Source organism: Pseudomonas sp. PA-5-4B (genome assembly GCF_021606215.1).
GTDB classification, from domain to species: domain Bacteria; phylum Pseudomonadota; class Gammaproteobacteria; order Pseudomonadales; family Pseudomonadaceae; genus Aquipseudomonas; species Aquipseudomonas edaphica.
In genome coordinates, this window is the sequence record NZ_WKDB01000054.1 from 1 (window position 1) to 43,878 (window position 43,878).

General features: G+C 60.2%; 37 protein-coding genes, 1 rRNA gene and 2 pseudogenes. 16 read left to right on the forward strand and 24 right to left on the reverse strand.

Annotated features, from left to right (window positions below):
* Positions 1 to 2: 2 nt before the first annotated feature.
* A 5S ribosomal RNA gene (gene rrf / locus GIW28_RS22645) occupies positions 3 to 118 on the forward strand.
* Between the two features lie 349 nt (positions 119 to 467).
* A complete protein-coding gene (gene mrdA, locus GIW28_RS22650) occupies positions 468 to 2,360 on the forward strand; it encodes a penicillin-binding protein 2 (RefSeq protein WP_017135351.1) in 1,893 nt (630 codons plus the stop codon).
* Here the strand turns inward: mrdA and GIW28_RS22655 are convergent, their stop codons facing one another.
* Positions 2,361 to 2,762 (reverse strand): GFA family protein, encoded by a 402-nt coding sequence (locus GIW28_RS22655; RefSeq protein ID WP_017135350.1) that lies wholly within the window; start codon positions 2,760 to 2,762, stop codon positions 2,361 to 2,363.
* A 100-nt stretch (positions 2,763 to 2,862) separates the two neighbouring features.
* Between GIW28_RS22655 and GIW28_RS22660 the strand changes: the two genes are divergently transcribed.
* Positions 2,863 to 3,330, forward strand: coding sequence for an SRPBCC family protein (locus GIW28_RS22660; protein ID WP_236447189.1), 468 nt, complete (start codon positions 2,863 to 2,865; stop codon positions 3,328 to 3,330).
* Positions 3,331 to 3,374: 44 nt separating this feature from the next.
* Here the strand turns inward: GIW28_RS22660 and GIW28_RS22665 are convergent, their stop codons facing one another.
* Entirely contained in the window at positions 3,375 to 5,597 is a 2,223-nt protein-coding gene (locus GIW28_RS22665) for a TonB-dependent receptor (RefSeq protein ID WP_236447188.1), read from the reverse strand.
* A 324-nt stretch (positions 5,598 to 5,921) separates the two neighbouring features.
* Between GIW28_RS22665 and GIW28_RS22670 the strand changes: the two genes are divergently transcribed.
* The 4 genes from GIW28_RS22670 to GIW28_RS22685 all read left to right on the forward strand — a co-directional run bounded on the left by GIW28_RS22670 (position 5,922) and on the right by GIW28_RS22685 (position 10,316).
* Positions 5,922 to 8,279 carry a DNA polymerase II gene (locus GIW28_RS22670; protein ID WP_177034954.1) on the forward strand — a complete coding sequence of 786 codons (2,358 nt, stop codon included), beginning with the start codon at positions 5,922 to 5,924 and terminating at the stop codon, positions 8,277 to 8,279.
* Between the two features lie 72 nt (positions 8,280 to 8,351).
* Positions 8,352 to 8,930, forward strand: a complete 579-nt coding sequence (locus GIW28_RS22675) for a GNAT family N-acetyltransferase (RefSeq protein WP_099550095.1) — start codon at positions 8,352 to 8,354, stop codon at positions 8,928 to 8,930.
* A gap of 13 nt (positions 8,931 to 8,943) precedes the next feature.
* Complete coding sequence (locus GIW28_RS22680; RefSeq protein WP_017135344.1) at positions 8,944 to 9,564, forward strand: glutathione S-transferase family protein; 621 nt, start codon at positions 8,944 to 8,946, stop codon at positions 9,562 to 9,564.
* Between the two features lie 176 nt (positions 9,565 to 9,740).
* Positions 9,741 to 10,316 carry a DUF4174 domain-containing protein gene (locus GIW28_RS22685; protein WP_017135343.1) on the forward strand — a complete coding sequence of 192 codons (576 nt, stop codon included), beginning with the start codon at positions 9,741 to 9,743 and terminating at the stop codon, positions 10,314 to 10,316.
* Between the two features lie 59 nt (positions 10,317 to 10,375).
* Here the strand turns inward: GIW28_RS22685 and GIW28_RS22690 are convergent, their stop codons facing one another.
* The 15 genes from GIW28_RS22690 to GIW28_RS22760 all read right to left on the reverse strand — a co-directional run bounded on the left by GIW28_RS22690 (position 10,376) and on the right by GIW28_RS22760 (position 30,029).
* Positions 10,376 to 11,782 carry a lipid II flippase MurJ gene (locus tag GIW28_RS22690; RefSeq protein ID WP_017135342.1) on the reverse strand — a complete coding sequence of 469 codons (1,407 nt, stop codon included), beginning with the start codon at positions 11,780 to 11,782 and terminating at the stop codon, positions 10,376 to 10,378.
* Entirely contained in the window at positions 11,782 to 12,603 is an 822-nt protein-coding gene (locus GIW28_RS22695) for an acyltransferase (RefSeq protein WP_017135341.1), read from the reverse strand. Before GIW28_RS22695 ends, GIW28_RS22690 begins: the two co-directional genes overlap by 1 nt.
* Entirely contained in the window at positions 12,600 to 14,003 is a 1,404-nt protein-coding gene (locus GIW28_RS22700; RefSeq protein ID WP_017135340.1) for an O-antigen ligase family protein, read from the reverse strand. Before GIW28_RS22700 ends, GIW28_RS22695 begins: the two co-directional genes overlap by 4 nt.
* The gene (locus GIW28_RS22705; protein WP_138449856.1) at positions 14,003 to 15,106 is read right to left on the reverse strand and encodes a glycosyltransferase family 4 protein; all 1,104 of its coding nucleotides are present in this window, start codon (positions 15,104 to 15,106) and stop codon (positions 14,003 to 14,005) included. Before GIW28_RS22705 ends, GIW28_RS22700 begins: the two co-directional genes overlap by 1 nt.
* A complete protein-coding gene (locus tag GIW28_RS22710) occupies positions 15,097 to 16,311 on the reverse strand; it encodes a glycosyltransferase family 4 protein (protein ID WP_236447187.1) in 1,215 nt (404 codons plus the stop codon). Before GIW28_RS22710 ends, GIW28_RS22705 begins: the two co-directional genes overlap by 10 nt.
* Before the next feature lie 22 nt (positions 16,312 to 16,333).
* Positions 16,334 to 17,674 carry a beta-xylosidase gene (locus GIW28_RS22715; protein WP_032865434.1) on the reverse strand — a complete coding sequence of 447 codons (1,341 nt, stop codon included), beginning with the start codon at positions 17,672 to 17,674 and terminating at the stop codon, positions 16,334 to 16,336.
* Positions 17,671 to 18,852: a glycosyltransferase gene (locus tag GIW28_RS22720; RefSeq protein ID WP_017135336.1), complete on the reverse strand. Its 1,182-nt coding sequence runs from the start codon at positions 18,850 to 18,852 to the stop codon at positions 17,671 to 17,673. Before GIW28_RS22720 ends, GIW28_RS22715 begins: the two co-directional genes overlap by 4 nt.
* Positions 18,852 to 20,831, reverse strand: a complete 1,980-nt coding sequence (locus tag GIW28_RS22725; protein ID WP_169987008.1) for a GumC family protein — start codon at positions 20,829 to 20,831, stop codon at positions 18,852 to 18,854. Before GIW28_RS22725 ends, GIW28_RS22720 begins: the two co-directional genes overlap by 1 nt.
* A 70-nt stretch (positions 20,832 to 20,901) precedes the next feature.
* Positions 20,902 to 21,729, reverse strand: a complete 828-nt coding sequence (locus GIW28_RS22730; protein ID WP_017135334.1) for a polysaccharide biosynthesis/export family protein — start codon at positions 21,727 to 21,729, stop codon at positions 20,902 to 20,904.
* A 6-nt stretch (positions 21,730 to 21,735) separates the two neighbouring features.
* Positions 21,736 to 22,647: a glycosyltransferase family 2 protein gene (locus GIW28_RS22735; RefSeq protein WP_236447186.1), complete on the reverse strand. Its 912-nt coding sequence runs from the start codon at positions 22,645 to 22,647 to the stop codon at positions 21,736 to 21,738.
* On the reverse strand, positions 22,647 to 24,107 hold the full coding sequence (locus GIW28_RS22740; protein ID WP_099550090.1) for a mannose-1-phosphate guanylyltransferase/mannose-6-phosphate isomerase: 1,461 nt from the start codon (positions 24,105 to 24,107) through the stop codon (positions 22,647 to 22,649). Before GIW28_RS22740 ends, GIW28_RS22735 begins: the two co-directional genes overlap by 1 nt.
* On the reverse strand, positions 24,107 to 25,546 hold the full coding sequence (locus GIW28_RS22745; protein ID WP_017135331.1) for an undecaprenyl-phosphate glucose phosphotransferase: 1,440 nt from the start codon (positions 25,544 to 25,546) through the stop codon (positions 24,107 to 24,109). Before GIW28_RS22745 ends, GIW28_RS22740 begins: the two co-directional genes overlap by 1 nt.
* Positions 25,547 to 25,977: 431 nt before the next feature.
* A complete protein-coding gene (locus GIW28_RS22750) occupies positions 25,978 to 28,464 on the reverse strand; it encodes a TonB-dependent siderophore receptor (RefSeq protein ID WP_236447408.1) in 2,487 nt (828 codons plus the stop codon).
* A 106-nt stretch (positions 28,465 to 28,570) separates the two neighbouring features.
* A complete protein-coding gene (locus GIW28_RS22755) occupies positions 28,571 to 29,521 on the reverse strand; it encodes a FecR domain-containing protein (protein ID WP_177034957.1) in 951 nt (316 codons plus the stop codon).
* Positions 29,508 to 30,029 (reverse strand): sigma-70 family RNA polymerase sigma factor, encoded by a 522-nt coding sequence (locus GIW28_RS22760; protein WP_407073965.1) that lies wholly within the window; start codon positions 30,027 to 30,029, stop codon positions 29,508 to 29,510. The genes GIW28_RS22755 and GIW28_RS22760 overlap by 14 nt, the downstream gene beginning before the upstream one ends.
* 165 nt (positions 30,030 to 30,194) lie before the next feature.
* Here GIW28_RS22760 and GIW28_RS22765 point away from each other — a divergent pair, with 165 nt between their 5' ends.
* Entirely contained in the window at positions 30,195 to 30,824 is a 630-nt protein-coding gene (locus tag GIW28_RS22765; RefSeq protein ID WP_236447409.1) for a LysE family translocator, read from the forward strand.
* Between the two features lie 50 nt (positions 30,825 to 30,874).
* Here the strand turns inward: GIW28_RS22765 and inhA are convergent, their stop codons facing one another.
* The gene (inhA, locus tag GIW28_RS22770) at positions 30,875 to 31,555 is read right to left on the reverse strand and encodes an isonitrile hydratase (RefSeq protein WP_170040665.1); all 681 of its coding nucleotides are present in this window, start codon (positions 31,553 to 31,555) and stop codon (positions 30,875 to 30,877) included.
* A 90-nt stretch (positions 31,556 to 31,645) separates the two neighbouring features.
* On the opposite strand from inhA, the gene GIW28_RS22775 reads away from it, so the two are divergent.
* Positions 31,646 to 32,614: a GlxA family transcriptional regulator gene (locus GIW28_RS22775; RefSeq protein ID WP_017135325.1), complete on the forward strand. Its 969-nt coding sequence runs from the start codon at positions 31,646 to 31,648 to the stop codon at positions 32,612 to 32,614.
* Here the strand turns inward: GIW28_RS22775 and GIW28_RS22780 are convergent.
* From GIW28_RS22780 to GIW28_RS22805, 6 genes and pseudogenes are all read right to left on the reverse strand, one after another.
* Positions 32,584 to 33,510, reverse strand: coding sequence for an alpha/beta fold hydrolase (locus tag GIW28_RS22780; RefSeq protein ID WP_099550087.1), 927 nt, complete (start codon positions 33,508 to 33,510; stop codon positions 32,584 to 32,586). The genes GIW28_RS22775 and GIW28_RS22780 overlap by 31 nt on opposite strands.
* Positions 33,511 to 33,719: 209 nt before the next feature.
* Entirely contained in the window at positions 33,720 to 34,349 is a 630-nt protein-coding gene (locus tag GIW28_RS22785; protein WP_236447410.1) for a BRCT domain-containing protein, read from the reverse strand.
* Positions 34,350 to 34,361: 12 nt separating this feature from the next.
* Positions 34,362 to 34,602 (reverse strand): annotated as a pseudogene (locus GIW28_RS22790) (hypothetical protein).
* 56 nt (positions 34,603 to 34,658) lie between these two features.
* Positions 34,659 to 35,207 (reverse strand): GNAT family N-acetyltransferase, encoded by a 549-nt coding sequence (locus tag GIW28_RS22795; RefSeq protein ID WP_176992336.1) that lies wholly within the window; start codon positions 35,205 to 35,207, stop codon positions 34,659 to 34,661.
* A gap of 123 nt (positions 35,208 to 35,330) precedes the next feature.
* The gene (locus GIW28_RS22800; RefSeq protein ID WP_017135321.1) at positions 35,331 to 37,157 is read right to left on the reverse strand and encodes a glycoside hydrolase family 15 protein; all 1,827 of its coding nucleotides are present in this window, start codon (positions 37,155 to 37,157) and stop codon (positions 35,331 to 35,333) included.
* Positions 37,150 to 37,950: a glucose 1-dehydrogenase gene (locus tag GIW28_RS22805; RefSeq protein ID WP_017135320.1), complete on the reverse strand. Its 801-nt coding sequence runs from the start codon at positions 37,948 to 37,950 to the stop codon at positions 37,150 to 37,152. Before GIW28_RS22805 ends, GIW28_RS22800 begins: the two co-directional genes overlap by 8 nt.
* 256 nt (positions 37,951 to 38,206) lie before the next feature.
* Between GIW28_RS22805 and GIW28_RS22810 the strand changes: the two genes are divergently transcribed.
* The 7 genes and pseudogenes from GIW28_RS22810 to GIW28_RS22840 all read left to right on the forward strand — a co-directional run.
* Positions 38,207 to 38,923 carry an HAD family hydrolase gene (locus GIW28_RS22810; protein WP_017135319.1) on the forward strand — a complete coding sequence of 239 codons (717 nt, stop codon included), beginning with the start codon at positions 38,207 to 38,209 and terminating at the stop codon, positions 38,921 to 38,923.
* A gap of 25 nt (positions 38,924 to 38,948) precedes the next feature.
* Positions 38,949 to 40,172: a transaldolase family protein gene (locus GIW28_RS22815; RefSeq protein WP_236447411.1), complete on the forward strand. Its 1,224-nt coding sequence runs from the start codon at positions 38,949 to 38,951 to the stop codon at positions 40,170 to 40,172.
* A complete protein-coding gene (locus tag GIW28_RS22820) occupies positions 40,169 to 40,897 on the forward strand; it encodes a sulfotransferase family protein (RefSeq protein WP_099550082.1) in 729 nt (242 codons plus the stop codon). The genes GIW28_RS22815 and GIW28_RS22820 overlap by 4 nt, the downstream gene beginning before the upstream one ends.
* A 10-nt stretch (positions 40,898 to 40,907) precedes the next feature.
* Positions 40,908 to 41,633 (forward strand): SDR family oxidoreductase, encoded by a 726-nt coding sequence (locus tag GIW28_RS22825; protein WP_236447412.1) that lies wholly within the window; start codon positions 40,908 to 40,910, stop codon positions 41,631 to 41,633.
* Positions 41,630 to 42,766, forward strand: a complete 1,137-nt coding sequence (locus tag GIW28_RS22830; RefSeq protein ID WP_017135315.1) for a hypothetical protein — start codon at positions 41,630 to 41,632, stop codon at positions 42,764 to 42,766. The genes GIW28_RS22825 and GIW28_RS22830 overlap by 4 nt, the downstream gene beginning before the upstream one ends.
* A gap of 12 nt (positions 42,767 to 42,778) precedes the next feature.
* The gene (locus tag GIW28_RS22835) at positions 42,779 to 43,549 is read left to right on the forward strand and encodes a class I SAM-dependent methyltransferase (RefSeq protein WP_170040672.1); all 771 of its coding nucleotides are present in this window, start codon (positions 42,779 to 42,781) and stop codon (positions 43,547 to 43,549) included.
* A 10-nt stretch (positions 43,550 to 43,559) separates the two neighbouring features.
* Positions 43,560 to 43,878 (forward strand): annotated as a pseudogene (locus GIW28_RS22840) (MFS transporter); the annotation flags it as partial.

Sequence of the window (43,878 nt, forward strand, 5' to 3'; positions counted from 1 at the left end):
TTCTTGACGACCATAGAGCATTGGAACCACCTGATCCCATCCCGAACTCAGTAGTGAAACGATGCATCGCCGATGGTAGTGTGGGGTTTCCCCATGTGAGAGTAGGTCATCGTCAAGATTAAATTCCGAAACCCCTGATTGCTAACGCAATCAGGGGTTTTGTTTTGGGCGCTCGAAAAGCGCCAACTTCAAAACCTCTACGCCTTGATCAGCTCAATCGGCATCATCCCGATCGCCATTCTCACACGCGCCCTGCACAAAGCTGGAAGGTCATGTGATTGATCGCACTTGCGTGATTAAGGCCTTTTGCAGCCCAAATCGGTCCGTGTCTGACAAAACAGCATGCCGTTGGGGAAATCGATGCAAAGTGTTTCTGCATTTTTGGTATGGTGCAGCACATTTTCACAAGGATTGATCTTTCAACCGCAGGACGCGGCGTCGAACTTCTTCAACGAGATGCTGTAGAAATGCCTGAACCGATACCGATCAAGGATCACGAAAAAGAAAACCGCCTGGTCAACAAGCGCTTGCTCGCCTGCGCACTCTTGGTGATTGGTATTACCTGCGCCCTGGTCGGGCGCATGTATTTCCTGCAGGTGGTGCAGTACGACTATCACTCGACGATTTCCGAGAACAACCGGGTCCACGTACTGCCGATCACGCCGACGCGCGGGCTGATTTATGACCGCAACGGCGTGGTGCTGGCCGACAACCGTCCCAGCTACAACCTGACCATCACTCGCGAGCGCACCACCGACCTCAAGGGCGAGCTGGACGCTATCGTCAGCCTGTTGCACTTACCCGCGGAAGACCGAGCAGTATTCGACAAGGCATTGAAACAAGCCCGCCATCCTTTTGTGCCGGTAACGCTGTTCTACGAATTGACCGAAGAGCAGATTGCCTTGCTGGCCGTTAACGAGTTCCGCTTGCCGGGCGTCGATGTTGAACCTCAGTTCGTGCGGCATTACCCGTTGGGCGCGCATTTTGCCCACTCGATTGGCTACGTTGGCCGAATCAACGAGAAAGAATCCAAGGCCCTCGACTCGGTGGAATACCGCGGTACCCAGTCCATCGGCAAGACCGGTATCGAGCGTTTCTACGAGTCCGAGCTGCACGGCCATGTCGGCTATGAAGAGGTCGAGACCAATGCCCAGGGCCGCGTGTTGCGCGTGCTCAAGCATACCGACCCGATCCCCGGCAAAAACATCGTGCTGAGCCTCGACGTCAAGCTCCAGGAAGCCGCGGAAGAGGCCTTGGGCGATCGCCGTGGTTCGGTGGTGGCCCTCGACCCGCAGACCGGCGAAGTGCTGGCCATGGTGAGTAAGCCGAGCTTTGACCCGAATCTGTTCGTCACCGGCATCAGTTTCAAGGAATATGCCGCGCTGCACGACTCCATCGACCGACCGCTGTTTAACCGCGTGCTACGCGGGCTTTACGCGCCTGGTTCGACCATCAAGCCGGAAGTGGCCATCGCCGGCCTCGACAGTGGCGTGGTGACCGCGCAAACCCGAGTGTTCGACCCCGGTTATTACCAACTGCCCGATTTTGACCACAAATACCGCAACTGGAACCACAGCGGTGACGGCTGGGTGGACATGGATGCGGCGATCATGCGCTCCAACGACACCTACTTTTACGACTTGGCCCACAAGCTGGGTATTGATCGCCTGCACGACTACCTGGCCGAGTTCGGCCTCGGTCAGAAAGTCTCTCTCGACATGTTCGAAGAATCAGCTGGCCTGATGCCTTCCCAGGCCTGGAAGCGTGCAACCCGTCGCCAACCCTGGTTCCCGGGCGAAACCGTGATCCTCGGCATTGGCCAGGGCTATATGCAGGTCACGCCATTGCAGTTGGCCCAGGCCACCGCGTTGATCGCCAACAAAGGTGTGTGGAACCGTCCGCACTTGGCCAAGACTATCAATGGCGTGCCGCCGGTGGACGAGAACCCAATGCCTAACGTAGTGCTCAAGGATCCGCATGATTGGGAGCAGGTCAACCACGGCATGCAGCTGGTGATGCATGACCCTCGCGGTATCGCCCGTGCAGCAGCGGCCGGTGCTCAGTACCGGATCGCCGGCAAGAGTGGTACTGCGCAGGTGGTGGCGATCAAGCAGGGTGAGCGCTATGACCGCAACAAGACGCTGGAACGGCATCGCGACAACGCCTTGTTCGTCGGTTTTGCTCCGGCCGAACATCCGAAAATCGTGATCTCGGTGATGATCGAAAACGGCGAGGCCGGTGGCCGCGTGGCGGGCCCGGTGGTGCGGCAGATCATGGACGCTTGGCTGCTTGACCAGGAAGGCCATCTCAAGCCGCAATATGCGACGCCGGCCAAGGCGCCCGGTGACCCGCACGTCTAGTCAAACCTTCCACTCATCCCAGTGCTCTACGCCTGCGTAAGCAAGCCAGGGCACATCATGGGCCGTCCAGATGTGCGAGGTGGGCCGCACGCCAGGGTCATCATCCAGTGTCGCCACCCGCACAATCACATGGGGCTGATGGCCACGCTCAGCCATCAGGTGTGACCCGCAGCGCGAACAGAAATGCCTGAGCTTGCCCGGTGAAGATTCAAACGACGACAGCAGCGCCTCACCCTGCATCCAGCGAAAGTGCTCGCGCATCACTCCGGCGGTGGCCACGAATGCGGCTGCGTGCACCTTGCGGCAACTGTCGCAATGGCAGTGGCTGATGGGCATGTCCAAGCTGTCGATTTGATAGCGCACGGCTTTGCAGAAGCAACTTCCATTCAGCGGGTCAGTCATACACGTATTGCCTGATTAAGGACGGGGACAATCATCATTGCTTACAACCTGAGGTTGCGCATTGTTTGTTGTCGCCTACTTTCAATGGAGGAGGTGACTTATGCACGTGTTAGATCGCATCGAACGAAAAGTCCTGCTCAACGTACCGCGCAAGCAGATCTGGGAAGCGCTCACCAATGCCGAGCAATTTGGCGAGTGGTTTGGCATCGCCCTCAAGGGTAAAACCTTTACCGCTGGAACAACCATCGAGGCGCCGATCACCTACCCAGGCTACGAACATGTGGTGTGGAAGGCGGAAATCGTGCGCATCCTGCCCCAAACCCTGTTCTCATTCAGATGGCACCCTTACGCTGTCGAGAAGGGCGTCGACTACGACCACGAAACACCGACCCTGGTAGAGTTCACCCTCGAAGACCGCGCGCCGGGCATCCTGCTGCGGGTGGTCGAATCCGGTTTTGACGCAGTGCCCGAACCCCGTCGCCAAAAAGCCTTCAGGATGAATTCCCGAGGCTGGGACGAGCAAATGGGTAACATCGAAAATTATCTGAACCAGGCCCACCGCGCCTGAGCCAGCGATGCGCAAATCCGCTGACTCATGTGGTTACAACGCGTTTAGAAATCCACCGTCGCCGAGAACTTGGCGACGCGCGGATCACCTTGGGTCAGATAACCGCCCAGCGCCGATTCCCAGTATTTAGTATTCGCCACGTTCTCCACCGTGGCACCCAGGCTCACATCACGCTGGGCCACCTTGAAGTTGTAGCGGGCGCCCACATCGAAGCGATTCCAGGCCGGCAGGCTGAGGTTGTTCGCCGCATCGGCGTACTGGCCGCCGGTACGCAGCATACGGCCGTTGACGCTCACGCCTTGCAGACCCGGCACATCCCAATCCACGCCGGCATTAAGTTGGAAGGACGGCACGCCAATGGCGCGGTTGCCGTCGTTGGCGCCGTTTGCCGTGCCGTTGACTTCGGTGTGGATGATGGTCGCGCCGCCCAGCAGGCGCAAGCCGCTGACGGGTTCGCCGAAGACGTTCAGCTCTACACCTTTGTTGACTTGCTCGCCTTCGAAGACAAAGGTCGCGGTGCCGTCCGCATTCAGTTGGGAAAAACCCTGGGTCGGCTGTTCGATTCGGTACACACCCAGCGTTGCGCCGTAGGCGCCCATGTCGAGCTTGACGCCAGCCTCGGTCTGTTTCGAGCGCGCGGGTGCAAAGGTCTGGTTGGCGTTGGTTACGATGGCGCTGCTGAAGGTGGAGGGAGCCGTCGGCCCTGACGCCAGGCCTTCGATGTGGTTGGCGTAGAGAGACACATTCTCCCATGGCTTGAACACCAGGCCATACACCGGCGTGGTGATGCCCTTGGCGTAGTTGGCGGTGCGTGTGCCGGTGCCGTAGGCGTAGCCCTGAACCACCAGCTCCTGGCGGCGCAGGCCGGCGGTGAACAGCAAACGGTCATCCATAAAGCCGAAGGTGTCCGACACCGCCGCGCTGCGGGCGAAGGTCTTGGCGGTGATGCCGGGGTCGTTCAGGTCGCTGCCGGAGGTGAAGCCGCCTTTGGCTGGAGCGGTCACATCGGCGGGGCTGTAAATATTGGTCGGCTGGCTGCCGGAGGCAAAGTCAAAGGCGTTGCGGGTCTGGGTCCAGATGCCGGTCAAGCCGAGGTTCAATTTGTGGCTGACAGCACCGGTCTGGAACTTGCCGTTCAGGCCGGCCATCAGGCTGGTGTTGTCTTCCTGATGCGCAATGTTCGAGCCGCTGACTGTGGCATTGCCCAGTGTGTCCCTCAGGGTCACCGACGAATAGCGGCCCAGCTCGTTGGTGTGCTTGGCGCCCCCGGCGATGTAGGCGGTCCAGTTATCGTTGAGGTCATACTCGCCGCGCAACATGCCGAAGGTGTCTTCCAGGCTGGTGGTGCCCCAGTTCGGCGCGTAGTTGGTGTCGGCCGACGGCGCATTCGGGATATGGGTCAGCCCGCTGCCAAGCAACACCGTGTTGCGTCCGCCATTGACCTGCTGCTTCTGATAAACAAAGTCGCCTGACACCCGCAGGGCATCGCTGCGATAGTCCAGGCCGACCGAAAACAGCTTCGAACGCTGGCTTTCGTCGTCGATGGCGGTGTCGCCTTCGCGCTGGGAAATATTCACCCGCGCGCCAAAACGGTTGTCTTCGCCGAAGCGCTGGCCGATGTCCAGGTGTTCACCCACCCGGCCGTCACTGCTGATGTCGGTGCTCAAACGGCGCAAAGGCACATCATCAGCGCGCTTGGGTTGCAGGTTGACGCCGCCGCCGATGCCGGAGCCGCTGGGTGTGACGCCGTTGATAAAGGCGTTGGGGCCTTTGAACACTTCAACCCGTTCCAGGGCGTCGGTGGACATGATCTGGCGCGGCAGGATGCCGTACAAACCGTTGAACGAAATATCGTCGCCGTTGAGCGGCAGGCCACGAATCACAAAGGCTTGAGCCTGGTTCGCATAGCCCGATGCCTGGCGCACGGACGAGTCATTGAGCAACACATCGCCGACGGTTTGCGCATGCTGCTCGCGGATCAACTTCTCGGTGTAGGAGGACATGCTGAACGGCGCGTCCATGATGTCCTGGTTGCCCAGCACACCTAATTGGCCGCCGCGCGCGACCTGGCCACCAGCGTAAACCGGCGGCAATGCATTCGGTGCAGGTGCGTCGGCGCTGATGTTGGTTGCACCCAATTCCAGTGTGTTGCCGTCTGGACGGTTGTTAGTTTCTGGGGCTGCCGCGTGAGCGGCAAGGCTCAGTGAGCAGCAAAGGGCAAGCAGGGCAGGGCGAAACGGTACAGAAATTTGGTTGCAGGTGGGCATGGTCGATCCGGACGGCGAACCGTCAATGTGAGGAAAAGGGCAACAACGTTGCGCTTCCTCACTGCGCGGATACGACTCCGGCGCGAATGATAGTAATTGTCATTAATGTTTCGCAACCGGTTTGTGAAATCGTTGTCCGCGCAGGCGCGAGCTGCCGACCAGCGGCGGCAAAGGTGCGTGCGGCGCACGCTTCTTCGGGCGCCTGGGCAAGGGCGATGGACCAGGCGCTGAGTACAAACGCAAAGGTAAATGCCATCGCCCATCGCGTTTGCCCGGATGCCGAGTAGAATCACGCCCTGAAAGCGATTCCTGAGGTGCGGTACGGTGGATTTACAGCAGGGTTTTGTCCTGACCCGGCATTGGCGCGACACGGCGGCGGGCACGGAGGTGAGTTTCTGGCTGGCCACCGACCAAGGCCCACGGTGCGTGCGCCTACCCGTGCAAACCTCGGTGATGTTTATTCCGCAAGCCCATCGCAAGCCGCTCGACTGGTTGCTCAAGGGCGAGCGCGAGATTGAACTGCGCCCGTTGCAATTGTGCGACTTCCATCATCGCCCTGTCCTTGGTCTCTACACCCGCCAGCACCGCCAGTTGATGGACCTGGAAAAGCGCCTGCGCGCCGCCGGTGTCGACGTCTACGAAGCCGACGTGCGCCCGCCCGAGCGTTACATGATGGAACGCTTCATCACCGCGCCCGTGTGGTTTGGCGGCACACCGGATGCCAGCGGCACCTTGCTTGAGGCGCAGATGAAACCCGCGCCTGACTACCGCCCGCCGCTCAAACTGGTGTCCCTGGACATCGAGACCACCGCCCAAGGCGATCTGTATTCCATTGCCCTGGAAGGCTGCGGCGAGCGCCAGGTGTACATGCTCGGCCCGCCAAACAAAGCCGATGCGGTGGACTTCAAACTCGACTACTGCGATACCCGCGCCCAACTGCTCGAGTGCCTCAACCAATGGCTGGCTACCCACGACCCCGATGCAATCATCGGCTGGAACCTGGTGCAGTTCGACCTGCGCGTGCTCCACGAACATGCCCAGCGCCTCAACGTGCCGCTGTTGCTCGGGCGTGGCGGCGAGGCCATGGCCTGGCGTGAACATGGCAGCCGCAACCACTACTTCGCCGCTGCCGCCGGGCGGCTGATTATCGATGGCATCGAAGCTTTGCGTTCGGCCACCTGGAGTTTCGAATCCTTCAGCCTGGAAAACGTCGCGCAAACCCTGCTCGGCGAAGGCAAGGACATCTCCACGCCGTACCAGCGCATGGACGAAATCAACCGCATGTTCGCCGAGGACAAGCCCGCATTGGCGCGCTACAACCTCAAGGACTGCGAGCTGGTCACGCGGATTTTCGCCAAGACCGAACTGCTCAAGTTCCTGCTCGAACGCGCCAGCGTCACCGGGCTGCCGGCCGACCGTAATGGCGGCTCCGTGGCGGCGTTCACGCACCTGTATATGCCGCTGATGCACCGCCAGGGCTTCGTCGCGCCGAACCTGGGCGACAAACCGCCCCAGGCCAGCCCCGGCGGGTTCGTGATGGACTCGCGTCCCGGCCTCTATGAATCGGTGCTGGTGCTGGACTACAAAAGCCTTTACCCGTCGATCATCCGCAGTTTTCTCATCGACCCGGTGGGCCTGATCGAAGGCCTCAAACATCCCGAGGACAGCGAATCGGTAGAGGGCTTTCGCGGTGCGCGTTTTTCCCGCACCCGGCATTGCCTGCCCTCGATTGTCGCGCGGGTTTCCGAAGGCCGCGAAGTGGCCAAGCGTGAACACAACGCGCCGTTGTCCCAAGCCCTTAAAATCATCATGAACGCGTTTTACGGCGTGCTTGGCTCCAGCGGTTGCCGCTTCTTCGACACGCGGCTGGCGTCCTCGATCACGATGCGTGGGCACCAGATCATGCGCCAGACCCGCGAGCTGGTCGAAGCCAAGGGTTATGACGTGATCTACGGCGACACCGACTCCACCTTCGTCTGGCTCGGCAGCGCGCATGCTGCGGAGGACGCCAGCCGCATCGGTCGGGAACTGGTGCAGCACGTCAACGAGTGGTGGCGCGCGCATCTGCACAACGAATTCGGCCTGCAAAGCGCCCTGGAACTGCAATACGAAACCCACTTCAGCCGCTTCCTCATGCCGACCATCCGCGGCGCTGAGGAGGGCAGCAAAAAGCGCTACGCCGGCTTGGTTGTACGCGCCGACGGCAGCGAAGAAATGGTCTACAAAGGCCTGGAAACCGTGCGCAGCGACTGGTCGCCGCTGGCCCGGCAATTCCAGCAGGAACTCTATCAGCGCATCTTCCATCGCCAGCCGTATCAAGACTACGTTCGCGACTATGTGCGGCGTACCTTGAGCGGCGAACTCGACGACTTGCTGATCTACCGCAAACGCCTGCGCCGCCCACTCGACGATTACGAGCGCAACGTGCCGCCGCATGTGCGCGCCGCACGCCTGGCGGATGAATATAACGACCGTCTGGGGCGCCCGCGCCAGTATCAGCGCGGCGGCTGGATCAGCTATGTGATCACGGTCAACGGCCCGCAGCCGCTGGAAGTACGCCAGGCGCCGATCGACTACGACCACTACGTCACCCGGCAATTGCAGCCGGTGGCCGATGCGATCCTGCCGTTCGTAAATGATGATTTCGGCACGCTGGTCGGCGGGCAAATGGGCTTGTTTTAAAACGCTTGCCTGTACGTGGGGCGAGCCTGCACTCTTGGCCGCTGACGACCACTCTCAGACGGCGCAGCTTCCATGACTCAGATCACGTTGACCGGCAGCACGGTCGAACTCCAGCCCCTGCAACGCGAACACAAAACCGCCTTGCTTGAAGCGGCCGCCGACGGCCAATTGTGGAACCTCAAGGTCACCAACGTGCCAGGTCCGGACACCATCGACACCTACATCGACACGGCCTTGGCCGGCCGCGACGCGGGCAGCGTGATCCCCTTCACCCTGGTGCGCGCAGGCACTGGCCAGGTGGTGGGCAGCACGCGGTTCTGGAAGGTCGATCGGGCCAATCGCAAGCTGGAAATCGGTCACACCTGGCTGGCCGAGTCCACGCAAAAAACCGGCATCAACACCGAAGCCAAGCTCTTGCTGCTGACCTACGCTTTTGAAGTGCTCGACTGTGTGCGGGTGCAGTTCACTACCGATGAACTCAACGAAAAATCCCGTGCCGCGATCCTGCGCCTTGGCGCCGTGCAAGAGGGCATTGTGCGCCACGAGCGCATCATGCCCGATGGGCGCAAGCGCAATTCGGTGCGGTTCAGCATCATCGATTCGGAATGGCTGCAGGTGAAGGCCAGCTTGCAGGCCAAACTGCAGCGATAAGGAGACAACCCCCATGTACACGCTCTACGGCATCGACGAATCCGGCTCCTGCATGATCGAAATCGCCCTGCAGCGTTGCGCGGTGGCATGGCGGCGCATCGACGCCAGCTCCTGGGAAGACGGCGAAGGCAGCGACGCCCTGGCCCGCATCAACCCACTCAAACAAATCCCCACGTTGGTGACGCCCGAGGGCCAGGTGCTGACCGAAAGCGCCGCGATCCTGATCCACCTGGGCCTGGAGTTTCCCGCCTCCGAGCTGCTCGCCGGCAACCGTGCGCAGATCCTGCGCGGGCTGGTATACATCGCCGCCAATTGCTATTCGGCGGTCGGCATCATCGACTACCCGCAACGCTGGCTCGGTAATGTGGATGACGCCGCACAGGCACAATTGATCAGCGGCACGCGCCGTTACCTGCACCAGGCCTGGGTGGTGTTTGCCGAGCAGTTTGCCGACCAGTTGTTCGCCCCCGGCAATGTGCCGAACGCGCTGGGCATTATGGCGGCCGCGGTGTCGCGTTGGGACGCGGCGCGGGAGGTGTTGAACAACCTCGCGCCAGGCTTTGCCCAGACGCTGGCGCGAGTGGATGCCGACCCGGTGGTGGCGCCGGTATTTGCGCGGCATTGGCCGCAATAGAACGCCTCGTAATGGTTCCGCAATCTGAAGAAACAATGACTGATAACCCCATTCGAGCCCTTGCGTGGCAGGCTTACTGACCTACGCTTCTTAACGAGGTGTAGGAATCATCCTTGAAATTGACTGTCGCAGACATGAAACTCAAGAACCCTGCATGGAATTCAAAGGAGGTGCGCATGCTCATCCGGTCGCTGACCCTGGCTACCTTGATGGCTTTTACGGGGCCGCTGTTGGCCGCTGATGATATCAACCCGCTCAAGCAGGACTTGGGCAAGGCTCGGCCGCTGGTGGTGGTGGAGCTCGATTCCGGCAACGACACTTTGGCGACCCTCAAGAAACAATTGGATGAGCCTGCTACCAAGCAGTCCTTTGAAGAGCGCAGCATGGTGTTCTACACCGTGAAGTTCGGCAGCATCGGTGCTGAAGGCGAAAAATTCGCCAAGGACCCCAAGGACAACAAGAAGCTCACGCCACCTGAAACCAACGCGCTGATCCGTGCCCTCAAGCTCGGCGCCGGCAGCGGTACAAAGGTGATCCTGATCGGCAAGGATGGCGAGAAGAAACTGGAGAAGACCGTACCGCCGGATCCCCTCGACCTGAAGGTGTTCTTCAGCACCATCGACCAGATGCCGATGGCCGAGAAAGAAGCAGCTGCTCCGGTTGTGCCAGAACCTGCGCCTGCGCCTGGCAAGAACGCTACCAAAGCGGGTAAGGCAGCCAAGCCGGCTGCGCCTCAACAGCTGGATGACTGAGTCCGTGCAGGAGCTGGCTTACCAGCTCCTGCGCAGGCCGTTGCGGTGGTGGTTCCAGTTCACTGTTTCCACGGCTTGAACCACCCAGCCAACCCTCCCAATACCAGGGCTGCCGTCACGGTACTCAAGCCCAGTTGCCAGCCATCGTTTTGCAGTGGATGCAAGATGACGGCTGCAAAACCCAGTAATACCGCACTCAGCCCCCATTGCAGCGGCCAGCCCAGTTGGCCAAGCAATTGCTGGCGTTGCATCAGCAGCAGGTTGGTGACGATAACCCCGCCCAATGCCGCCAAGGCGATACCCGGTAAACCCAGAAAGTACGGCAGCAGCACCAACAGCAAAGCGTTGACCCCGCTGCCCAGCAATTCGCAGCGCAAGGGCAGGCGCGTGTCGCCGCTGGCATAGGCATAGCGGGCGAGCATGGCGTTCCAGGCGCCGAACACCAGTGGCGTCGCGAACCAGGCCAGCAGCGCCGGCAGTGGGCCGTCGGCGCTTTGGGTGGGCATCAGCAGATGAATCAGCACCGGGCTGGCGCCGATCAGTCCGAGGGCGGCCGGCAGGCTGAGCAGGGTCGCAGCATCCAGGCCGCGACGCAGCAGGGCCAGGCGCTGTTGGCCTTGTTCGCCGCTCATCATGCCCAGCAGCACCTGGTTGAGGCTCATCAGGGCGATCAATGGCAGGTTGATCAACTTGCGGGCAAGGTTGACCCACGTGACGGCACCTTCTCCCAGGTAACTGGCGATCAAGCGTTCGAGCAGCGCCAGCCCCTGGCTGGCGACATTGCTGGCCAACAATGGCCCGATGCGCCCCAACAGTTCGCGGCCCGCCAGCTTGTCGCCAGTGACTTGCCATGGCCGCCAGCCGAAAGACCAGACCGGCGCCAGCAGCGGCAGGCACATCAACACACTGCCGGCAAAAAAGCTCATGGCCAGTTCGCCGCTGTCGCTTGCGCTGCCACGGATAAACAGGTACAGCACCGGTGGCAGATTGAACAGTAAAGAGCCCAGGCCCGGCAGCACAAAACGTTGGCGTGCCTGCAAGGGAATACTGAACAACCCATGCATCACCAGGCCCGGCGCACAGGCCGCCAGCCAACGCAAGTTAGCGGCGGCTTCGGCATGGGCCTCGGCGTCCAGGCCGGGGCCGATCAGGCGCACCCACAGCGGCGCGCCCAGCGCCAGTACGGCAAACAGGGCCAGGCCCACGCCCAGCAGGCGAGGGGAAAGACTGGCCAGCCAGGCTTGCTGGCGTTGTGGGTCGCGTTGTTGATAAAGGGGCAGGGCAGCCGCCGCAAGCAAGCCGGCGGCCAGGGTCATGCGCAACGCTTCGGGCAAAAACACCGCCACCAGAAACCCGTCGCTGCGACTGCCCGCGCCCCAGGCCGCCACCAGCAGCCATTCGCGGGCAAAACCGGCGACCAGCCCGGCGAGGGTCGCGACGGTCAGCCAGAGCGTGCTGCCGAACATCAGTGGAACAGGGTGAACAGGCCCTTGCCACCCACCTTATAGTTCAGATCATGGCAGCGTTCGCCCATGATTTTGGCCCCGGAACCGCCAATGATTTTGTAGGGGGCCACAGCCTTGGCCACCACGGTATTGGCGCTGATCACCGAGCCATGCCCCAGGTGCGTGCCGTAGCCGATCAACGCCCGGCTGCCGATCCACACATAGTCGTCGATGTAGATCGGCCCGGAAATCGACCAGAACTCCGGAGCCTGCAAGTCATGACTGCCGGCGATGATCAGCACGTGGGAAGCGATCGCCACGTGGTTGCCGATCACCAGCCCGGCGCGGGCGTCCACCTGGCAATGCCAGGCGATCACCGTATCGTCACCGACTCTCAAGTTGTGGATGCCCAATACTTCGGTGTTACGCCACAAGCTTGTGCCCTTGCCGATCTTCGCGCCGCCCAGGCGCAGCCAGGCAATGCGCACATGGTGGCTGGGGATCTTGTTGATCAAAATGTTGTAGGCCATGTCCCAGGCGTTGCGCCAGCGATCCTTGATAGTTGCCCAGTTTTTGCCATAGCGCGGAAGTAGCTTGCCCGGCAGGTCCTGTTTCATACGACGGAACAAAAGGCGGGCCACCGGGTGCTCAAGGGCGGGTTCCAGGTCGATGGAGTTTATCCAGAAGCGCTTGTTGTCGCCTTCGCCCTCTTCAAACACCACGTCGTTGGCCAGGCACCAGTCCAGCGCCTCTTCCAGGTCCGGCAGGCTCACGCCTATTTCAGCGGCCAGTGTGGGGAGGCGGTCGCGCAAATCGGTGGAGTGAATCATCCGGTGCTTCATGGTTGGTTATCCTTTGGCGCAATAGCAGCAACAGGGGCGGTAATGGAGGGGCGCAGACGCACCTGTTGCAGGCTCATGCCCATCAACAGCCAGAACAGCGCGATCAGTACAAAGGTGAAGCTGAAATAGTGGTCGAAAATCCCCGTCAACAGCGCTGCCATCACGCCGCAGATACACCCCAGCCACAGGGCGTTGTCGGCGGTGACCTTGCGCACCTGGCCCAGGGGCCGCACTTCCCGCCACCACAACACAGTGACGGTGATAAACAACAGCATCCCCGGAATGCCGACCTTGTAGATGAAGTTCAGCCACAGGTTGGAGATGCCCAGCAGGTTGGTGCCGGGTACGGGTGGGTCTATCTTGAAGCCGATCCCCAGGGGATATGTCGACATGGCCTCGGGGAATCTTGCGTACTCGTCGAAGCGGATTTCGGTACTGGCATTGGTGGACGAGAAGATGGTCAGCAAGCGCTCCTGCAACGGCGGATAGAACATCACCAGCGCAACCCCAAACGCCACGCCGATACCGATGATGCGCCCGCTGTTAGGCACGCGCTTATAGGTCAGCCAGATCAGCACCAGCGCCAGGGCCACGATGGCGCCACGGGAAATACTCAGCAGCAGGCCGGCGCAACCCAGCACCGCCACCGCCAGGCCCAGCGCCCGGCGCCAGCCGCTGCGGGTCCAGCCGTAGAACAGCGCCAGGGGGATAAACAGCACCAGCACGCCACCCGTCAGGTTAGGGTGCACCCAGGGCGAGGCCATGCGCGTGTAGTTGGCGGAAAAAATATCCTTCACCGCTTCCGGGTGGGCGTACTTGAGGTCGGTGAGCACCTCGATCATCGACATGGCGTTGCGCGTCTTCAGAAACATGAAAATCGACAGCAACAGCATCGCCAGGTTGCCCAGCAGCAGGGCGACCACCACCTTGTCGCGGTCGGCGTCGGTGCGCAGCAGCAACGGCACGATAAACAGCAACGACAGGTTCATCAGCCAGCGTACCCAGTTCACCGGCCCGTTGCCTTCGGCATGGATGATGACCATGCCCCAGATAAACGGAATAGTGCTGAACAGCATCAGCCACATCAGCGCGCGCTCGGTCGGACGCCACAGGATCAAGCCGCGGGTCTTGCCGATAAACGATTGCCAGAACACCCCGACCCAGGTCAGCCCCAACACCGCTTCGCTGATGGTGGTGCGGATCCCCAGTTCCAACGTGGTGTAGGGAATGCTGGTGGCCAACACCGCGAAAATCAGCAAGCCCCACAGGGGAAAGCGGATCAGGGTCAAGGCCACACCCGCGCCGGCCACGACCAGCAAGGTCTTGATCGGCGACAGGGCCAACAGCAAAATGCCGAAGACCAGGCCCAGGAGCAGGCTGATGAATTTTCCTGGCAGCATTAGCGGTCCAATTCCTTGAGCAAAGTATCCAGGCGCGAGCGATAGGCCGGTTCGGCAAATTGCCGGGCCCAGGCGCGCTGCGTTTCGGCGTCTGCCGTGTTGCCTGCGGTTGCCATTTGCTGCATGACGTTCTGCAATTGCCTGGCATCGTGTGGGTCGAAGCGCGGGGCGCCGGGCGGCGCGACTTCATCCAGGGCGGAACCGCGTGCCACCGCCACCGGCGTGCCCACACTCAAGGCTTCCACCACCGGCAGGCCAAAGCCCTCGGCATAAGACGGCTGCCATAGGCAGTCGGTATGACGGTAAAGGGCTTGCAGTTGGCCGTCGGATAAACCGCTGCACCAGTGCAGGCCCGGCAGTTCGCCAAGGGCGGACGGTACATCGCTGGCGTGGCCCACCAGTACCAGGTCCGGCACCTCAGGGTTCGCCGTACGGCAGGCCTGCCATTGGCGCAGGAAAAATGCCATGTTCTTGCGCGGCTCCCGTGTGCCCACCACCAACCAGTAACGCGCCGGCAGGTTGTCTGGCTGCGGTTCTGGCGCTGCATTCAATTCGGGCACCAGGTTGTTCAACACCCGGAACTTGGCCCGGGCCCAGGGGAATACGCGGGCGGCTTCGTTGCAGGAAAACTGCGAAGGGCACCACACCCGGTCAGCCTGCCACACCGACCAGGCAATCGAGGCACCGTCGATCAAGCGATAGGCCAGGGCCTTGAGCCTGGAGCGATGGAAGTTACGCTGAGTCAGCTGAAACAGGTCATGCAGCACCAGGACATAACGGGTGCCGGCGGGTTTGCGGCACAGCGGCAAGCCCATATTGGCCGTGGCGATGTGCAGGTCGATCTGTTGCTCATGCAAGGATCTGGGCAAAAATTTTCGCTCAAACCGCAAGCGTACCTGCGGCCGTTGCAGGCCATCCAGCGGGCTGGCCCACGGTGGGCATATGGCGGTCTGGCGTTGCGGGTGGTCCAGGGGCGCCTCAGTGAACAGCAGCACCTCAGTGTTGTCCCGCGCGCGCAGGGCATCTTCCAGCGCCAGGACCTGGCGGGCGATGCCCGACGAGGGCGCAACCGTGGCGGGGCGATAGTCCAGGGCTACGCGCATGGCTGAAATTCCTTAGAGTCGATCAAGGTGTTGTAGATGTGCTCCAGTTCGTCACCGGCCACCGCCCAGTCGTGGTACTGCCGCGCATACTCGCGTGCCGCATCGGCCAGTTGCCGGGCCAGCAGCGGCTGATCGAGCAGGCGCACGATGGCGTCGGTCAGAGCCTCGGCGCTTTCGCCCGCCAGGTAATGCGCCTGTGGTTGCACCGCCAACCCGGAAACACCCTGGGCCGTGCTGACCAGCGGCAAGCCGGCGGCCATTGCCTCCAACACCTTGAGCTTGGAGCCGCCGCCATGGCGCAACGCGGCGACAAAACCGGCGCAGCGCCGTTGCAGAGCGCACAGATCAGGAACAAACCCCAGCCACTCGACACGTTCATCCGGCCAACGGTCGCGCCAGTGTTCGGGCAAGCCGTAACCGGCCACCGCCAGGCGCGCGTTCGGACACTGCAGCCAGACCCGGGGGAATATCTCCTCAAGCAACCACTGCACAGCGTCCAGGTTCGGTGCGTATTCGTAATTGCCGACAAACAACAAACGCTGGCTCTGCGCATCGGCACTGACCTGGGCGAAGGCACGGCTGTCGACGCCATTGACCACCACGCTTACCGGCGTTGCAGTCAACGGCCGCATGGCCTGGGCGTCCGCCTCGGTCACCGCAATCACATGGGCGGCGGCATCGAAGGCCTTGCGCTCCCATTGCCGGCAGCGCCATTGGTCGTACTGCACGAACGGCGCGGCCCACTTGGGGAAACGGTCATAAGTGGCGCCGCCCAGGCTTGATTCCAGGTTGTGCTCGGTCAGCACAAACTCGCGCTTGCGCTGCTGCAAGGTGCGCAGAAACGGTTGCAGGCTGTAGCTGTGTTCCACTTGAATCACGTCCCAGCGCTCGTTCAACAGTTGCGCAAATTGGGCTTGCAACGGTGCCGACAGGCCATTGACCGTGGTCAGCAACGGCCACGGTGCGAATACGCCCGCGAGCAGGGTCATCGGGTGTTTCAGTGGCCGGCGCGGCACCACGATCAGGCGCTCGAGCAAGGGTTCAAGGGCTGCGTGCGCCGCGTCATCGGCCGGTGTCTTCGATTGCGCCAGCAGCGTGATGCGATGCCCGCGCTCACTCAAGGTGCGCAGCAAATGATACTGCCGGGTCTTGCCGCCGCTGGTGGTCGGCCACGGCAGGTAGGGCACAATCCATAGGATTCTCATGTACAGCTCTCCATGCCCGGGGCTACCACACCAGTATCTGCAAACTCGGCTTCACCACTGGGCGAATACCGTTGTCGTCGCTCAGGGTTTGCCGGGCTCCGGTCAGCGGGTCCAGCAGTTCTGCGCGTTTAATATCCGGCAGGCTGATGCTGCTGCCTTCGGCACTCCAGTACATCAACAGGTGTTTTCCGTCAGGCCGTGTCCAGGCCACGCTGTAGAAACTGTCCGGCACGTCCTTGAGTTGTGGCGTGGTGCCGGGTTTAAGAGAGGGACCGGTGATCTCAAGGAAGCGGGCGAGGGCGGTGTACACCGGCTTGGGTTCGCCGTCCAGGTTCAGCAGGCCGTAATGCTGGTCGCGTGGCGAGGCGCGTTGGTCGAGGTCGGACAGCGCGAACAGGAAAATCTTCTGATAGTCCTGGGACGCCATCAACGCCAGACGGCGCAAGGTGTAGTCGGCCTGCCCGTCGATACCGATCAGGTCCTGCATCTCTTTGGGGCCGGCATAGCTGGACCAGCCCCACTCGGTAGCCCATACGTTCTTGATCCCGGCGCCGTGCAGCATGGTATTGAGTTGATCACCGCGCAGCAGCACTTCGTTCTTGCCCGGTTCATCGGTTTCCGGGGTCATCGAATAAGGGTGATAGGCCGCGACCATGCCCAGGTTTTGCACGCCCAGCGCGCCGAGCGCTTCGAACATCAGGGTTTTGCCACGCGGCGGCATTTGGCTGTAGTACGCCATGCCGCCCATGACCTGCAGTTTGCCGGGCGCGGCAATATTCAACGCCTGGTGACTGGCCAATAACAATTGCCCGTACTCCTTGGCGTTGACTTCGGGGCGCCAGTTGTTCGGCAGGTTCTGCTCGTTCCATACCTGCCAGGCATCAATATTGGGGTAGCGCTTGGCCAGGAGTGCCAGGCGCAGCGCATAGATTTCGGGGTCCCGCGGGCGATACTGGTCCTGGAACTTCGCGCCCTTGGGGGCGGTGGTGATAAAGGGCGCCGAACCGACCAGGTAAAACACCGAGCGGATTTTTTCAGCGCTCAGGGTGCGGTCCAGTTCATCGAAGGTGCTGAGTTGATAACCGTCTTCTGTGGGCTCCAGGCGATCCCAGTGCAGGTCGACCCGCACCCATTGCAATCCAAGTTTCTTGTATTGCGTGATCTGCTGGCGGTACTGCTCGGGCGTGAACCACAGAAAGTGCGCGTTCACGCCGAGGAAGTCCTTCCATACCACACTGCGCTCCGGGGCCAGGTTCACCGGCTGCGCATCGACTTTTTCACTCGACAGCAGGGCGCCACCCACGGCGATTGCCAGCACCAGCGGCAGATAGCGCCACATCGGGCGAACAGATGAAATATTCATCGCAACGGCTCCTCACAAGCATCCCGAAATAGTTCGGCAAAACGTCGGGCCGTGGTGGCCCACTGGCGTTGGTGGCCGATTTCCGCTGCCCGGGTAGCCCATTGCCGGGCCTGCTGCGGGTCGAGGATCAAGCGGTTCAAGGCGTTGCTCAAGGAATCGATATCGCCCTGCTGATAGGTGATGCCATTGCCGCCGGCCACCTCTTCAGCAAAGGCACGCGCATTGGAGGTGATCACCCCGCGCCCGCAGGCATTGGCCCATGACAGCGCGCCACTGGTGCCACGCATCTGTCCCAGGAAACCGAGTTTTTTCGATTCGCGGTAGGGCAGCACCATCACATGGTGCGCCTGGATCGTAGCGGCGATCTGCGCTGATGGCAGGTCCAACTGCCAGTCCACCACATCCTCCAGGTGCAGCGCGATGATCTGTTGGCGCAGGCCGTCGAGGTAGTTGCCGGCCGGGTCAAAGGTCATTTCCGGGGCGGTGCCGCCGGCCAGGGTCAGGCGCACCTGGCCTCGGCATTGCGGGTGGGTGGCCAGTGACTGGGCCAGGGCCTGGAGCAGGTCCTCAATGCCCTTGCCGCGATAGATAAAGCCGAAATACAACAGACGCAACGGCGCAAGTGGCGGCAAGTCCTGGGCCGCGATGGGTAGGTTGCCGTGAGCAATCACCGCCACTTGCTGCGGACGCAGGCCCATGCGTTGGCGCAGGCAGTCGCCTCCCAGGTGGGTGAGGGTGATCAGCCGGCGCATCCCTTTGGCCAGGCGTCGTTCTTCGTGCAAGGTCAGCGGGTCGGCCAGCAGTGCCGCCGCCTGGGGCAACGGGTGGGGCAGGCGTTCGAGCAGGGTCAAGGGGAAAAACAGCTTGGCCCGGCGCCAGATCAAGCGCTCCGGGTCATGCACCGTAGCGGTCAACGGCAGTTGTGGTTGTGCCCGACGCAGGTAATCAAGCGCCTGGAACTCACCGAAGCGCCCACCTCCCAGTTCGGCATGGACCAGATCCACACCGTGCCAGTCAAAGGCTTGCAAGCGCCGCAACTGTTCAGCCAGGTCCTGGCAACCCGCGAGGGGGGTCACCACTTCAAGGCCCAGTTCGATCAACGCGTTGCGCAAATGCGCGGCGTAATCGGCGATCCCGGTCTGCTCCGGCGGCAGAGGTGCCAGCAATGCAATACGCATCAGGCCGCACCGCGCCAGCTGTTGATCCGCGCCAGGACCTTGGCCGGTACTTCGAAGCGGCGGCGGTTGAGGATCATGCCGTCGACTTTGCCGAACGCGGTGGTCAGCAGCGACACCGCGTTTTCGATGGTCGGTACGGTACTGGTGCGGGCTTCGATCACCAGCACGATCTGGTCGGCACGGCGCAGCGTCAGGAAGGCCTGCGGGTTGGATGACAAGGCCGAGGCATCCAGCAACAGCACTTCACCCGCCGTGGGCGCGTTCGCCCCGTCGACCGAGACGCGATGGCCACGTTCTTCCAGCAGGCGCTTGAGCTGCTCGATGATAAACGTCACACCCTCGCCATGCCGCGCCGAGGTCAGGCCCAGGGCAAAGCCTTCACTGGCGATGCGCTCCAGGGGCAGCAGGCTGTACAAGCGATAGAGGCTGGCGGTGACGGCGGCCGGCGTGGCGTCTTGCACGTCGGGGATGCTGCTCCACAACGGCACCTGGAACATCTCCTGCAAGCGTGTGCCATCGTGGATGCGTTGGTCCAGCAGGTACAGCACATAAATGGTCAAGAAGCCCACGGCCACGCCGGCGGGAATGGCGAACAACAGAATCAGCAGGCTTTTGGGAAACACACGTGACGGGTTCAGGGTGGCGTGTTCGATCAGGGCGATGTTGCTGATCTGGCTGTTGTCCAGTTCATGATCGATTCGCGCCTGTTCAAGGTTGTCCGAGTACAACGCGTAGCTTTTTTCGGCGGCGCGCAGTTGTTGGCTCAGCTTGTTGAGTTCCGGCTCATCGGTCATCGCCTTGTCACGCTGGTCGCGCAGCTCGGCGAGGGTTTTGTCGTAGTTCTCGATTTCGCCGGCCAGTTTGCGCTCTTGTAATTGGGCGTCGATCACTTGCTGCTTGATGTTGATCACCAGGCTGTTGGGCGCGGTGTTTTGCGAGCGTTCCAGGCGCGTGGCTTCCTGAGCGCTGAGGGCTTCGATGTCGCGAATATTCTGCTCGATCTGATTGACCTGCGGCGTGCCCGGCAGGTAGGTGCGCAACAGGCGTGCGCGTTCCACTTGCAGCGCATTGAGCTGGCGCTTGAGGTCCAGTTGGGTGGGGTTGAGGCTGGTTTCGCGCATCGTCACCACGTCTGCCGGCTGGCTCTTGATCTGCTGGCTGGCGTTGGCCAGGAGGCTGCGAATGCCCGAGATCTGGTTTTGCGCGCTGACCTTGGCGTCGGTGACACGGTCGATCTGGCTGGTGAGGTTCTTCAGGCGCGCATCGACACTGATCGAATCGATCTGCTTCAAACGGACTTGCAGTTGGTCCTTCAGGCTCTGGATATTTTCCGCCACCTTGGCGCGTTCGGTTTCATAGAAGGTATGCAGGCTCTTGCGCCCGAGAATCCGCGCACGTTCCTCAAGGTAGGCGTTGACCCATTCTTCGACGACTTTTTGCGCCACCGCCGGGTCGTCCCAGGTAAAGGAAATCTCGATCACCGAAGAGCCTGGCTCGTGAGCGGCTTTGAAGTTCTTCTCCAGCGAGGTCGCCAGGCGCTCCAGCGGGCTTTGTTTCTCGGCAAGGCCTACGAACTGCAGCACGCTGCGCACGCCGTTGACGACTTCGCCAACGCCCTTCTTGACGTAGAACTTGGTGACCTTCCAGAAGCCCTGCGGCGGCTCGGAGGTCATCGCCATATAGCGCTCGGCAACGATATGCACGATGGGCCGGCCCGTGAGCATTTTTTCTTCGTCGACAATCGGGTCGTGCTGGGTGCTCGGGGCAATCAGCGTCTGGCGGTTGGCGGCTTCGATCGGCAAGGTGGTGTTGTCCCGCCCCGGCTTGACCAGCAAGCGCGCGTCGGACTCGTAGCGAGCCGGCAGCAGGAAGGCACCCAGCACCGCGACGACGATCGTGGTGATCACTGCCAGTTTGAATTCGCGGCGGTAGATGAAAAACAGCCGCAGCAGGTCGCGAAGAGAGCGGATTTCGATCACAGGATCACTCCATTGCATATGGGGTTTACGAAAAACGGGAACGCTTGGTTCGAGTGATACGACGCCCGCTTCATAATCCTTGGCCTGTGTTGATGGTTGGGTTGTTGTAGATGGTGTTGCCGCTGTTTTTCACGTCGCTCTTGTTCAGGTCGTAATTCAAGCCAATGCCAATCCCCTTGTTGATCGGAAACAGCTTGGTGAAGTACATATCCACGGCCTCCACCGTCGCGCCGATGCCCGACTGCGGCACGAAGATCAAGTCGCCGCGCTGCAACGCCACCCGCGGGTGATTGGGGTTGGTCAACATGCTTTCCAGGCTGATGAAGTACGTCCTGTACTTGCCATCGGGCCCGGTGCGCAGCAAGGCCACGTTGGAGGCATCCGCCGAGGGCAATACACCACCGGAACTGAGCAGCGCCTGCTCGACGCTGACGTTGCCGGCCAAGTCGAAAAACGCCGGGTTGGACACCGCACCGCCGATAAACACCTTGTTGCTCGGCGCGCTGGCGATGTTCACCGTCACCGCCGGTTCGCGGTAGATGCGCTTGTACTTCTCGGTGATTTCCTTGCCCAGGTCTTCGGGCGTGCGCAAGGCGGCCTTGACCCGGCCAATATTGGGCACCGAGATCACGCCGTCGGGGCGCACGACGAATACGGTCATGTCATCGGCCGCCGCCGGCTCCTGGGCATCGCGCACGATCCGCAGCGAGTCGCCGGTCTGGATCAGCACCTGCGGCGGTGGCAGGTCGGCCAGGGTCAGCGCCGCTTGATGGCCGGCCTTGAGCGTATTGTTGTCAGGAAGCGGCACCCGCGCGGGGGTCGAACAGCCCGCCAGCCAGATTGAGGCACTCAAGAGGCTGAGCAGGGTAAGACGGGAACGTCGGTTGGTAGTCTTCATGACGGCTCAAGTCCAGTAGGTGGAAAACATGCCCAGGCGCCGTTTAAGCGCGTTGGGCAAGTGGCGTTCAAGGTGGCCGAGGCGATAACCCAGCAATTTAAAGGCGCTGCGCACCACCACTTCCGGCGCGCGGTGCAGCGCGTTGGCCTCGCGCAATGCGCGCAGTTCGGCCAGCACATAACGTTTACCTTCGCCGCCGGCGTCGCCGAACGCCTGGCGAATCCACGCCTCGCGGCCGTAGAACACACCGATATCGAAGTAGCGCTTGAACTCGTCCAGCAAGCGGTAATCATGGGAGTGATACACCTGCGCGCTGGCGGCGTAGCGCACCTGGTAGCCGGCCAGCAACATGCGTGCGGCGACGTAGGCGTCTTCGCTGCCAATCACATCCTGGGGAAAACCACCCACCGCCTGCAGGGCGCTGCGCCGGTACACCGAAAACGAGTCGGAGCTGAAGCAGGTCTTGATCCCTAGCTGCGGTGCATCGGCCAGGCTTTTGCTGCGGCTGGCCGCCGGGTAATTGAAGTGCCGCGACTGTGCCCCCAGCACCCCTGCACCGGGGTGCGGCAGTTGCCGGCCGTAGGCCACGCCATTGAGCGGCTCCCGTTGCAATTCGGCGATCAGGTTGGCGAAGGTCTCGGCCGTGGCGGGGATCGCGTCCTGGGTCATGACGATCAAAGCGTCGCCGCCCACCTGTTCACTGGCCCAGCGCCGGGTGCCGCCGTGGTTGAAGTCGCGGGCATCAATCACCTCCACACGCGCGCCAAACTCGCGAAAGCGCGCCACGGTGTCATCGCTCGATGCGCTGTCGACCACCAGCATCTCGTCCGGTTGCAAGGTCTGCATGCGCAGCGCTGGCAGCAGGTGGTCCAGATGGCTGGCCGCGTTGCGGGTGGGGATGATCAGGGACGTGCGCATCAGGGTTTCACTTCCACCGGAGCGCGGCCGTAGATGTCGTCATAACGCACGATGTCGTCTTCGCCCAGGTACTCACCGCTCTGTACCTCGATCATCACCAGGTCGATGATGCCGGGGTTGGTCAGGCGGTGTTTGTGGCCGGCGGGAATGTAGGTGGACTCGTTCATGTTGAGCAGGATCTCGCGCTCGCCATTGGTGATCATCGCTGCGCCGCTGACCACTACCCAATGCTCGCTGCGGTGATGGTGCATTTGCAGGGACAGCGAGCCTTTGGGCTTGACCACAATGCGCTTGATTTTGAAGCGCGTGCTTTCTTCCAGCACCGTGTAGGTGCCCCACGGGCGGGTGACCGTGCGATGCAGGCTGAACGCCGGGTGATTCTGGCGCTTGAGTTCGGCGACGATATAGCGCACGTCCTGGCTGCGGTGGGCGTCGGCGATCAACAGTGCGTCCGGGGTGTCGACGATGATCAGGTCGCGTACGCCCACTGCACCGAGTACCCGCTTGGGCGAGTCGATGTAGCAGTTATGCACGTCGTGCAGGATCGCCTCGCCATTGATCTGGTTGCCATTGTCATCACTGGGGGTGAGTTGGCGCAGCGCTTCCCAGGAGCCGATATCGCTCCAGCCAATGTTGCAGGGCACGACCGCGACCTTTGCGGATTTTTCCATCAGGGCCACGTCGATGGAGATGTCCGGCGCGGTACTGAAACCTTCCGGGCTCAGTTCACGCTGGCGACTGCTGCTGTTCTGCAGGCTCTGGCTGTGCTCGAGTGCGGCCTTGGCAGCGTCCAGGACTGCCGGGGCGTGGCTGGCCAATTCTTCCAACAGGCTGGCAGCCTTGAAGCAGAACATGCCGGCATTCCACAGGTGCTTGCCGCCGTCCAAATAGCCTTGGGCGGTGGCCAGGTCGGGCTTCTCGACAAAGCGCCGGACCTGAAACCCGGCCCCTAACGCTGCGCCTTGTTCGATATAGCCAAAGCCGGTTTCGGCACGGTCAGGCTGAATGCCGAAGGTCACCAGGTAACCGGCCTCGGCCAGTGCGCGGGCTTTTTCTACCGCTTGGGCGAAGGCCGCTTCATCAAGGATCAGGTGGTCGGCGGGCATCACCAGCAACTGCGCTTCAGCGCCGAAATGCTCCTGCACATGCAAGGCGGCCACGGCGATGGCGGCGGCGGTGTTACGTCCAAACGGCTCCAGCAGCAGCTCGAGGGCCAATCGCTGGGTGTTCACCGCGCGGTAGTCGTCGAGGGTGCGAAACAGCAGGTCGCGGTTGGTTACCGTCAGGATGCTCTCCACCCCTGGCAAGTGGCTGGCGCGCAGGAAGGTCTTTTGCAGCAGGCTCTGGTCGTCGCGCATGCGCATGAAGGGTTTGGGCATGTTCTGCCGCGAAACCGGCCACAGCCGCGTGCCCGAACCACCGGAGATGATGCACGGGATCAATCCGTTAAGAGGGTTCATCAATAGACTTCCTTGGTGGAAAGGACGGCCGGAACCGTCATGAAAACGATGTACAGATCCAGCCACACCGACCATTTGGCGATGTATTCCAGGTCGTATTCGACTCGCTTCTGGATTTTGAACAGGGTGTCGGTCTCGCCACGGTAGCCATTGATCTGTGCCCAGCCGGTGATGCCTGGCTTGACCCGGTGGCGTGAGCTGTATTCGCTGACCGCTTGCTCGAACGGAACCCCGGCGGCCTTGGTGGCCGTGGCGTGAGGGCGCGGGCCGACCATCGACATATTGCCCAGCAGCACGTTGAACAGTTGTGGCAGCTCATCGATGCTGGTCTTGCGAATGATCCTGCCTACCCGGGTGATGCGCGGGTCCTGGCGTGTGGTCTGGTTCTCGGCGTTCAGGTCGGTCTGTTCGACGTACATCGAGCGGAACTTGAACACCCGGATCAGGTTGTCGTTGTAGCCAAAGCGCTTCTGGCGAAACAGCACCGGGCCCTTGGAATCGAGCTTGATCGCGATGGCCGTCGCCAGCATCACCGGTGACAGCAACAACAGGCCGATGCTGGCCAGCAGCAGGTCTTCGCAACGCTTGATAAAGGGCGACCAGCCGCGCAGCGGCAACTGCGAGGTATTGAACATCAGGATGCCGCCCACATCGGTGATGCGGTTATGCCCATAACGCAAGGCAGCCATGTCGGGCACCAGCATGACGTTCACCGACATCTGCCGCAGGCGCTTGACCAGCCCGTTGATACGCTGCTCTGCGGCCCAGGGCAGGGTGATCATGACCTGGCTGACCTGTTCGGAGCGGATCAGCTTTTCCAGGTCGCGGGTATTGCCCAGCAAGGGCAGGCGGCTCAATTCCTTGGGAATGCGCTCGGTACGGTCGTCGATAAAGCCGATCAGGCCGGAACGGATATCGCTGTTGCGTGACAGGTGTTCAGCCACATGCACCGCCGTCTCGGTAAAGCCCAGGATCACCGTACGTTGCAAGAACTTGCCGTTCTTCATCAAATGGCGATACAGGCGCAGCATCAATATCCGCTCCACGCCAAACAGCACCAGGCTCATGGAGAACCAGGCCGTCAGGTTGCGTGGGCTCAACTGTGGGAACAGCAGCAGGATCTGGTACATGAACAGCAAGATGCAAAACGCCGAGACCCAGGCCACCAGCATCACGCGAAAACGCAGGCGATTGCTGAACAGATCCTCGGAGTACACCCCCAGGGCCTGGAACAGAATGATGGTCAAGAGCGCAAAGAATACCAGCAGGCCCAGGTAGTGGTTGCGCATGTGCTCGGCGACAGGTTCCGGGTAGAACAACAGGATAATTGCCGGCACCACAGCAGTGAGGCCGTGGATCAGTTTGACGAAGACGACAAAAAACTCAACGAAACCGGGACGAGTCAAAAACAGGCTATCGACCGACGATTTACCGCGCATAGATCAGATCCTCAATACACCACCAGAACGTTCCTGTTCGTTTTGCTCATCCATAAGGCAGGTTTGCTTTACAAGTGGTGCAAATCGAACAACTGCAGTTGCTGGGTAATACGTAATGCCTGTTCAGACGCAGGAATTTACGGAATGATGGCTAAATAGTGGCTTCCTTGAGGTTCCGTGTCAATGTTTTGGCTTTTTTTCGCCGTCGCCCTCAATGGCTCTCATGAGACCCATGGTATGACGATTTATTGACATTGGAGGCCGTGTTTTCAGAAAAATCGAGAATCGATGATGGCTTTTTGGAGTGTAGGAACAAACGTGGGGATTTGCCTGCCAGCGAAAAAAGCTTTTTTTGACAGAAGCAGGGCGGGGGAAGGGGGGTTGTCGAACCAGAGCCGGCTTGCCGGCTCTGGTGCAAGGACTGGTGATGTTTAGAAGTTGCCTTTGAGGCTCAGCGTGAGGTTGCGCGGCTCTCCATAAAGATTACCCCAGCCTGAGGTACCCACGGTCTGGTAGTAGTTTTTATCGAACAGGTTGTTGCCGTTGAGCGCCACCGTCCAGGTGTCGTCCACCTGATACGCAATGCGCGCATTCCACAACGCATACCCGGCCTGCTCCAGTTTGATGGTTTGCAGGCGGTAGTTACTGCTCTGGGCGTTGACCCCTGCGCCAACTGTCCATTTTGACAGTGCACCGTCCAACTGGTAGTCGCCCCATAAACGCAGCATATGCCGGGGTACGTAGGTGTTGGACACCGCGCCTTCGGCTGCGCTGTCGATGTTCTTCAGGTTTTTGGTTTGCGTGTAGGTGTAGCCGCCAAACACTTGCAGACGTTCAAGCAATTCGCCGCTCAGCTCGGCCTCGACCCCTTGGGCGCGAACTTTGCCAGTGTCGGTGTAGCAGTAGCCGTCGGAGGAACTGCCGCAGCGGGTGATGAAATCGGTTTGGGCGGCGTTTTTTTCGATGGCGCGAAACAGCGCCAGGGAACTGTTAAGGCGCCCGTCAAACCATTCGCCCTTGATACCCAGCTCATAATTCTCACCCATTTTCGGCTTGAGGGCCGAACCGCTGACCGTGGCGTAGGAGCTTTGTGGCTGGAAGATATCGGCGTAGCTGGCGTACACCGAAAGGTTGTCATTGAGGTCGTAGATCAGCGCGGCAAACGGCGTGACCACCCCGGTTTCCTTGGTGCGCGCATCCTGGTCGGCCCACTCGCCCCAGGCCAGGTTCAAGGACTCACGGCGGTTTTCATACCAACTGACGCGACTGCCGAGAACCAGCATCAACGGTTCGGCCAGGCGCAGGCGCAAGGTGGCGTAGGCGCCGTATTGGGTGGCGGTTTCCTTGACCGTACCGCCCCGGTACATATTCGGCCAGAAGGTGTCGTTGGCCGGCTCCGGGAAGTGGTGGTCGGGTTGATAGATGCTCTGGCGAGTCGGCAGATTCCGGATCGCGTAGACGTCGTCCTGAGTGCCACGGCTGCCGTTGGCGCCGATGATCAGTTCATGCGCCAGGCCGAAGGCTTCGAACTTGCCGTCCAGGTAGGCGTCGAGGCCGAAGTCCTTGTGATCGTAGTTCATCAGCGCGGCGTAGGAATTGGCAGTGGGCGCGGGATCACCATAGGCGATAGTGCCTTCGCTGGCGGCGTACTTGGTGTCTTGCAGGTTGCGGCTATGCACGGCGGCGACCTTGAGTTGCCAGTCGTCGTTGAAGTGGTGGGTGAGGTCGGCGAAGAAGGTGGCGCGCTGGCTTTGCCAGTCGTTCCAGGATTGGCCAAGGCAGGTGGAGCGGCTCAATTTGGCGCTCTTGCCATCCTTGTAACGCGGTAGACCGCCCCAGCACGGGCTGGCGTCGATGTCTTCGTAGCTGGCGCCCAGCCCCAGGGTGGTGTCGGGGTTGAGGTCGACATCCAGCGCGGCGTAGAAGGCCTGGTCCTTGCGTTTGGAAATATCCATGTAGGAACCGCGATCCTGCTGGCTGAATGCCGCGCGGCCGCGCACGGTGCCGCTGTCATTCAAGGGGCCGCCGGTGTCGACGTCGGCCCGGTAGTTGTCCCAGGTGCCAGCGGCCAGCGACAGGCTGGAGGTCGGCTTGGCCTGGGGGCGTTTACGCACAAAATTGACGGCACCACTGGCGGTACCGGCACCCTTGAGCATGCCGGCTGCGCCCTTGAGCACTTCCACGCGGTCGTAGATCGCCATGTTGGCGCTGAAACTGTCGGCCTGTACGTAGTCTTTGCCCATGTCCAGCGGTACGCCGTCGTACTGGTATTGGCCGAGCATCTTGAAGCCACGGGAATAGAAATATTTACCGCCCATGGGGGATGCGTAGGCGGTGATTCCCGGGGTGTGTTCCATCACGTCTTCGATGGTGGTGAGGTTCTGGTCGTCCATCAATTGGCGGGTCATCACACTGACCGATTGCGGTGTTTCCCGCAGGCTGTGTTGACCTTTACCGATGGTGACTGCGCCCGTGGTGTAGGAACCGCTGCCATCGGTGGTGGCACCCAGACGCTCGCCGGTGACGGTGGTGGCGCCCAGGTTCAGCGCGCCGGTCTCGGCGATGTGTGGCAATAGCAGCCAAGTGCTTGCGCCTTGACGTTGTGCCTGCAAGCCGTGGCCACGCAAGAGTTCGCCCAAGGCTTGCTCGCGCTCATAGCGCCCGTTCAAGCCTGGGCTCGACTTGTTGGCGACGCTGGTAGCGTCGTAGGACAGGCTGATGCCGGCCTGGCGGGCGAACTGGTCCAGCACGTTGGCCAGCGCACCTGGGGCAATCTGCCAATCGCGTGCCTGGGTGTCGTTGGCGAGTGTTTCGGCCATCACGGCCAGCGGCAGGGCGCCGCCGCTCAGGCAGGCGCCCAGCAGGGCGGCCTGCACCGCGCGCTTGAGGGGGGAACGTTGGGAAGGGAACGCTTGCATGACCGCGGGATGCTCCTTTAAGGAAGTGAACAGAACCGGCCTGTTGATCGGCCTTTCCTTACAGGTCGAGCGGCAATGAGAAATAACCTCATTTATTTTTTATGCACTAAGCGCGGGACGTAACCGTCACCCAATAACGGCTGCGATAGGTGACGTTGACCGCCAGCGACTGCGCCACCAGGTTGAGCACCTGGTCGGTGTCATCCAACTGGTAAGTGCCCGATACGTGCAACCCGGCCACGGCCTCGCTGCAGCGCACCAAACCGTTGCGGTAGCGGCTCAGCTCGGCGAGGAAATCATCCAGGCGCATGTTGTGGGCGCTGATCACGCCGTCGCTCCAGGCCCAGGGATCCAGGCCGTTGGCGATCGGTGGGCGCAGGTGGGTGCGGTCGAACAGCACCTGTTCGCCGGGGTTGATCAGTTGGCGCGCGCTGCTGTCGTGCAGGTCGGCATACACCGCCACGCTGCCTTGTTGCACGGCGAGCAACGTGCCTTGGCCTTCTTCGCGCACCAGAAAGCGCGTGCCGAGGGCACGCAGGTAGCCGTCACGGGTTTGCACCCAGAACGGTCGACTGTCGGCGCCGGTGTTGATCAGCATTTCACCCTGGCGCAGGTGGACCCGGCGCCGTTCGGTACTGAGCGCAACATCGATCGCACTGGCGCTGTTGAGCTGGATATGGCTGCCATCGTTGAGCGTCACCCAGCGTCGCTCGCCAGTGGCGGTGCGGTAGTCGGCCATCAGCACGGGCAGGGGTGTGTAGTCGCGCCCGAGCCAGGCGAGGCCGGCGGCGCCGGCAAACAGGCCCAGCACCTTCAAGGTGTCACGGCGGCTGATGCGTTGGCGTGCGCCGTTGAGGGCATGGCGCCCGGCACCGGCGGGCACGTGGCTGAACTCATCGCTCATGGTGGCCACCCGTTGCCACACCCGTTGGTGCTCGGGGCTGCTCTGCAGCCACTGTTCGAACGCAGCAGTGCTGACGTCATCGGCGATGTTGAAACGCAGCCGGATCATCCACTGGATGGCCTGGTCGACCAGGCGCGGGTCAAAGTTCGGCATAACGTAACCGGTAGCAGGCATGCAGGGCTTTGGCCAGGTCGCGCTCAACCGTGGCCTTGGACACGCCCAAACGCAGGGCAATTTGTGCGCAGGTCAGGCCGTCCAGTTGCGCCAGCAAAAACGCTTCGCGCACCCGTGGCTTGAGCTGGTCGAGCAAGCGGTCGATGCGCTCCAGGCTGTCAAGGATCAACAGGCGGGTTTCTTCCGACGGCACATCCACTTGCGGGAAGTGCGCCAGGCTTTCAAGGTAGGCGCGCTCCAGCTCGCGGCGCCGGTACTGGTCGATCATCAGGCTGCGCGCAATGCTGCTCAGGTAGGCGCGCGGTTGTTGCAAGGTCTGTTGTTTGCGCGCGTGGAGCAGCCGCACAAAGGTTTCCTGCGCCAGGTCAGCGGCATGTTCACGACAGCCCGTGCGCCGGCTCAACCAGCCGCGCAACCAGGAAGAATGGGCATGGTAGAGCTGGCCGATAGCGGCAGAGTCCAGAGGATGGTCGCTCAACAGGGTCATCCTGACGCAGGGTATTATTGATAATGTTTCGCATTCTAATCGTTGGTTGTGGCAATGAGCAATCACCCGACATGACCGTTGGCGAAGAATGTATCCAGCACAATTTTTTGTTGCCGCACGGCGCGCCGTTTAATCTGCAGGCTTTCTCTGGTGGAGGGCTTGAGCATGATCGACCTTGCAACCCTTGCGGTGTTTTCCGGCGCTGTTTTGCTGTTGCTGCTGTCGCCGGGGCCGAACATGGCATTTGTGATCAGCCATGGCGTGAGTTATGGCTGGCGCGGTGGCGTGGCTTCAAGCCTGGGGATCTGCGTGGCGGATTTGCTGTTGACCGCCTTGACGGCCAGTGGGGTCACCGCCTTGGTCGCCAGTTGGCCGCCGGCGTTTGATTTGATTCGTTACGCCGGGGTGATCTACCTGCTGTGGCTGGTGTTCAAGACCTTGCAAAAAAACACCGGCCTGGACATGAGCCAGGTCCGGCGCGTGCGTTTACGGCATGTGTTTGTGCAGGCCATGCTCAACAGTCTGCTCAACCCTAAGGCGTTGCTGTTTTTCATGGTGTTTCTGCCCCAATTCGTCAGGCCCGAGGCCGGCCCCATTGCGGTGCAGCTGTGGGTGCTGGGCGGCGTTCTGACCCTGATCGCCGGGGTTTTCCACGCCTTGCTGGGCATTTTTGGCGGGGCGATCAGCCGAGTGTTTGCGGGCAGCAGCCACAGCGCCAGGCTGCAGAAATGGGGCCTGGCGACCGTGCTGACGCTATTGGCGGCGCGGTTGGCGTTTATGTCCCGGCCTGCCTGACCCACCGCCATTACAGCACTACCGCCACAGAATTTGCTGCGCAGGTGCCATCAGCCCAGCCGCGCCGCCGCCCGCGCCACAATTTCACCGCGCACCCGACGCGATTCCGCCGTGCGCTTGTGGGCTTCTTCCAGCACATGTTCAGGCGCGGTGCTCGGGCTGCCCGCGTCAAACGGCGGTGCCGGCGCGTATTCGATCTGCAGTTGCACAAGCTGTGCGGCGGCTTCGCTGTACAGCTCGGCGGCCAGGGTCAACGCAAAATCGATCCCCGCAGTAATCCCGCCACCGGTGAACAGGTTGCCGTCACGCACCACGCGCGCTTGCACCGGGATGGCGCCCAGCGGGGCGAGCAGGTCGTGGTAAGCCCAATGGGTGGTGGCTTTACGGCCGCGCAGCAAACCGGCCGCACCGAGCACCAGTGAGCCGGTGCATACCGAGGTCACGTAGCGGGCGGTCTGCGCCTGGGCTTTGAGGAAGTCGAGTGTTTGCGGGTCTTCCATCAAGGCACCGACGCCGGAGCCGCCGGGCACGCACAGCACATCCAGGCGCGGGCAGTCGGCATACGTCATGGTCGGAGTGAACACCAGTCCGGTGCTGGAGGTGATCGGTGCCAGGTCTTTCCACACCAGATGCAGCTTCACATCCGGCAGCGACCCCAGCACGTCATAGGGGCCGGTAAGGTCAAGCTGCTGGATACCGGGGAACAACAGAAAACCGATCTGCAAGGTCATGAATCAAGCTCCGATAAAGGGGTGGACGGCTTCACTGTAGAGGCCTAGGCTTTGGCGAATACGCCATTGAGCCCACAAATCACGCCAATCATGACCCGGATCATCCACGTTCTCGCTTTTGAAAATGCCCAAGTGCTCGACGTGACCGGGCCGTTGCAGGTGTTCGCCTCAACCAATGACCTGGCGCGCCAGCGCGGCCTGCCGTTGCCTTACGCGGTTTCGGTGGTCGCCGCGCAGGATGCGCCGGTGATGACCTCCGCCGGCCTGGCGTTGGTGGCCGAGCCGCTGCCCGCGCTGGATACACCCTGCGACACATTGGTGATCGCAGGCGGTTGGGGCGTGTATGGCGCTGCCGAAGACCCCGCGTTGGTGCAGTGGGTGCGCGAAAAGGCCAGGCACACGCGGCGCATGACGTCGGTGTGCACCGGGGCTTTTTTGCTCGCCGCCAGCGGCTTGCTCGACGGCTGCCGCGTGGCCACCCACTGGACGCGCTGTGAAGAGCTGGCGCGCAAGTTTCCCGCGCTGACGGTGGAGTCCAACCCGATCTTTATCCAGCAAGGTGCGGTGTGGACCTCCGCCGGTGTCACCGCCGGCATCGACCTGTGCCTGGCCCTGGTGGAAGAAGACCTGGGCCGCGCCGTCGCCCTTGAAGTGGCGCGGCATTTGGTGGTGTTCCTCAAGCGTCCGGGCGGGCAATCGCAATTCAGCGCGACGTTATCGCTGCAAAAGGGCGACAGCCGTTTTGCCGACTTGCACGCCTGGATGGCCGAAAACCTTACCCTGGATTTGAACATCGCCACGTTGGCCGCCCAGGCTGGCATGAGCGAGCGCAGTTTTGTGCGCCACTACCGCACCGAAACCGGCCAAACCCCGGCACGCGCCGTCGAACTGATCCGCGTGGAAACGGCGCGGCGGCAGTTGGCCGACAGCACGGCGTCAATCAAACGCATTGCCGTGCAGTGCGGGTTCGGCTGCGAAGAAACCTTGCGCCGCAGCTTTCTGCGCGCGTTATCGGTGACGCCCCAGGCTTACCGCGAACGCTTTTCGCCGGTGTCGTGAGCGAGCAGTTCAAACAGCGCCTCAAGGGTCACCTGCGGCGCTTCCTGGAACACATTGTGGCCAACGCCCGGCAACACCTGGCGCCGATACTCGCCGCTGAAGCACGCCACATCGTCGTCCTCGACCGGGGCCGGGCCGACGCCATCATCGGCACCGCACAGCGAAATGCTCGGCACCGAGATCGGCGGTTGCAGCGCCAGTGCCTGTTCGATGGCTTCCAACGCCGGGTCGCCGGGGGCGTACATGAAGCGATGGCGATAGGAGTGAATGACCACCTCGACAAAATCCGGGTTATCAAATGACGGCGCGGTCTTGGCGTAGAGGCTCGGCCCTTCGGCCCAGGTCGGCGACCACAGCTTCCACAGCAGCTCGCACAGCTCGCGGCGATTGGCAGTCAAACCGTCCACACCGCGCTGGGTGTGAAAGTAAAACTGATACCACAAGCGATGCTCTGTCTCGGGCGCACCCGGCTTGAGTGAGTTGGCGATGTCCTGAATGTTATAGCCATCTCCCGTCACCAACCCACGTACGCGCTCGGGCCACAGCGCGGCGACGATACACGCGGCGCGGCCACCCCAGTCATATCCCGCCAAAGTGGCTTGCGGGATGTGAAGGGCATCCATGAAGTCCAGCAAATCCTTGGCCAACGCCGCCTGTTGGCCGGAGCGCATGACCTGCTCATTGATAAACCGCGTCGGGCCATAGCCGCGCAGGTAAGGCACCAGCACGCGGTAGCCACGCTCGGCCAGCACCGGCGCGATGTCATCGTAGCCACGCGGGTCGTAGGGGAAACCGTGCAGCAGGATAATCGGCGCGCCGCCTTCGGGGCCGTGGGCTTCATAGGCCACGTCGAGCATGGAGGTGCGCACGTAGAGCAGCTGGGCGAGTGGGTTCATGGTGTAAATACCAAATGATTGATCGAACGATAGATACCTGTAGCGAGCGAGCTTGCTCGCCACAGGTCAGGGTCAGGCCAACGTTGCTGGAACTCTAGCTCAAGCCGATGACGGTGCATTGCACGCTTGAAGTCAGTTGCCTGACTTGTCTAGCCCGTCGGTTGCGGTGCGCCAGTCTGGGACGTGAATGAGGATGGAAATGATGGGATTCAACCGAACACCACCTGTTGCCAGTGGGTTTCGCTGATGATTGCGATGGGAACGCCGCTGTTTCGCAACGCCACTGCTTTCTTGATTTTCGTACCGTAGGAACTGTGGAGCCACTGCTCATTGCCAATGCTGCCCACCACCAGGAAATGGACTTTTTTACTAACAGAGTTTCCGATCACGCCTCCTCGTTCGAGTACGAGCGACTCGCAGTCTTTGCGAGGGCCGTATGCCATGACTCCTGTAAACAGGAAAACCCTGCCCTGCCAATCGAGCTCAGGAACCGGGTCGTTCAACGGCAGGCTGCTAACGCCTGTCGTGCGCTGAGGTGCCCCAATTGGAAGGCCCGAGAATTGATGCAGCATTTCCAATAGCTCGTTCGACTCATCTTCATCCAGCACACTGTCGCTCAGCATATTGGCGAGACGTTGATAAAGAATGTTAACGACCGGATCTTCAAGTTGTATCAGATGGGTCTCTATCCAAGTTTTGAGAAACTCGGCTTCCCTTTGGTTGATTTTGCCATCAGCCGTCAAGCCAGCGGTAATCCCGACCAATGCATCGGCAGAGCGTCGGTCAATACGTGCCTGGTGAAAGAAAATGCTTCGCTCGAATTCCTTATGAAGATCCATGCGTCCTGCTCCTTAACCTTCAGATTCCGTGGTCTGATTGATGTACTTCGCTTTGTCGGGCGTGAACGTAACCATTATGTGAGTACGCGAGCACGTTTTAGGGACCTCCTGCTCAGGATCAATATCCAGTTGCCAGTGCCCGACCAACCTCCCAACATTTGATCAAGCCTTTATCGTAGCTTTCCCACGTTTCGCTGCAGCTCAATATAGGTCGGATCGGTGTGCTTACATCTCTTTCTAGGCACAGGATCATATTCATTCCTTGAATATCAGGGCGCGTTAAGTGGCATCGGTATCGTTATAGGCCTCTCAGTGGTCGTCTATACACTCTTGCGCCAATAACCCCAGCACCCTCAGGTCATGCCGCTGGCCATTCCAGAACCCTGCGTCTCGTAATGTGCCTTCGGTTTTAAAACCCAGGCGTTTCAATAGCGCTACAGAAGCAGTGTTCTGCGGGTGCACCAAGGCTTCGACGCGATGCAACTGCATATGCTCAAAGCCCCAATCGAGCATGGCCTGCAAGGCTTCGTTCATCAAGCCCTGCCCACGAGCAGCAGGTGCCAGCTCGCAGGACAACGCGCAACTGTTCCAGACGCGGTTCCACTTGAACAGGCCGCAGCTGCCGATCAATTTGCCTTGGTGTTCAAGGCCCCAACGTGTGCCTGGGTTTGGGTGGGTGCGCCACTGGGCGAACGTTTCGATCAGGGCTTCGGCCTGGGGGAGGTCAGTCATCGGGTCGACGCCGAACCAGCGCATGCTCGCGGCATCCGCGTGGATGGCGAACAGCGCGGGGGCGTCGCTCACTTGCAGTTCTCGCAGGTGCAGGCGCGGGGTAGCGAGGGCAGGAAATCCGCTCATGGCGCTAGTGTCGCGAAAACCGGCTCGCGATCAATGATTTTGGCAAAAGCATGCCACCCCACATCTACCTCCAAGTTTTCCGAGCAGTCTAACGACGGGACTGCCCATTGTGCACAGCCCACCTCAGGGTTGCCACACGGTCTTTTCCCCACTGAGCTTACGGTCCAAAAACGTCGCCGCGCTGATCAATGCCAAGTGGCTCAGCGCCTGGGGCGTATTGCCCAGGTGACGGGCCTGGCTGTCGAACTCTTCGGCGTACAGGCCCAGCGGGTTGGCGTAGCGCAGCAGTTGTTCGAATTCCAGGTGGGCTTTCTCCACTTGGCCGGCGCGGGCCAGGCATTCGACATACCAGAATGAGCAGGCAGTAAAGGCGCCTTCGGTGCCTTGCAGGCCGTCGATCTGGCTGTCATCGTTGCGGTAGCGATAGACCATGCCGTCACGCACCAGGCTTTTCTGGATTGCTTCCAGGGTCGACAGCCAGCGCGGGTCGGTGGCCGCGACGAAGCGCACCAGCGGCATCAGCAGCATCGAGCCATCCAGTGCGGTGCTGCCGATATGTTGCACAAAGTGCCCGCGCTCTTCGTTCCAGAAATTGCTCCAGATATCGGCGTAGATGGCCTGACGGGTCTGGTCCCAGCGTGCGAATGGGGCCGGCAGCGAGCGTTTTGAGGCCAGGCGGATTGCGCGGTCCAGCGCCACCCAGCACATCAGCCGCGAATGCAGGAAGTGATGCTGCTCGCCGCGCATCTCCCAGATCCCGACATCTTTCTGGTTCCAGATTTCGCAGACCTGGTCGGCCACTTCCACCGTGTGTTTCCAGCCTTCGTGGGAAATCGCCTCGCCATATTTGTTAACCAGGTACACCGCGTCCATCAGCTCGCCGTAGATATCCAACTGGATCTGGTCGAACGCCTCATTGCCGACGCGCACCGGCTTGGCGCCGCCGTGCCCGGTCAAGTGATCGAGTGTGGTTTCCGGCAGCTCCTGGCGCCCATCAATGCCGTAGAGGATATTGATTTTGGTCGGCTTGCCGCAGCAATCGCTGACTCGGCCTTTGAGCCAGCGCATGTAGCTGTTGGCTTCCTCGACAAAGCCCAGGCGCATAAACGCGTAAACGGTGAACGAGGCGTCGCGGATCCAGGTGTAGCGGTAATCCCAGTTGCGTTCGCCGCCGGGTGATTCCGGCAGGCCGAAGGTGGCGGCAGCGATGATTGCGCCGTGTTTGCGTGAGGTCAAAAGCTTCAAGGCCAATGCCGAGCGGTTGACCATTTCACGCCAGCGCCCACGGTAATTGGATTGCGCGATCCAGCCGCGCCAGAACTTCAGAGTGCGTTCCAGGTACAGGTCGGTGCAGTCATTGGTGACGCGTGGGTCGTCGGCGCCACCGAGGACAAATTCGGCGCCTTCCTCCTGGCTCAGGCTAAAGCTTGCGACTGCAGCGTGGTCTTCGAGGTTCAGCGGATGGCTACCGACCAGGCGCAGGGCGGGCTGGCCGTCAGCCGTAAACAGCACGCCATCGTTGTCGGTCGTCGCCTGGGTTTGTGCGCGGGAATAGTCATGGCGCACGGCGCAGCGCAGGTGAAGGGTGGCTTTGCCGCTGACCACACGCACGCGGCGAATCAACAGCGGCAGGTCGTCGACGTCTTCGCCAACGGTCAGCAGGTCAGTGATTTCCACCACGGCTTCATCGCTCAGCCAGCGGGTTTGCAGCACGTTGGTGTCGGGCAGGTAGATTTGCTCGCGGCGTGCGTTGGGCAGGTCGGGGGTGAGTTGGAAAACACCGGCTTCGGGCGTGTCCAGCAGTGAGCAGAAGATTGATGGACTGTCGAATTCCGGCCAGCAGAAAAAATCGATGCTGCCTGTGTCGTTCACCAGTGCCGCGCTGCGCATATCGCCGATGATGCCATGGGCATCGATGGCGCTTTGGGGTTCGTTCTTGAAATCAACCATTGCCACGAAACTCCGGATAAAGGCTCATGCCGCCATCAATAAACAAGGTGCTGCCCACCACGTAGTCGGAGGCATCACTGGCCAGCCAGACCACCGCATTGGCCACGTCTTCCACGTCGCCTACGCGGCCGTAGGGAATCAACTTGAGCAATTCTTTTTCAGCCGCGCCTTCGGTGGCCGCACGGTTGATTGCCGTGCGAATCGCCCCTGGCGCGATGCCATTGATGCGGATGCGCTGTTCACTGACTTCCTGGGCGAGGGTGCGCATCAGCATCTCCACACCGCCCTTGGAGGCTGCGTAATTCACATGCCCGGCCCACGGGATGACCTGGTGCACCGAACTCATATGGATGATTTTGCCGGCCGCCCGCGAGACGCCGTCGCGAATGCCTTGGCGATTGAAGATCCGCACGGCGGCGCGGGCGCACAGGAACTGGCCGGTGAGGTTGACGCCGATCACGGTGTTCCAATCGTCGAGGGTCATGTCGACCAGATTGGCGTCTTTTTGCAGGCCCGAGTTGGCCACCAGAATGTCCAGGTGACCGAAGGCCTCAAGGGTCTGGGCGAACAGGCGCTCCACGTCGGCTTCTTTGGACACGTCACCGCCGATGGCAATTGCCCGCCCGCCGCCTGCGTTGATCTGCGCAGCGAGGGCTTCGGCTGGCGCCGCCTGGGAGTTGTAGTTGAGCACCACGGCCGCGCCGGCTTCGGCCAACGCCTTGGCTGCGCCTGCGCCGATGCCGGAACTGGCGCCGGTGACCAGGGCCACTTGTTGCTGCAAGGAGATCTGCATTGCCCACCCACCGTTCTATGAGAGTCCTTTGTGCTGACTGACACGTGTCGGTAGAAGTTCAGCAGTCGCAAATGGGTTTTTCGATTGAAGTGCTTAGGTTTTGGGAATAAAAAACACAATATAAATAATTAAAAGTAATTAATAAACCGCTAAAAATCGTTTGACAGGATTTTTCTCTAGGCGTCTTATAAGCACACCTAAATGTGCTCCGCTGGTAGTTCAGAAGTCATCGCGGATATACCTATAAGAGATGCCCATGTACCCATTGGCCTTTATAGGGGAACTACCAGTTCAGGAGGCTGCGCCTGTCCGCGTGGGCGTGCCTAAGTTAGTGATCTTCGACTGCGACGGTGTACTTGTACACAGCGAAGAAATCACCCTGTCTGTATTGATCTCCCTGCTGAATGAACAAGCACGTCGTGACGCACCAGAGGCTACGGGCCTTGACTTAGTAGAATTTATTGAGCGCTTTCGTGGGCGCAAGATTGCCGACTGCTTACGTGAAGCTGAACGGGTATTGAGTATTTGCCTGGACAGTCAGTTTGAAGAAGCTTTCCGTCAGCGTGCACGGATCGATTTGACGGCGCAGTTAAAACCTACCGATGGAATAAGAGAAGTACTGGAGGGCCTGACGCTACCTTTTTGCGTAGCCTCCAGTGCGCCCCGTAATAAAATAGAACACTGTTTACGTCTCACGGGACTGTTGTCTTATTTTGAGGGGCACATATTCAGTTGTTACGAGTTGGGGCGTTGGAAACCAGACCCTTTAGTATTTTTAACGGCGTGCGCTGCTTATAACGTCGACCCCCGTGATGCATTGGTTATTGAAGACAGTGTTGCCGGCATTCGCGCGGCGGTTGCTGCGAATATAAGCGTGTTGGGTTTTGGGCCCGTGGGCCGACATTTAATTTTGGCTGATGCCGGGGCGTTGCCTTTTTCCAATATGCGTGAATTACGCACGGCGCTAGCGTGATATGACTACTCAGGGAGGAGGCGTTGTGAAGACTTCAGGTTATACAGAGCGGCTAAAGGGTAATGATCAACGTTCGGAGGTCTGGTGGGATTCGTCGCCTGCCGTCTATGTGCCTTATAAGAAACACTTGCTTGAAAAATACCCGGCAGCGTCCGGCTGCATAGAGCAGTTAATGCCAGACACATTTTCGCAACCCGGTGGGTTCAGCAATGTGACGACAAACCCTCGACTGGTCACTGCGGTGATTCTTGAAAGACGCGAGTATTGGTTGTCGCGGTTTAATCTTGCCAAACTGGCGCCCCAAGAGTTGCGCAGGAAACTGTACGACGAAGTGATCGTGCAGGGGGCTGCGGACCTGAAGCAACGCTGGGTTCAATCCGGGCAGTGTGAAGGCTGGATTAGCGCTCAAGTTGATCCGGTCGATGTGCGCTGCGCTGAACGCATGACTGCCAGGGGAGTGGCGCTGCGTCAGTTGTCTGCGAATGTGATGGTGAAGGTCCCCGCAAGCCAGGAAGGCCTTACGACTGTCGAGCACTTAGTGGCGCAAGGAAGTTCTCTCAACATCACGTTCTGCTTCACTGTTTCGCAATTCAAGGCAGGCATCCAGGCAATAGAGCGTGGAAGGGTGACTGCACGCAGCAAGGGTGTTGACACAAGCCATTGCAAGTACGTGATCACGTTCATGATCGGCCGCTTCGCCTGTCAACCCGAGCTTGCGTTACAAGCGGCGGAGCGTGGCCTGACGCTGAGTCCAGAGGATCTGCGCTGGGCCGAGTTGCTGGTTTATGAGCAGATACAGGCGCTGGTCTCGGCGTCTTCCGTTCCTGTCAAAACCCTGCTTTCCAGTATAAAAGTCGATGTCGACGAGCGTGGAAACAAGCATTGCTGGCACTTGGAGAAGACCGGCTTGTCGGCGACGTGCTACACACTGACGCCGGAGGTGGTTGAGTTTTTGATTGAGCGCGAAAGTCGCGGTAAACCTGTATTTCCTGCAGCGGAACCCTTGAAGCCCCCGGCTTCGACGCTCGCGAAGTTGTTTCGTATTCCGTACTTCTGCGAAGCCTACTGCCTGGACGGCATTGAGCCTTATGACTTTTGCAATCATGAGGCTTTTATCAACACGTGCAATGAGGCCAACAGTGCGCACCGACGCTTGGCCGATTTTTGCACTCGACTCTGCCCCCCTGTGCACGCTTTCAGCCGCTCGCTCAGTGCGATCATGGCGGCCGAATACGGGGTGCTCGTATGAACAAGATGGTCGGGTTATGGGCGCACCCCCGTTCTCGTTCAACGGTGTTGGAGCGCGTGTTTATCGAGCGCAAAGACTTTGAAGTCTTCCACGAGCCGTTTGCTCATATGGCATTTTCTGCAGACTCTGCCATTCCTTCGGATGAATGGGATCATAGTTTTCCAACCACGTATCAGGGCATAAAAGAACGACTGGTCAAGGCCAGGGAGACGGCCAGCGTATTTCACAAAGACATGTGTTATCACTGCCTCGATGACTTAAAAGTAGACGTGGACTTTCTGGCGCAACAAGACAATATCTTTCTTATTCGGGAGCCCGCCAGCAGCATTCTTTCGCATTATCGAATACACCCCAACATGCCGTTGCAAGCCATCGGGCATAAAGCCTTGTATGAGATCTTTTGTGTGGTCACCAAACTCACCGGCAAAGTGCCCTATGTGATTAATGCTGATGACCTGGCGGCAGCGCCGGAGCGCGTGATTGGCAAACTGTGTGACTATTTGGATATTGAATTTCTGCCGCAAGCCATGGTGTGGAAACGCGAGTGCCCTCCGCAATGGAAAACCTGGCGAAGTTGGCACGTCGCCGCAGAAAACAGTGAGTGCATTATTTCGTCGAGTAAGACTCAGCCCGATAAAGAGGTTCTCGATAATACGCCAGCGTTAAAAGCGATGTATGACTATCACCGGGTTTTTTACGCGCGCATGAACGAATTCTGTCAATAGGAAACAGGGCATGAAAAAATTGATTATTACCGGTGCCGCTAATGGAATTGGTAGGGCGACACTGGAACAGGCGATTGTTGATGGTTACTTTGTGATTGCCGTCGATAAGGACGTGGATGCGCTCAACACCTTGCAACAAACTTACAGTGCGAGTGTATTAGAGACACAGGTTGCCGATCTTTCCAGTGACGCTGTGATCAAGAGCTTTATTCCAAGCCTGTATGAGCGTCATGCCACTATCTATGGGTTAATTAATAATGCAGGGCTGTATCACGGCAAAAGCATTTATGCCTATTCCGATAACGAAGTGGATGAAATGCTTAACGTTAACCTTAAAGCCTTGGTTTACCTTTCCAAAGATTTCGCCGAACGCGAAATGAAGCACGAAGCACCGCGCAGCATCGTCAATATCACCTCAGTGGCAGGGGAAGTGGGCAGCTGTGATGCCCTGTACGGCGCCACGAAGGCTGCAGTGATCGGTTTGACCAAGGCCAATGCCTGGAACTTCGCCCCTTTTGTACGGGTAAACGCGGTGTCTCCGGCACTGATTCACGACACGGCCATCTACGACACTATTCCTGAATACCGGCGGGCTGAATACGCGCGCCAGGAAATTCTTAAAGACCCCATCCTGCCCAGTGGTGTTGCTGAGGTCATTTTGCTGTTGGTCGGTGAAGGTTTTCGTCATATGACCGGCAAGGTTATCCCGGTTGATAACGGAGCCTACCCACGGTGAGCCAGCCCATACCGAAGAAAAAGTTGCTGTTGGTGGGCGCAGGTAATTTGTGCCTGCACATTCTCAAGATTCTGGCGCCCAGGAACAGGTTCGAGTTTGTCGTGCTGGGGCGCAACGAAGAAATGACCATCCGGATGTGTAACCTGGTGACGCTGTCGTGCGCACAACTGGAGCAGTATGTTGCTATCTCGCCAGTGATCGCGGACTTGACGGATATCGGCAGCGTTACCCAAGTGCTTCGGGAACATGCGCCGGACATCATCGTGAACTGCGCCTCGTTGCAGTCATGGAGAGTGATCACCGGGTTGCCCAAACACTCGTTCGAACAACTTGACCAGGCACAGTTCGGTCCCTGGTTACCCATGCACCTGACACTGATGCATGACTTGATGCAGGCAGTGAAGGCTTCCGGTATCACGACCCTGACCGTCAATGCGGCCTTTCCTGACGCCGTCAATCCGATTCTGGCCAGGGTCGGTCTGGCCCCTGACATCGGGGTGGGTAATGTCGCCAACCTGATTCCGGCCGTGCGTTTCTCCATCGCGCGGTTGCTGAAGTGTTCTCCCGCTGACGTGGAGGTGATGCTGTATGCCCAGCATTATTTCAGCCACTACGTGCCACGGGGCGGACGGCCCCCGCGTGCCAGCTATCGCTTGTTGTATGAGGTTCGCGGCCGGCGCGAAGTCGCTCGTCTGTCCGATGAGGTGATTTTTTCTACGGTGAAATCCGAGTTTCGTCGCTTGGGCGGGGTTGATGGGCAGTTTCTAACCGCGTGTTCTGCGGTCACCGTGATCGAAGGGCTGTTCTCACCGACGCCGGTACTGGTGCACGCGCCCGGTCCGTTGGGGCTTCCGGGCGGCTATCCGGTCTGGCTTCAGGACGGACGCATCAATGTGCAGTTCTCCGACAAATGCCCCTACGACGACGCGGTGCGCCTTAACAGCATTTGCCAAAGCCACGACGGTATCGACGAAATCCATTGTGACGGCTCGGTCACCTTCAACCCCAGGTGCATGGCAATCATGCAGACGATGCTGGGGTACTCCAAGGACATCATGTCGGTTCGGCAGTCCGCGGACTGTGCTCGGGAGTTGGCGGGAAAGTACCTGTCTTTCAAGAATTCAATCGGCTAGGAGCGGTGTGCCATGAGTCAAATCCTGGGGTATGAACACGAGGAAGTAGCCAATTACTCAACTCAATATTCGTCGGACTTTGTCGAGCGCTGGGACGCGTTGATTGATTGGGAAAAAAGAAAGGCCGGCGAGAAGGGGTTCTTTGAGCAGTTGCTGAAAAGTCACGGTGTGAGATCGGTGCTGGATGTATCCACGGGCAGTGGTTTTCATGCCGTGCAACTCAAACAGGCAGGTTTCAAGGTGGTCGCTACGGACGGTAGCGGCACGATGTTGAAAAAAGCCCGGCAGAACTTCCTTGAACGTGAATTGGCTATTGAATCCCACCATATGGAGTGGCTTGACCTCGACCCGGACGTGCTGGGCACGTTCGATGCCGTAGTGTGCCTGGGCAGTTCACTGTGCCATGTGTTTGAGGCGCACGACCGCATGAGCGTGCTGCGCAAGTTCAGGGCATTGCTCAAGCCAGGCGGTGTGTTGATTGTTGATCAGCGTAATTTTTTTGCTATCCGCGCGGGCAACTTCAAATCCAGCGGCAATTATTATTACTGCGGGGCCAGTGCGTCGGTCAGCCTGGGAAGGGTCGATGCACAGGTGTGCGAGTTCATTTACGACTTTGAAGATAAACAACGCTACAGCCTGAAAGTGTATCCGTTATTACCCAAGGAACTGGCCGACGAGATTCAGGCTAGCGGCTTCTCTGCCCATGAAGATTACGGTGATTTTCAGCGTGACTTCGACAGGATGAATTGTGATTTTGTCATCCACACCGCCCGCGCCGTGTGAGGGCGTCATGATGAGCACACTCGTACAGAATAATTCTCGCGCGCTGGACAGCGTGGTGCTGGCAGTCGTACTGACAGGGTTTGTGGCCAGTACCTATGGGTTCGGCGTTTACTTGTTCGCCAACCTGGTCGTTGATATGCGCCGAGATATCGGCTTTGACTACACCACTGTGGGCTTGATTACCGGCGGCGCACAGATCGGCTTTCTGCTGTTTTCTTCGGTCACCAGTTACATCAGCCGTTTTTTCGAAGGTTGGAAAATCAGCCTGGTATCCACCGTGGTGACGTCTCTGGCCCTGCTGGGCTTGAGCGTCAGCGACAGCATTTGGT

Excerpts from the sequence above, each read along its gene's own strand:
- mrdA (WP_017135351.1), top strand. The coding sequence starts at position 468 with ATGCCTGAACCGATACCGATCAAGGATCACGAAAAAGAAAACCGCCTG.
- GIW28_RS22655 (WP_017135350.1), bottom strand. The coding sequence starts at position 2,762 with ATGACTGACCCGCTGAATGGAAGTTGCTTCTGCAAAGCCGTGCGCTAT.
- GIW28_RS22660 (WP_236447189.1), top strand. The coding sequence starts at position 2,863 with ATGCACGTGTTAGATCGCATCGAACGAAAAGTCCTGCTCAACGTACCG.
- GIW28_RS22665 (WP_236447188.1), bottom strand. The coding sequence starts at position 5,597 with ATGCCCACCTGCAACCAAATTTCTGTACCGTTTCGCCCTGCCCTGCTT.
- GIW28_RS22675 (WP_099550095.1), top strand. The coding sequence starts at position 8,352 with ATGACTCAGATCACGTTGACCGGCAGCACGGTCGAACTCCAGCCCCTG.
- GIW28_RS22680 (WP_017135344.1), top strand. The coding sequence starts at position 8,944 with ATGTACACGCTCTACGGCATCGACGAATCCGGCTCCTGCATGATCGAA.
- GIW28_RS22685 (WP_017135343.1), top strand. The coding sequence starts at position 9,741 with ATGCTCATCCGGTCGCTGACCCTGGCTACCTTGATGGCTTTTACGGGG.
- GIW28_RS22690 (WP_017135342.1), bottom strand. The coding sequence starts at position 11,782 with ATGTTCGGCAGCACGCTCTGGCTGACCGTCGCGACCCTCGCCGGGCTG.
- GIW28_RS22695 (WP_017135341.1), bottom strand. The coding sequence starts at position 12,603 with ATGAAGCACCGGATGATTCACTCCACCGATTTGCGCGACCGCCTCCCC.
- GIW28_RS22700 (WP_017135340.1), bottom strand. The coding sequence starts at position 14,003 with ATGCTGCCAGGAAAATTCATCAGCCTGCTCCTGGGCCTGGTCTTCGGC.
- GIW28_RS22705 (WP_138449856.1), bottom strand. The coding sequence starts at position 15,106 with ATGCGCGTAGCCCTGGACTATCGCCCCGCCACGGTTGCGCCCTCGTCG.
- GIW28_RS22710 (WP_236447187.1), bottom strand. The coding sequence starts at position 16,311 with ATGAGAATCCTATGGATTGTGCCCTACCTGCCGTGGCCGACCACCAGC.
- GIW28_RS22715 (WP_032865434.1), bottom strand. The coding sequence starts at position 17,674 with ATGAATATTTCATCTGTTCGCCCGATGTGGCGCTATCTGCCGCTGGTG.
- GIW28_RS22720 (WP_017135336.1), bottom strand. The coding sequence starts at position 18,852 with ATGCGTATTGCATTGCTGGCACCTCTGCCGCCGGAGCAGACCGGGATC.
- GIW28_RS22730 (WP_017135334.1), bottom strand. The coding sequence starts at position 21,729 with ATGAAGACTACCAACCGACGTTCCCGTCTTACCCTGCTCAGCCTCTTG.
- GIW28_RS22735 (WP_236447186.1), bottom strand. The coding sequence starts at position 22,647 with ATGCGCACGTCCCTGATCATCCCCACCCGCAACGCGGCCAGCCATCTG.
- GIW28_RS22740 (WP_099550090.1), bottom strand. The coding sequence starts at position 24,107 with ATGAACCCTCTTAACGGATTGATCCCGTGCATCATCTCCGGTGGTTCG.
- GIW28_RS22745 (WP_017135331.1), bottom strand. The coding sequence starts at position 25,546 with ATGCGCGGTAAATCGTCGGTCGATAGCCTGTTTTTGACTCGTCCCGGT.
- GIW28_RS22750 (WP_236447408.1), bottom strand. The coding sequence starts at position 28,464 with ATGCAAGCGTTCCCTTCCCAACGTTCCCCCCTCAAGCGCGCGGTGCAG.
- GIW28_RS22755 (WP_177034957.1), bottom strand. The coding sequence starts at position 29,521 with ATGCCGAACTTTGACCCGCGCCTGGTCGACCAGGCCATCCAGTGGATG.
- GIW28_RS22760 (WP_407073965.1), bottom strand. The coding sequence starts at position 30,029 with ATGACCCTGTTGAGCGACCATCCTCTGGACTCTGCCGCTATCGGCCAG.
- GIW28_RS22765 (WP_236447409.1), top strand. The coding sequence starts at position 30,195 with ATGATCGACCTTGCAACCCTTGCGGTGTTTTCCGGCGCTGTTTTGCTG.
- inhA (WP_170040665.1), bottom strand. The coding sequence starts at position 31,555 with ATGACCTTGCAGATCGGTTTTCTGTTGTTCCCCGGTATCCAGCAGCTT.
- GIW28_RS22775 (WP_017135325.1), top strand. The coding sequence starts at position 31,646 with ATGACCCGGATCATCCACGTTCTCGCTTTTGAAAATGCCCAAGTGCTC.
- GIW28_RS22780 (WP_099550087.1), bottom strand. The coding sequence starts at position 33,510 with ATGAACCCACTCGCCCAGCTGCTCTACGTGCGCACCTCCATGCTCGAC.
- GIW28_RS22785 (WP_236447410.1), bottom strand. The coding sequence starts at position 34,349 with ATGGATCTTCATAAGGAATTCGAGCGAAGCATTTTCTTTCACCAGGCA.
- GIW28_RS22795 (WP_176992336.1), bottom strand. The coding sequence starts at position 35,207 with ATGAGCGGATTTCCTGCCCTCGCTACCCCGCGCCTGCACCTGCGAGAA.
- GIW28_RS22800 (WP_017135321.1), bottom strand. The coding sequence starts at position 37,157 with ATGGTTGATTTCAAGAACGAACCCCAAAGCGCCATCGATGCCCATGGC.
- GIW28_RS22805 (WP_017135320.1), bottom strand. The coding sequence starts at position 37,950 with ATGCAGATCTCCTTGCAGCAACAAGTGGCCCTGGTCACCGGCGCCAGT.
- GIW28_RS22810 (WP_017135319.1), top strand. The coding sequence starts at position 38,207 with ATGTACCCATTGGCCTTTATAGGGGAACTACCAGTTCAGGAGGCTGCG.
- GIW28_RS22820 (WP_099550082.1), top strand. The coding sequence starts at position 40,169 with ATGAACAAGATGGTCGGGTTATGGGCGCACCCCCGTTCTCGTTCAACG.
- GIW28_RS22825 (WP_236447412.1), top strand. The coding sequence starts at position 40,908 with ATGAAAAAATTGATTATTACCGGTGCCGCTAATGGAATTGGTAGGGCG.
- GIW28_RS22835 (WP_170040672.1), top strand. The coding sequence starts at position 42,779 with ATGAGTCAAATCCTGGGGTATGAACACGAGGAAGTAGCCAATTACTCA.